General features: G+C 55.6%; 51 protein-coding genes (2 of these 51 cut by a window edge). 28 read left to right on the forward strand and 23 right to left on the reverse strand.

All coding sequences use genetic code 11. The annotated features are described in order from the left end of the window. The 4 genes from CDH48_RS01075 to CDH48_RS01090 all read left to right on the forward strand — a co-directional run. On the forward strand, window positions 1–1,347 hold the 3' portion of the coding sequence (locus CDH48_RS01075; RefSeq protein WP_100686856.1) for an AMP-binding protein. The gene continues 336 nt to the left of window position 1, outside the view; 1,347 of the gene's 1,683 nt are visible here — the last part of the coding sequence; its start codon lies beyond the left edge, outside the window; its stop codon occupies window positions 1,345–1,347. 49 nt (window positions 1,348–1,396) lie between these two features. Beyond that, a complete protein-coding gene (locus CDH48_RS01080; protein WP_100686857.1) occupies window positions 1,397–2,158 on the forward strand; it encodes a metallophosphoesterase in 762 nt (253 codons plus the stop codon). A gap of 135 nt (window positions 2,159–2,293) precedes the next feature. Further along, window positions 2,294–2,863, forward strand: coding sequence for a tellurite resistance methyltransferase TehB (gene tehB, locus CDH48_RS01085; protein ID WP_100686858.1), 570 nt, complete (start codon window positions 2,294–2,296; stop codon window positions 2,861–2,863). A 44-nt stretch (window positions 2,864–2,907) separates the two neighbouring features. Beyond that, entirely contained in the window at window positions 2,908–3,249 is a 342-nt protein-coding gene (locus CDH48_RS01090) for an antibiotic biosynthesis monooxygenase family protein (protein ID WP_100686859.1), read from the forward strand. Between the two features lie 112 nt (window positions 3,250–3,361). Here CDH48_RS01090 and CDH48_RS01095 read toward each other — a convergent pair whose 3' ends face one another. Then, complete coding sequence (locus CDH48_RS01095; RefSeq protein ID WP_100686860.1) at window positions 3,362–5,251, reverse strand: potassium transporter Kup; 1,890 nt, start codon at window positions 5,249–5,251, stop codon at window positions 3,362–3,364. Between the two features lie 204 nt (window positions 5,252–5,455). Here CDH48_RS01095 and CDH48_RS01100 point away from each other — a divergent pair, with 204 nt between their 5' ends. The 5 genes from CDH48_RS01100 (at window position 5,456) to CDH48_RS01120 (ending at window position 10,095) form a co-directional block, all read left to right on the forward strand. Then, window positions 5,456–6,760 carry a ferredoxin reductase family protein gene (locus CDH48_RS01100; RefSeq protein WP_100686861.1) on the forward strand — a complete coding sequence of 435 codons (1,305 nt, stop codon included), beginning with the start codon at window positions 5,456–5,458 and terminating at the stop codon, window positions 6,758–6,760. Between the two features lie 236 nt (window positions 6,761–6,996). After that, window positions 6,997–7,635, forward strand: coding sequence for an SDR family oxidoreductase (locus tag CDH48_RS01105; protein ID WP_100686862.1), 639 nt, complete (start codon window positions 6,997–6,999; stop codon window positions 7,633–7,635). 20 nt (window positions 7,636–7,655) lie between these two features. Continuing rightward, on the forward strand, window positions 7,656–8,210 hold the full coding sequence (locus CDH48_RS01110; protein WP_100686863.1) for a YgjV family protein: 555 nt from the start codon (window positions 7,656–7,658) through the stop codon (window positions 8,208–8,210). Window positions 8,211–8,322: 112 nt separating this feature from the next. Further along, window positions 8,323–8,778: a GatB/YqeY domain-containing protein gene (locus CDH48_RS01115; protein ID WP_100686864.1), complete on the forward strand. Its 456-nt coding sequence runs from the start codon at window positions 8,323–8,325 to the stop codon at window positions 8,776–8,778. A gap of 96 nt (window positions 8,779–8,874) precedes the next feature. Then, window positions 8,875–10,095, forward strand: a complete 1,221-nt coding sequence (locus CDH48_RS01120; protein ID WP_100686865.1) for an MFS transporter — start codon at window positions 8,875–8,877, stop codon at window positions 10,093–10,095. Window positions 10,096–10,133: 38 nt separating this feature from the next. Here the strand turns inward: CDH48_RS01120 and CDH48_RS01125 are convergent, their stop codons facing one another. Both CDH48_RS01125 and CDH48_RS01130 read right to left on the reverse strand, forming a co-directional pair. Next, window positions 10,134–11,027, reverse strand: coding sequence for a patatin-like phospholipase family protein (locus CDH48_RS01125; protein ID WP_100686866.1), 894 nt, complete (start codon window positions 11,025–11,027; stop codon window positions 10,134–10,136). Window positions 11,028–11,095: 68 nt separating this feature from the next. Further along, window positions 11,096–12,076 carry a ribonuclease Z gene (locus tag CDH48_RS01130; RefSeq protein ID WP_100686867.1) on the reverse strand — a complete coding sequence of 327 codons (981 nt, stop codon included), beginning with the start codon at window positions 12,074–12,076 and terminating at the stop codon, window positions 11,096–11,098. Window positions 12,077–12,360: 284 nt separating this feature from the next. Here CDH48_RS01130 and CDH48_RS01135 point away from each other — a divergent pair, with 284 nt between their 5' ends. From CDH48_RS01135 to zapE, 4 genes are all read left to right on the forward strand, one after another. Next, window positions 12,361–12,768 carry a TraR/DksA family transcriptional regulator gene (locus CDH48_RS01135; protein WP_100686868.1) on the forward strand — a complete coding sequence of 136 codons (408 nt, stop codon included), beginning with the start codon at window positions 12,361–12,363 and terminating at the stop codon, window positions 12,766–12,768. Between the two features lie 42 nt (window positions 12,769–12,810). Beyond that, entirely contained in the window at window positions 12,811–13,989 is a 1,179-nt protein-coding gene (locus CDH48_RS01140) for an RtcB family protein (protein ID WP_188437603.1), read from the forward strand. Window positions 13,990–14,314: 325 nt separating this feature from the next. After that, complete coding sequence (locus CDH48_RS01150) at window positions 14,315–15,433, forward strand: baeRF11 domain-containing protein (protein ID WP_100686870.1); 1,119 nt, start codon at window positions 14,315–14,317, stop codon at window positions 15,431–15,433. A 31-nt stretch (window positions 15,434–15,464) separates the two neighbouring features. Next, on the forward strand, window positions 15,465–16,640 hold the full coding sequence (gene zapE, locus CDH48_RS01155) for a cell division protein ZapE (RefSeq protein ID WP_100686871.1): 1,176 nt from the start codon (window positions 15,465–15,467) through the stop codon (window positions 16,638–16,640). On the opposite strand, the gene CDH48_RS01160 is transcribed toward zapE, so the two are convergent. The 3 genes from CDH48_RS01160 to CDH48_RS01170 all read right to left on the reverse strand — a co-directional run bounded on the left by CDH48_RS01160 (window position 16,637) and on the right by CDH48_RS01170 (window position 20,656). Continuing rightward, the gene (locus CDH48_RS01160) at window positions 16,637–18,430 is read right to left on the reverse strand and encodes a PHA/PHB synthase family protein (RefSeq protein ID WP_100686872.1); all 1,794 of its coding nucleotides are present in this window, start codon (window positions 18,428–18,430) and stop codon (window positions 16,637–16,639) included. The genes zapE and CDH48_RS01160 overlap by 4 nt on opposite strands. Before the next feature lie 111 nt (window positions 18,431–18,541). Further along, window positions 18,542–19,285 (reverse strand): 3-oxoacyl-[acyl-carrier-protein] reductase, encoded by a 744-nt coding sequence (gene fabG / locus CDH48_RS01165; protein WP_100686873.1) that lies wholly within the window; start codon window positions 19,283–19,285, stop codon window positions 18,542–18,544. Between the two features lie 153 nt (window positions 19,286–19,438). After that, window positions 19,439–20,656, reverse strand: coding sequence for a polyhydroxyalkanoate depolymerase (locus CDH48_RS01170; RefSeq protein ID WP_100686874.1), 1,218 nt, complete (start codon window positions 20,654–20,656; stop codon window positions 19,439–19,441). A 187-nt stretch (window positions 20,657–20,843) separates the two neighbouring features. Between CDH48_RS01170 and CDH48_RS01175 the strand changes: the two genes are divergently transcribed. Then, on the forward strand, window positions 20,844–22,730 hold the full coding sequence (locus CDH48_RS01175) for a monovalent cation:proton antiporter-2 (CPA2) family protein (RefSeq protein ID WP_100686875.1): 1,887 nt from the start codon (window positions 20,844–20,846) through the stop codon (window positions 22,728–22,730). Window positions 22,731–22,956: 226 nt separating this feature from the next. Here the strand turns inward: CDH48_RS01175 and CDH48_RS01180 are convergent, their stop codons facing one another. Further along, window positions 22,957–24,099 (reverse strand): cytochrome P450, encoded by a 1,143-nt coding sequence (locus CDH48_RS01180; RefSeq protein WP_100686876.1) that lies wholly within the window; start codon window positions 24,097–24,099, stop codon window positions 22,957–22,959. 553 nt (window positions 24,100–24,652) lie between these two features. On the opposite strand from CDH48_RS01180, the gene CDH48_RS01185 reads away from it, so the two are divergent. Together CDH48_RS01185 and mrtJ are read left to right on the forward strand one after the other, a co-directional pair. Then, complete coding sequence (locus tag CDH48_RS01185) at window positions 24,653–26,974, forward strand: choice-of-anchor F family protein (RefSeq protein ID WP_198515455.1); 2,322 nt, start codon at window positions 24,653–24,655, stop codon at window positions 26,972–26,974. Window positions 26,975–27,126: 152 nt separating this feature from the next. Then, complete coding sequence (gene mrtJ, locus CDH48_RS01190) at window positions 27,127–27,603, forward strand: JDVT-CTERM system glutamic-type intramembrane protease MrtJ (RefSeq protein WP_100686877.1); 477 nt, start codon at window positions 27,127–27,129, stop codon at window positions 27,601–27,603. A 59-nt stretch (window positions 27,604–27,662) separates the two neighbouring features. Here mrtJ and CDH48_RS01195 read toward each other — a convergent pair whose 3' ends face one another. Beyond that, entirely contained in the window at window positions 27,663–29,861 is a 2,199-nt protein-coding gene (locus CDH48_RS01195; protein ID WP_100686878.1) for a choice-of-anchor O protein, read from the reverse strand. A 313-nt stretch (window positions 29,862–30,174) separates the two neighbouring features. Here CDH48_RS01195 and CDH48_RS19300 point away from each other — a divergent pair, with 313 nt between their 5' ends. Then, a complete protein-coding gene (locus CDH48_RS19300) occupies window positions 30,175–31,299 on the forward strand; it encodes a class I SAM-dependent methyltransferase (protein WP_227520870.1) in 1,125 nt (374 codons plus the stop codon). Between the two features lie 81 nt (window positions 31,300–31,380). Here the strand turns inward: CDH48_RS19300 and CDH48_RS01205 are convergent, their stop codons facing one another. After that, the gene (locus tag CDH48_RS01205) at window positions 31,381–31,824 is read right to left on the reverse strand and encodes a YtoQ family protein (RefSeq protein WP_100686879.1); all 444 of its coding nucleotides are present in this window, start codon (window positions 31,822–31,824) and stop codon (window positions 31,381–31,383) included. A gap of 307 nt (window positions 31,825–32,131) precedes the next feature. Here CDH48_RS01205 and CDH48_RS01210 point away from each other — a divergent pair, with 307 nt between their 5' ends. From CDH48_RS01210 to CDH48_RS01225, 4 genes are all read left to right on the forward strand, one after another. Beyond that, complete coding sequence (locus CDH48_RS01210) at window positions 32,132–33,115, forward strand: DnaJ C-terminal domain-containing protein (RefSeq protein ID WP_100686880.1); 984 nt, start codon at window positions 32,132–32,134, stop codon at window positions 33,113–33,115. Window positions 33,116–33,130: 15 nt separating this feature from the next. Next, entirely contained in the window at window positions 33,131–33,478 is a 348-nt protein-coding gene (locus CDH48_RS01215; RefSeq protein WP_100686881.1) for a chaperone modulator CbpM, read from the forward strand. A gap of 210 nt (window positions 33,479–33,688) precedes the next feature. Further along, window positions 33,689–34,090: a hypothetical protein gene (locus CDH48_RS01220; RefSeq protein WP_100686882.1), complete on the forward strand. Its 402-nt coding sequence runs from the start codon at window positions 33,689–33,691 to the stop codon at window positions 34,088–34,090. 194 nt (window positions 34,091–34,284) lie between these two features. After that, a complete protein-coding gene (locus CDH48_RS01225; protein ID WP_100686883.1) occupies window positions 34,285–36,225 on the forward strand; it encodes a methyl-accepting chemotaxis protein in 1,941 nt (646 codons plus the stop codon). A 33-nt stretch (window positions 36,226–36,258) separates the two neighbouring features. On the opposite strand, the gene CDH48_RS01230 is transcribed toward CDH48_RS01225, so the two are convergent. Continuing rightward, window positions 36,259–37,224 carry an NAD(P)H-dependent flavin oxidoreductase gene (locus tag CDH48_RS01230; protein ID WP_100686884.1) on the reverse strand — a complete coding sequence of 322 codons (966 nt, stop codon included), beginning with the start codon at window positions 37,222–37,224 and terminating at the stop codon, window positions 36,259–36,261. 91 nt (window positions 37,225–37,315) lie between these two features. Between CDH48_RS01230 and CDH48_RS01235 the strand changes: the two genes are divergently transcribed. From CDH48_RS01235 to CDH48_RS01245, 3 genes are all read left to right on the forward strand, one after another. Continuing rightward, window positions 37,316–38,050 carry a DsbA family protein gene (locus CDH48_RS01235; RefSeq protein ID WP_100686885.1) on the forward strand — a complete coding sequence of 245 codons (735 nt, stop codon included), beginning with the start codon at window positions 37,316–37,318 and terminating at the stop codon, window positions 38,048–38,050. Between the two features lie 110 nt (window positions 38,051–38,160). Then, a complete protein-coding gene (gene trhO / locus CDH48_RS01240) occupies window positions 38,161–39,174 on the forward strand; it encodes an oxygen-dependent tRNA uridine(34) hydroxylase TrhO (protein WP_100686886.1) in 1,014 nt (337 codons plus the stop codon). A 34-nt stretch (window positions 39,175–39,208) separates the two neighbouring features. Then, window positions 39,209–39,958, forward strand: coding sequence for a DUF481 domain-containing protein (locus CDH48_RS01245; protein ID WP_100686887.1), 750 nt, complete (start codon window positions 39,209–39,211; stop codon window positions 39,956–39,958). A 20-nt stretch (window positions 39,959–39,978) separates the two neighbouring features. Here CDH48_RS01245 and CDH48_RS01250 read toward each other — a convergent pair whose 3' ends face one another. The 5 genes from CDH48_RS01250 to CDH48_RS01270 form a co-directional block, all read right to left on the reverse strand. Beyond that, the gene (locus tag CDH48_RS01250; RefSeq protein WP_100686888.1) at window positions 39,979–40,926 is read right to left on the reverse strand and encodes a YbgA family protein; all 948 of its coding nucleotides are present in this window, start codon (window positions 40,924–40,926) and stop codon (window positions 39,979–39,981) included. Beyond that, window positions 40,923–43,160 carry a glycosyltransferase gene (locus tag CDH48_RS01255; protein WP_100686889.1) on the reverse strand — a complete coding sequence of 746 codons (2,238 nt, stop codon included), beginning with the start codon at window positions 43,158–43,160 and terminating at the stop codon, window positions 40,923–40,925. The genes CDH48_RS01250 and CDH48_RS01255 overlap by 4 nt, the downstream gene beginning before the upstream one ends. Then, window positions 43,157–44,215 (reverse strand): lysylphosphatidylglycerol synthase transmembrane domain-containing protein, encoded by a 1,059-nt coding sequence (locus tag CDH48_RS01260; protein WP_100686890.1) that lies wholly within the window; start codon window positions 44,213–44,215, stop codon window positions 43,157–43,159. Before CDH48_RS01260 ends, CDH48_RS01255 begins: the two co-directional genes overlap by 4 nt. Before the next feature lie 46 nt (window positions 44,216–44,261). Beyond that, window positions 44,262–45,284 carry a DUF6160 family protein gene (locus CDH48_RS01265; protein ID WP_227520871.1) on the reverse strand — a complete coding sequence of 341 codons (1,023 nt, stop codon included), beginning with the start codon at window positions 45,282–45,284 and terminating at the stop codon, window positions 44,262–44,264. A 203-nt stretch (window positions 45,285–45,487) separates the two neighbouring features. Beyond that, window positions 45,488–46,150, reverse strand: a complete 663-nt coding sequence (locus tag CDH48_RS01270; RefSeq protein WP_100686891.1) for a GntR family transcriptional regulator — start codon at window positions 46,148–46,150, stop codon at window positions 45,488–45,490. A 202-nt stretch (window positions 46,151–46,352) separates the two neighbouring features. On the opposite strand from CDH48_RS01270, the gene gloA reads away from it, so the two are divergent. Then, window positions 46,353–46,901 carry a lactoylglutathione lyase gene (gene gloA, locus CDH48_RS01275; RefSeq protein ID WP_100686892.1) on the forward strand — a complete coding sequence of 183 codons (549 nt, stop codon included), beginning with the start codon at window positions 46,353–46,355 and terminating at the stop codon, window positions 46,899–46,901. Between the two features lie 24 nt (window positions 46,902–46,925). Here the strand turns inward: gloA and CDH48_RS01280 are convergent, their stop codons facing one another. The 6 genes from CDH48_RS01280 to CDH48_RS01305 form a co-directional block, all read right to left on the reverse strand. Then, window positions 46,926–47,876 carry a DMT family transporter gene (locus tag CDH48_RS01280; protein WP_100686893.1) on the reverse strand — a complete coding sequence of 317 codons (951 nt, stop codon included), beginning with the start codon at window positions 47,874–47,876 and terminating at the stop codon, window positions 46,926–46,928. Beyond that, window positions 47,873–48,526: a LutC/YkgG family protein gene (locus CDH48_RS01285; protein WP_100686894.1), complete on the reverse strand. Its 654-nt coding sequence runs from the start codon at window positions 48,524–48,526 to the stop codon at window positions 47,873–47,875. Before CDH48_RS01285 ends, CDH48_RS01280 begins: the two co-directional genes overlap by 4 nt. Continuing rightward, window positions 48,523–49,962, reverse strand: coding sequence for a LutB/LldF family L-lactate oxidation iron-sulfur protein (locus CDH48_RS01290; protein ID WP_100686895.1), 1,440 nt, complete (start codon window positions 49,960–49,962; stop codon window positions 48,523–48,525). Before CDH48_RS01290 ends, CDH48_RS01285 begins: the two co-directional genes overlap by 4 nt. Beyond that, the gene (locus CDH48_RS01295) at window positions 49,959–50,738 is read right to left on the reverse strand and encodes a (Fe-S)-binding protein (protein ID WP_100686896.1); all 780 of its coding nucleotides are present in this window, start codon (window positions 50,736–50,738) and stop codon (window positions 49,959–49,961) included. Before CDH48_RS01295 ends, CDH48_RS01290 begins: the two co-directional genes overlap by 4 nt. 186 nt (window positions 50,739–50,924) lie before the next feature. Then, window positions 50,925–51,194: a ComEA family DNA-binding protein gene (locus CDH48_RS01300; protein ID WP_100686897.1), complete on the reverse strand. Its 270-nt coding sequence runs from the start codon at window positions 51,192–51,194 to the stop codon at window positions 50,925–50,927. 490 nt (window positions 51,195–51,684) lie between these two features. Next, a complete protein-coding gene (locus CDH48_RS01305) occupies window positions 51,685–51,828 on the reverse strand; it encodes a DUF3096 domain-containing protein (protein WP_100686898.1) in 144 nt (47 codons plus the stop codon). Between the two features lie 187 nt (window positions 51,829–52,015). Between CDH48_RS01305 and CDH48_RS01310 the strand changes: the two genes are divergently transcribed. Next, window positions 52,016–53,749, forward strand: a complete 1,734-nt coding sequence (locus CDH48_RS01310; RefSeq protein ID WP_100686899.1) for an extracellular catalytic domain type 1 short-chain-length polyhydroxyalkanoate depolymerase — start codon at window positions 52,016–52,018, stop codon at window positions 53,747–53,749. Window positions 53,750–53,909: 160 nt separating this feature from the next. Continuing rightward, a complete protein-coding gene (locus tag CDH48_RS01315; RefSeq protein ID WP_100686900.1) occupies window positions 53,910–54,704 on the forward strand; it encodes an SDR family oxidoreductase in 795 nt (264 codons plus the stop codon). A 30-nt stretch (window positions 54,705–54,734) separates the two neighbouring features. Here the strand turns inward: CDH48_RS01315 and CDH48_RS01320 are convergent, their stop codons facing one another. Further along, window positions 54,735–55,580: a DUF72 domain-containing protein gene (locus tag CDH48_RS01320; protein WP_100686901.1), complete on the reverse strand. Its 846-nt coding sequence runs from the start codon at window positions 55,578–55,580 to the stop codon at window positions 54,735–54,737. A 126-nt stretch (window positions 55,581–55,706) separates the two neighbouring features. On the opposite strand from CDH48_RS01320, the gene CDH48_RS01325 reads away from it, so the two are divergent. Then, window positions 55,707–56,396 carry an MgtC/SapB family protein gene (locus CDH48_RS01325; RefSeq protein ID WP_157807784.1) on the forward strand — a complete coding sequence of 230 codons (690 nt, stop codon included), beginning with the start codon at window positions 55,707–55,709 and terminating at the stop codon, window positions 56,394–56,396. A gap of 6 nt (window positions 56,397–56,402) precedes the next feature. On the opposite strand, the gene CDH48_RS01330 is transcribed toward CDH48_RS01325, so the two are convergent. After that, window positions 56,403–57,214 carry the 3' portion of a hypothetical protein gene (locus CDH48_RS01330; protein WP_100687188.1) on the reverse strand. The gene runs 316 nt beyond the window's last position, so the window shows 812 of its 1,128 coding nt (coding positions 317–1,128); its start codon lies off the right edge, out of view; it ends in the stop codon at window positions 56,403–56,405.

The raw sequence follows: 57,214 nt of genomic DNA on the forward strand, positions 1-57,214 counted from the left end.
AAACTGGGTGCCATCGTTATTCCGGCCAGCACGCTGCTATCCAGGAAGGATCTTGGCGACCGGCTGGGGCGCGGCGGCGTCAGTCATGTCCTCACCACCAATGAACATGTTCCCAGATTTGAAGGCGTGGCAGAGGGACTGACCCGCATCGTCGCAGGTGAACCTTGCGAGCAGTGGATTGATTACCAAAACGCCTATGCCTACGAGAAGAGTTTCAAGCCGGAAGGCGTAACCCACGCCACTGACCCGATGCTGCTGTATTTCACGTCGGGTACCACCTCTCTGCCCAAGCTTGTGTTACATACGCATCAAAGTTATCCGGTGGGTTCACTGTCGACTATGTACTGGCTGGGCCTGCAGCCTGATGATATCCATTTCAATATCAGCTCCCCCGGCTGGGCCAAGCATGCCTGGTCCAACCTGTTCGCGCCCTGGGATGCCGGCTGCACGGTGTTCATCTACCGCCAACCGCGCTTCGACGCGCCCGCAACGCTAAAAGTGATCGCCGACAAAGGCGTAACCTCCCTGTGCGCGCCGCCCACTGTATGGCGCATGCTGATCCAGGAAGATCTGGCGGCTTATGATGTGAAACTCAAAAGCCTGGTCGGCGCGGGCGAACCGCTTAACCCGGAAGTGATTGCACGCGTAGAAAAACTCTGGGGTCTCACGATCCGCGACGGTTACGGCCAGACTGAAACCACGGCCCAGATCGGCAATCCGCCGGCACAGAAAATGAAATCCGGTTCGATGGGCCGGCCCTTGCCTGGCTACAAGATCACATTGCTCGACCCGCACGATAAGGAAGTCACCGAAGGCGAGATAGCGATCGATGTGCGTAGCCAACGCCCGCTTGGACTTATGCAGGAATACCGCGACGATCCCGAGCGCATGGCTAAGGCGCTGCACGACGGTTTTTATCGCACTGGTGACGTGGCCAGCCGGGACGACGACGGCTATTACTGGTACGTCGGCCGCGCAGACGACGTGTTCAAGAGCTCGGATTATCGCGTTAGCCCGTTTGAGCTGGAATCGATCCTCATCGAGCACGAATCCGTGGCCGAGGCCGCAGTAGTGCCCGCGCCCGATGATGTGCGGTTAAGCGTGCCCAAAGCCTATATCGTGCTGCGCCGCGATTTCGAGCCTGGCCCGGAGGCGGCAAAGGCCCTGTTCGCTTTCATCCGCGAGCGCATGGCGCCCTACATGCGGATTCGACAGATAGAATTTGCCGAGTTGCCCAAAACCATTTCCGGCAAGATTCGTCGTGTTGAATTACGCACCCATGCTGCCAGCGGTGAACAGGGCGAGTATGCCTACACCGAAACGGATTTTCCCGAGTTAAAGGGCTGACCAAAAAGAATCTGAAAGGTGTTAGCGCCGATTTTACAAGGAGATAAGATTGCGCTTGCGAATACTGTCGGATTTGCACGTTGAGTGTTTTCAGGAAGGTCGTGAGCTTCCCGATGTGGCGGCGGATGTGGTTATCCTTGCAGGAGACATCCATCGTACAACGGAGGGCCTGGCCTGGGCAGCCGAGCGGTTTGCCGGACAGGAGATCATCTACGTTCCGGGTAATCATGAGTTCTACGGAACAAGCATGCCCGAAACCCGTAATGCGTTGCGTGCCGACGCCACGCGCCTGGGAATACACCTGCTTGATAACGACACGGTGAACCTTGGCGGTGTGTGTTTCCATGGCACTACGTTATGGACAGATTTTGGTCTGTATAACGGCCAGCCTGGCTACGATCCGTTGCAGACTGAGCGGCGCGCACTGGCGTTCATGCCCGATTTTCGCATTATCGAGCAACCAGCGGGCGAGGTGTTCAGGCCGGAAGAGAGCCAGAGGCTGCATGCCGAAGCCATGGCCTGGCTAGAAGCGGCACTAAGTGAACCCTGCCCGGGGCCGCGGGTGGTGATCAGCCATCATGCGCCGTTACCTGAATGTATCCCACTGAAATACCAGGGGGATTCGTTGTCGCCGGCTTTCGCTTCGGACTTGCGGGCGCTGATGGGGAAGATGGATCTGTGGGTCCACGGTCACGTTCATGAACCCGTTGACTTACAGGTTGACGGCACGCGCGTGTTCGCTAACCCCGGTGCCTATCCGAACGAATATGAGCCACCACTGTTTGCTGCAGACAGAATTCTTGAGGTGTGAGCGCACAACGGTTTTCGGGGTGCCAGGGCTCATGGTGGGGCTGTCTCGAGGCCATGAAGGCTTTGATTTAAGCCATTTAATTCTGCCCGAAAACCAGTATCATGGATGCCTCAATTAAAGAGTCGAGTGAATACCATGACAACAGATCTGAATAGCCGGTACGGTTTGAATCCTGCACACAGTGAGCTGGTAGAGGCGTGCAAGGTTATTGAACCCTGCAAAGCCCTCGACATGGGCTGCTCCAATGGCCGCAACGCTTTATACCTGAGCCAGCTCGGCTTTGGCGTAACCGCCGTTGACAACAACCCCGGCGCTATCAACATGCTGAGGCAAATTGTTGGCGAAGAGGGAATAACCAATATCGATGCGCTGGTTTACGACATCAATAACGCCGAGCTTGGTGCGGACTATGGGTTGATTGCCTGCACCGTAACCCTGATGTTTCTGGACCCGGATCGTGTGGATGCGGTTATTGCCAATATGCAAAAGCACACTCTGCCCGGTGGCTATAACCTGATTGTTTGCGCCATGAATACTCCGGAATACCCATGCCCCGTTCCCTTTCCGTTTACCCTTGAATCGGGGCAGTTGCGAGCGGCTTACGAGGGATGGGAGCTGGTTAAGTACAACGAGGATTTAGGCACTATGCACAACGGTGCGCAGTTGCAGTTTGCCACCCTGTTGGCCCGTAAAACTGGCCAGTAACGAACCTATCGGCTGTTTTATCTTTGACAATAGCGGAGGTATGAATGAAATACATCTTTGAAGTGCATATCAAAGAGGGTTATACCGCCGAGGATTATGCGGATGCCTGGGTGCGTGCCAGTGAGTTGATTCAACGGGCACCGGGAGCGCGTGGAACCGAATTGCACCGCAAGATCGGTGATCCGGATACGCTTATTGCCATTGCCTACTGGGACAGCAAGGCCAGCCGGGATGCGATGGAGGCGCAACACAATCCCGATGTGGCGGAGATTATCCGCAGTGCTGCGCCTTTTTGCGAAATCCGGCCCCTCGGAGAGTTTGAAGACCCGGAATGGGTGGTTAATCCGACCCGTGGGGTTGGCAAAGGTGCTTCCCCGCGCCGGTAAGGTCACACCTGAAACCTCTGGGCGGGAGTTCAGCCGGCGGCTCCCGTTGCCAGTCTCCATAGCGCGATTGAGGGCCAAATGGAGAACCTCGGACTAATAACGGAATATTCATTTAAATACCAAGCTGCAGGCCGATCTCAATGACCCGGGCAGAGGGAATCCGGTAAAGCGATGTCGCGTGCAAAGTATTGCGAACCATGAATGCAAAGAGTTTATCGCGCCAAGCCATCATGCCGTCCTTCTTCCGATCTGCAATTACCGATATCCGGCCCACGAAGTAAGTGGCGTCGTCCAGGTCAATCGGTAATTCGTGGTGCTCAATGCAGTAGGACAAATCCGACGGAATATTGAACCCCTGCATGAAGCCATAGTTGAGTTGTACGGCATACAATCCCTGGCCGAATGCTTTTACGTGTATACGTTTGTCATTGGATACCCGCGGATCACGCGTCATTTTCACGGTAACAATCACGACCGCTTCAGGCAGCAGAATGTTGTGCTTTTTCAGCTGAATCAGCGCATTGGGCACTTCTTCCGCCCGGGCGGTGAAAAATATGCCAGTACCAGGCGCGCGTTGGGGTGGGTCATGCTCCAGGTTACCCAGCAGGGTTTCAATGGTAATTGTATTGGCTTCGTAGGACTTGAGCAGCAGTTCGGTGCCGCGGCGCCAGGTAACAATCACGGTGAAGATGATCGCTCCCATGGCCACTGGGAACCAGCCACCCCGCGGAATGGTTTCCGCATTAGCGGTAAGAAATGACAGGTCAACCGTCAGAAACACCAGCAGAAAGATACCCGCTTTGGCCAGGCTCCAGCCGCCTCGTTCCCGCGCCACATTGAACGCCAGAATGGTGGTTACCAGCATGGTGGCGTTCACACTGATACCGTAGGCAGCAGCCAGGTTGTCGGATGAACCGAACGTCAGTACCAAGGCAACCGCTGCAATCATCAGAAACCAGTTAATGCCTGGCATATAAATCTGGCCGTGCGAGTACTCGGATGTTTGCTGAACCCGCAAGCGCGGCATAAATCCGAGCTGCACCGCTTGCCGGGTAAGTGAGAATGCCCCGGTGATCACTGCCTGCGAGGCAATGATCGTCGCTGCGGTAGCTAAGCCCACCAGCGGCAACAACGCCCAGTCCGGCGCCAGATGAAAAAATGGCTGCAGGGGGCCGTCGGGCCTGTCCAACAGCAAAGCACCCTGGCCAAAATAGTTCAGTAACAGGGCCGGTAGCACGAAGCAAAACCAGACCATCCTTATTGGGGTGATTCCAAAATGCCCCAGGTCTGCGTAAAGGGCCTCTCCACCGGTTACCACCAGAAACACGCCGATGAGCACCAAAAATCCCGTCAAGTTATTGCTCGCAAGAAACTGCGCTGCGTGCCAGGGCGCCACAGCCCTGAGCACTTCCGGATGCCCGATAATGCTGTTCACTCCCAGCGCCGCCAAAGCCAGAAACCAGACAACCATAATGGGGCCGAACATCACTCCTACCCTGGCAGTACCGTACTTCTGCACAGCAAACAGCAGGATCAGGATGGTAATGGTTATTGGCAACACATAGTTGTGCAACGACGCTGCTGCAACCTCGAGCCCCTCCACGGCGCTCAGTACTGAGATAGCCGGCGTCAGCATGGTGCCCCCATAGAGCAGGCCTGCGCCGAACAGGCCGATAAGAATCAGCGTGCGGCGCGACCGGCTGTTCTGGTCCTGATCTGGCCTCAGCAAGGCCAGCAAGGCGAAGATGCCGCCCTCGCCATGGTTGTTGGCGCGGAGAATAAAAACCATGTACTTGAGGGAGATGACGATGATGAGAGCCCAGAAGATCAACGACAAAATCCCAAGAATATTTGCCTCGTTGATAGGCACAGGGCTAACCCCGCGAAAACACGCACGCAAGGCGTAGATCGGGCTGGTGCCTATGTCACCGTATACAATGCCTAGCACCGCCAGGCCAATCGCGGAGCGACCAGGCTTCACCGTCTCACCGGGTTTAGCCATGCCTTTCCCTTCTTTTTGAATTCAGGCTCTCTCTGTAGTTTAGTCGCTGAATGGCTTATGCCAATAGAAACGCTGCTATTGCCAGATGAAGCCTTGCACTTGTAAGAAATCGGGAAGGCTGGCTTGTGTTCGCTACGACGACGTTGCCAGGGGATCTGTGTAAGACTAGATTTGAAGTCCGGTGGACGTGAACGAGGCAGACCGATGAAACCACTCTTTTTGATCATGGCTTACCTTGTTGCTGTCACGTTGCCGTTGATCTTGTCCGCGTGGGTAGGGGGACCTCCTCGTCCGTTCCATCAGGAACTGGCATCCGGCCTTGGTATCCTGGCGTTCTCTATGGTTCTGATGGAATTCATCCTGTCGGGTCGTTTCAAGGCCATTTCAAACGGCGTCGGGCTGGATGTGACCATGCGGTTCCACCAGATGATGGCCCGCACGGCACTGGTCTTTGCGTTGCTGCACCCGTTTCTTTACCAGGGAACACCGTCGGGTGGGCAGCGCCCGTGGGATCCAACGCGCGAACTGACGATCACGACCGATTTCTCCGCTCTGTCCACAGGCATTGTCGCCTACCTGCTTCTTGCGAGTCTTGCTCTGCTGGCTATCGGGCGCACCCAACTGGACTACAAATACGAGACATGGCGCCTTTTACACGGGATCGGCGCTCTCTTGATCGCGGTTCTGCTATGGCACCATACCGTGTATGCAGGGCGTTACGGATCGCAACCTGTGATGACCTGGGTGTGGCTGGCAATGACTGGAGTGGCTGTGGGGTCGCTACTCACTGTTTACCTGCTGATTCCCCTACTGCAGAAGGCACGGCCGTGGCGCGTGGCTTCCGTAACCCAGTTGACGCCAAAGCAATGGGAAGTGACTGTAAAACCTGACGGTCATAGTGGTCTCGACTACAAGGCGGGGCAGTTCGTCTGGCTGAATGTAGGTAACAGTCCGTTCTCGATGAAGGAAAATCCGTTCTCCATTTGCTCAGCGCCGGCGGCTGGGCCAGAGATATCCTTTATGATCAGAGAGCTTGGCGACTTCACACGAACCATCGGCCAGATAAAAACCGGAACAGTCGCCTATCTTGATGGCGCTTATGGCAACCTTTCCATTGATGGCCGTACGGAACCCGGGGTCGCTCTTATCGCGGGTGGCGTTGGCCTTGCTCCGCTGCTGGGCATACTCAGGCAAATGCGCCTTACCGGCGATTCGCGCGAGGTGAAGTTGATCTATGGAAACCGGGTGATTGATCAGGTTGCCTATCGTGATGAGCTGGGTGCGGACGACGTAATCTACGTGCTGTCAGAACCGCCAGAAACCTGGCAGGGGGAGACAGGCGTGATAGATGCAGCACTGATGGATCGTGTCTTTTCAGAGAGGGAGTTCAGCGAATGGGTCTTCGTGATGTGCGGCCCCAGGATCATGATGGATGTTGTCGAAGATCACCTGATCAATAGGGGCACGCCCTCTCATCGGATCCTTTCGGAGCGATTTAACTATGACTAATTCAATCAAGCGTTTGAGCCCGCGGCGACGGGTTTCTCTGGTCATCTGGGCTCTGAATATCACATTGTGCGTTAGTCTTCTCGTTTTTGTGTTGCGTTAGTTGGTGGCTTGAGGCTGTTCAAACTGCGGCCTTACCGGCAGGAAGCGTTTGAAAACCCTATCCCCACTGCCTTGAATTGTGCGTACAGTGTACTCAGCTATACAGTTGTTCACACCAAACAGTTAGGAGATCCGTCATGCACGTGTTCATTGCAGGAGCCAACGGGCAAATCGGGCAACACCTGTTGCGGGAAATGGCCGACAGCGACCATGAGGTACGAGCCTTGATCCGGCACCCGGACCAGGGCCCGGAATTGCAGCAGTTGGGCGCTACGGAAACCGTGCTCGGTGATCTGGAGCAAGACTGTAGTGAGGCCATGAGAGGATGCGATGCGGTTATCTTTACCGCCGGATCCGGCCCTCATACCGGGCCCGATAAAACCATCGATGTGGACCAGAACGGGGCTATCCGGCTGATAGACACGGCCAGAGCCATGGGTATCAAACGTTTTATCATGGTGAGTTCAATGCGTGCCGAGGAACCCGAAAAGGGGCCGGAAAAACTCCGCCATTACCTATGGGCAAAACGTAAAGCCGACGATCACCTGAAAAACAGCGGTTTGGATTACACCATTGTTCGCCCGGGGCAGTTGACCGATGCTGAAGGGACAGGCAAGGTTTCGGTGAGTGCCAGGCTTGAGGATTTTGGCAAGATTCCACGCCAGGATGTTGCCCGTGTACTGCTGGCAGTGCTGGATTCGGATACAGTCACTAACCGCGTCTTTGATGTGGTATCCGGTGACACGCCGGTGGCTGAAGCGCTGGCAAACCTGTAACGGCTGCCACTTCTGCCTGCATGTTCCAGGGGATGAGTTACACCGCCTTGGCGGGACAGATAGTCAGCTTGATTGCGCTGGGCTTTTGTATTGTCGGCTTCGCCAGCAAGCGCGATGACCGGTTATTGGTGCTGTTGATTTCAGCGAACGTGGCCTTTGCACTGCAGTTTGCCCTGTTTGGCAGTTGGACGGCGGCGATACTGAGTTTGCTGGTGATCGGTCGCATCTTGCTGGCTCGGCGTTATGTGGGCAACTGGCAAGTCATGCTGGCCGTACTGGCAGTGAATCTGGTGGCTGCAGTGCTGACCTGGCGCAGCCCGGTGGATTTTTTCGCCATTGCGGCGGCTGTTTTCGGCACCCTTGGCATGTTCATGCTAAGGGGCATTCCCATGCGGCTGATGCTGGCTGCCGCCGCCTTTGCCTGGATGCTGAACAATATTGTTATCGGTTCGGTTGGCGGCACACTGGCGGAAGCCATGGTATTGGTGGTCAATTTCATTACCATCTGCCGGCTAGCAAGAATGAAGCGGCGTTATCCCGGGGCGCTCGGCAAAATAAAAGAGCCGGGAGCATAACAGCTGTTTATTTGGCGCCAGGGCCCGCGGCCCGTTAAACCTGACACCTCTCACACACCTCTGCACAATATGAAATCAGCTCTTTCTCAATCGTCGGAACAGGAGACCGGAAATGGCGGAAGCATCACTCAAGGAACAACTGGGCAACGCAGTAAAAAACGCGATGCGAAACAAGGATAAAACCCGGCTTGGCACCCTTCGTATGGCTCAGGCTGCAGTCAAGCAGATCGAAATTGATGAGCGCCGTGATCTGAATGACGAGGATGTTCTGAAGGTACTGGACAAAATGCTCAAGCAGCGCCGCGATTCTGCCCGTCAATACGACGATGCAGGCCGCAAGGAGCTGGCCGACAAGGAGCGGGAGGAAATGGCCATTATTGAGGAGTTTATGCCCGCAGCCCTTGCCGAGGAGGAACTGGACGATCTGATCCGCTCGGCAATCAGCGCAACCAACGCCCAGGGAATGCAGGATATGGGGCGTGTGATGAATGAGCTGCGGCCTCAGGTGCTTGGCCGGGTGGAAATGGGCCACCTGAGCAAAAAGGTGCGAGCCGCGCTGGCGGGCTGAAATCCAGAGCGGGCCGCTGGCCGCAGCTCGTCAATCTTTCCGGGTGCCTTACGAACCGGGCAGCCGGGATGGGGGTTTGATGCCGGAGAAAGTCGTGTGAAGTCCATATCGAGTACAGGATTTGCCTTGTTCGGCGCATCGCTGATTGCAATCAGTTACGGCCTCGCACGCTTTGCATTCGGTCTGTTCGTGCCGCCCATACGCGCCGAACTGGGTCTGACACCGGATATGATCGGCATCATTGGCGCGCTACCCCTTATCAGTTTCCTGTTGGCGGCGCTGGTTGCTCCCCTCGCGGCCAATCGTCTTGGCGCCCGCAACACGGCGGTGCTCTCTGGTGGATTTGGTGCGGTGGGGCTGGTGCTGATAAGCCAGGCTTATGGCGCCCTGTCGCTTGGTATTGGCGTGTTTGCTTGCGGCATTTGCACCGGCCTGTCGATGCCGGCACTTACGGCCGCTATGCAGGTGCTGGTAGACCGTTCTGTACACGGGCGGGTCAGTTCGGTGATGAACGCCGGTACCAGTATTGGTATTGCCATTGCGGTGCCTGCCGTTCTTTTCATGGCCGATGTCTGGCGTTTTGCGTATATGGGGTTTGCCATTCTGGCGGTGATCGGAGTGTTCGCTGCCTTGTATGTTATTCCTTCAGTGTCCCGTGTCACTCCGGCCAATGCGGCACACTCGCCTCCGATCAGCACTCTGCAGTGGTGGCGCCTGTTCAGGCTGTCGCTCTTTGCTTTTGTGATGGGCTTTGTCTCGTCCGCTTACTGGATCTTCGCTCCCGATCTCGTGGTCACCCTTGGCGACCTGCCGCCTGCAGAAGCCGGGTGGCTCTGGCTGGCGGTTGGTATCGCCGGGCTTGGGGGTGCTGTGGTGGCAGACCTTGCCGACCGTAACAATCCGCCAATCACTCAGGCGCTGATGCTGATGATGCTCGCGGCGAGTCTGGCATTGCTGGCTGCCAGCCCCGGTCAATTGGTGCTTGCAGCATTTTCCGGGCTGGTCTTTGGCCTCGCCTATATGAGTCTGACGGGCCTTTATTTGATGACCGGCATCCGGCTGCTGCCTGGCCGATTGTCCATGGGGCCGGTACTTCCATTCATGGCCGTTTCGCTCGGTCAGGCGGCGGGGTCACCCATTGTAGGCATGTTGGTTAACAGTGTTGGTTACAGCAATGCGTTTGCCACCTTCGCTGCAATTGGCATTCTGGCAGCTCTGCTGTCGCCTTTTTACCCGCGCTACCTCGATCCTGATTCCGATGAGGAGAACAGGGGCCTTCAGGCGGCGTATGATCATCAGCTCCGGGACGAAGGGTGAGTTTTTGAGACTTTCGGGCGCCATCGTTTTTTTAGTCGTTAGCTTCGATTACGACTGGAGACAGCCTGGTTTTTGAAGTCCTTGATAATCTCGGGTACCTTGAGAGGCAGTAAACTCCGGACGGCTTTTAAAAGATACCTAACAATGTTTACCCGCTTGTACCAGAGCACACGGTGAATTTTCTTTTTCATGGGGTGGTAGCCTTCCATGTACAGCTCCTCAATGCACTTGGCGTTGTTGGTAAGGCTGTAACGGCTTAGATCCAGTGGCACCACAATATCTGCTTTTTTCAACTGCTTGCGGGTATTGAAATCGATGGCGATATTGATAGCGTTGCTGATTACATCAAACGTATCGTCCGGTTTCGGGTACCGGCGGACATGGCTCAGATCAATCGCCACGATAATACCGGCACCCATTTTCTCCAGTGGCGAGATCGGAACATTTTCAACCAGCCCGCCGTCTACCAAAATGCGGCCATCCACCTCTACCGGCACAAACAGCCCGGGAACAGCCATAGATGCGCAAACGGCCTCCGCCAGATTGCCTTTCCGGAACACCAGCTGTTTGCCTGTTTCGATATCCGTTGCGCAAATGGCCAGGGGGGTTTTGGCATCTTCGATCAGGCAGTCTCCCAGATCCCTGTGGATCATTTCCCGAATGGCTTGCGTGCTGAACAGGCCGCCGCGTTCCAGAGTAAAATTGAGTATCTTGGACAGATTCAGTGTTGAACCAATGGAGAGAATGGACTCTGCCGGGCGGCCAAAGGCGTAATAGCTCGCAACCAGCGCGCCCACACTGGTGCCTGAAATGCAATGAATCCGGATTTGCTCCTCTTCGAAAGCCCTCAAAACACCTATGTGGGCAATGCCTTTGGCAGCACCGCCTCCCAGAGCCAGGCCGATGCGGGTGTTAAAGGGGTTGAGCTTCATGCAGAAGGGCCTGTTGCGGTTTAAGAAGGGGAGATCCCGGCGGATTTTAGCAGACTTGGCCGCTGATTTTATAACGGGTGTGTCTGGCCCAGGCAGGCCAACGACAAATCTTTCTCCAGCCGGTAAGTGTCTAAGTCACGCGCCAGAAACAGTTGGCCCCGGTAGTGCTGCATAGCCTCGGCGGCCAGTTGGTTAATGTTGGGCGTGCCACCCGGCGCGGAGTGGTAGCGGGAGCTGAAATGGGTAAGTACCAGATTGGGCAGCCGGGCCTGCTGGGCAAACCGGGCCACCTGTTCGGCGGAACTGTGTTGTGGCCAGGGGCCAACCCGCTCGGCTACGCTCTGGGTGTAGGTGGCCTCGTGAACAAGTACATGGCTGCCGTTGCAGGCCTCGCTCAGCAAGGTTGGGTCGTCATTGTCGCCGGCGACGATCAGGCGGCGCGCAGTGCGGGGGATGTGAGTGTAATCATCACTCCTTAGTATGCGGCCGCCCTCCAGAGTTACGTCATTGCCTTTTTGCAACTCGCCCCAGCTGGGCCCGGACTCAATACCATTCGCCTTCAGCTTGTGCTGCAGCAGTTGCCGCTCCAGATTTCGCTCAGTAAACACGTAGGCACGGCAGGGTACCCGGTGAGATAGTGCTACGTTGGTTACTCCGAAGTGCTGATCCTGCCAGTAGAATCCCGGTGCCTCCGAATTAATGAAGTTCAGATCATAGCTCAGGCTGGAGTCGCTGCTCTCAAGTGCCGCGTTGATGAAATGCTGTGTCTGAACGGGGGCAATAATGTCCAGAGGTTCGTCGCGGCCGAGCATGGAGGCGCTGGTGAGCAGGCCTGGCAGGCCGAACGTATGGTCACCGTGGATATGGGTGATGAATATGGCCCGCAACTGCATAACAGAGTAACGGGTTCGCAACAGCTGGTGCTGGGTGGCCTCGCCGCAGTCCACCAGGTACCAGGGTTTATGGCCAGAGCGGGAAAGGGCCAGGGCGGTTACGTTGCGTGAACGTGTCGGAGTACCAGCGGATGTGCCCAGAAACGTGAATTCCATCGTGCCTCCTTTCGAATCAAATGCGCTGAAATCCAAAACGCCCGATGCATTATGCGTTGCAACGGGCGTTTCGAGAGTAACAGTTGTAAACCTGGTTGAGCACGTCTCCCCGTTGGCACTGGCAAAATAACAGTGTCACAGCCGTGCCAGAATGGATTCTGTCTCACCCGCCTCTTGTCTTGGTACTTGCCAAGCGCTATGGTCAAATGGCAACCAAGAGGGTCGGGCTGTGCGCTGGCGCAGGCCGATGCCTATCTCTGTCCCCCGCTGATTGTGGTGTCATTATGAGCACTCCTGAAAACTCCCTGACAAAAGAGCAAATCGCACATTTCGCGCAACGAATCGACGAACGCAAAAAACTTTTACTTGATGAAATACGGCAGGTGCTTGCACGTTCCGGTGGCGAGCACTATGTCGATCTCATCGGCGGGGTGGGCGATTCCGGCGATGAGGCGGCAGCTTCACTGATTCGTGATATCAATGAAGCTGAGGTTATCCGCGATATAGGGGAGGTACGTGACATCGCTGCGGCGGAGGATCGAATCGCGGCCGGAAGTTACGGCCTGTGCACCGATTGTGCGGAGCCCATCCGGTACAAACGGCTGGATGCCTATCCGACCGCTAAACGTTGTTTTGCATGCCAGGTGGTGCGTGAAAGAACGCTGGCGCCTTCGCCTTACACAGGCCGATAATCAACAAGAGGATAGGCCTCTTTACTGAAATATGGAGGTGGCATGCATACTAACGGAATAGCTATCATTGAAACGGAGAAGCTACCGATAAAACTGTGGCTGAAAGAGGATCAAATGGATGAAGGCGCGCTGGAACAGGCGCGAAATCTTGCCAACCTTCCCTTTGCCTTCAAGCACATCGCTATCATGCCCGACACCCATGAGGGATACGGCATGCCCATCGGCGCCATACTGGCCACTAAAGGCGCTATTGTACCCAACGCCGTCGGTGTGGACATTGGCTGCGGAATGTGTTCCTTGCGAACCAATCTGACAGATATCGCAACAGAGGATCTGAAAGCCATCATGGGAACCATCCGCAACACCGTTCCTGTGGGTTTCAATCACCACGAAACGCAGCAAGACGAAGCGTGGATGCCCGAGAGAAAGGGCGAGTTGCCCATCGTCAACCAAGAGTACGAAAGTGCACTGTATCAGGTTGGCACACTGGGTGGCGGCAACCACTTTATTGAAATACAGAAAGGCTCGGATGGCTATATCTGGATCATGATCCACTCCGGCTCGCGCAACATCGGTTTCACGGTCGCCAATCATTACAACGACGTGGCAAAGCAATTGAACAAAGAAGCCAGCGACGATGTGATCGTGGCCCAGGAATTGGCCTATATTCCGGAATCGTCCGAGTATTTCGAGCTGTATAAGAATGAAATGAATTACTGCCTCGAATTTGCTCTGGCTAACAGAAAGCTGATGATGGAGAGGGTAAAGACAGCGTTCAGGGATGTTTTGCCTGACGTTGAATTTGCGGACTTCATCAATAAGCCCCATAACTTTGCCGCCGAGGAGGAGCATTTTGGCGAGACGGTCATCGTGCACCGAAAAGGCGCAACTCGAGCCCGCAAAGGAGAGTGGGGCATGATTCCAGGCTCCCAGGGCACGGGATCTTTTCTGGTAAAGGGCAAAGGTGAGGCACAGTCCTTCGAATCCTGTGCGCACGGCGCCGGCAGAATCATGAGTCGGACAAAAGCCCGTAAGACATTAGATTTGAAAGAAGAGATAAAATCCCTCGAAGATCGTGGCATATTGCACGGCATCCGCCACCGTGAAGATTTGGATGAGGCGCCGGGGTCTTATAAAGATATAGATGAAGTGATGAGAAACCAGGTTGACCTTGTTGAAGTGCAAATCGAATTACAGCCCCTGGCCGTCATCAAAGGGTAGCCCTGCCCCCTCTCCCCCCAAAGAAAGGGCAGGGGGCATGATCATCAGGTCTTTTTGCAATGATGTCTGAGCCGTCATGGTTAATACCGACGCGCTCTTCGGCGATATATGCTATATTAATACAGTTTTCAGTCATTAGTAAGTCGTTGAAAAAGATAGGAAATCACGATGTGACGAGCATGTCGGGCCGGGCTCAGGCTATCAAGGTAACGCCTGGTGCTTTATCTGGAATCCGATGGGCCAAGCTACTCCACAGGCTCTGAATCTGTTGTTGATGGCGGGCTAACCTGCCCGGTCAGCATTATAAACTTGCAGGAGGCTATTTATGTACTATGTAGACATGCCAAGCGCCAGGGAAATTGGCGATCTCAACCTGGTTCGCTCTGATGCGGCCGTTTCTATTTACCTGCCGACCACACCGCTTAGCCGTGAAGTTGAAGCCAGCCGGATCAATCTCGGAAATCTGGTTAAAAAGGCCGTGAGCCAGCTTGAAGCCTCGGGCTTCGATAAGCGCCGTATTGTGTTATTGCAGGAACAGTTTGATGACCTGCTGGCGGATGACGAGTTCTGGAGCCACCAGGCCAACAGCCTGGCAATACTGGCTACGCCTGAATCCTTGCGCACTTACCGCATGGCGAACAAGCTGGGCGAGATTGTTGAGGTGTCAGACCGGTTTCACCTCAAGCCACTGCTGCGCGCCATTACTTTCCCCCATGTTGCGCACATTCTGGCCCTCTCAGAGAACGCGGTGAGGCTCATCGAAGTGTCCGCAGACATGCCCGCCAGGGAAGTCAGCGTACCGGATATGCCGTCAGACCTCACGGACGTGGTCGGTAAGGCAACCATTAAGGACTATACAGGTACCGGTCACCGGCAGGGTGTGCAGGGGCATAACTCCTATCTGGCACGCTATGTGCGCAAGATAAACGCGGTACTGCGCCCGGTACTCATGCGCTCGGACCGCCCGCTCATATTGGCGACGGCCAAGCCTCTGGAGGCGCTGTTCCGCTCGCTGAGTTCAATTCCGGCGTTGCCCGACACGATTGCCGGTAACCCGGAACATTTGACCGATGCCGAACTGGCAAGCGCTGCAAGGCCCGTTCTCGATGCCCATTACGCAGAGCAGATCAAAGACTTTCACCGGTTGTTCGAAGACCGGACCGGCCAGAACCGGACGACAACGGATATTTCTGATGCAGCGCGACTGGCTACCTTCGGCGGCATCGATCAACTGCTGATTGATATCGACAGTGTTGTTGATGGTTTTGTAGACGACGAAAGCGGAGAAGTCAGGTTCGGTTCCGAGCCAGACGCCGCCAATTACGGCATTGTTGATGAAATTGCAGGCCGGGCGCTTCGCACCGGTGCCAGAGTGATGGCGGTTCGCAAGGAGGACATACCCGGGCATCATGACCTGGCTGCAATCTCGCGCTACCCGATCTGATGTCTCTGACTCCACGGGCCGTTGCGGATTTATGAAGCCAGGCAGTTCTGCAACGGCGGCGCCTGATCCGGGCAAGGCTTACCAGCAGGCACTGGCTTCCGGCTTTCAGGATGACCCTGCCCAACAGCGGGCGGTCGTTTGCCTGCAGCGATGCTATGAGCAGTTGCAGGCGGGTGAGCCGGACATCCAGGGAGTGTATCTTTGGGGAGCAGTCGGGCGTGGAAAAACCTGGTTGATGGATTTTTTCTACCGGGCTTTAACCGTGCCTGCGCGGAGGCAGCACTTCCATCATTTCATGCGCTGGGTTCACCAGCGCCTGTTTCAGTTAACCGGGCAGGAAAATCCGCTGGCCCTGCTTGCCCAGGAGCTGGCGGATGAAGCTCGGGTACTGTGCTTCGACGAACTGTTTGTCAGTGATATCGGCGATGCGGTGCTGTTAGGTGGACTGTTTCAGCAGCTTTTCGCCAAGGGTCTGGTGCTGGTTGCGACATCCAATCAGCCACCCGATGACTTGTACAAAGATGGCTTTAATCGTGAACGTCTGCTGCCGGCCATTGCTGCGCTGAACCGGCACATGCAGGTGCTGGAGGTTGATGGTGGCCAGGACCACCGGCTTCACCCGGGGGAGCGCCGGCAGCGTTACTGGGTTAACCAACCGCAGGCTCTGGAAACCGCATTTAACGAATTGCTAAGGGATAGTGAGCGGGTACATGGCGAACCATTTGTGCTTGGCCACTGTGAAATCCCTGTAGTCAGACGCAGCCAGCGCCTGTTGTGGTGCCGTTATAATGCCCTGTGCGAACAGAAACTTGCGGCGCCTGATTTCATCGAGTTGTGTGACCGCTTTTCCCATATTTTTTTAAGCAACGTACCCCGGCTTACGGGCGGTGTGCAGCAGGCTGCTATTGCCCGCGGTACTGAGGATGGTGCGACTCAGGTAGCGGCGGGCGACCGCAAGTTACCGGCATTAACCGGTATGGATGATGGCGTGCGCCGGTTTATTGCCCTGGTGGATGAGTGTTACGACCGCGGCGTTCCTCTGTACCTGGATGCTGAGGTGCCCATGAATGAGCTCTACCCCAGGGGTGCGCTTGCCTTTCCATTCCGCCGCACAATAAGCCGTCTGCAGGAGATGCAGTTACAACGTTTTGGCGGTGGAACCTGGTCGCGGCGCCAGGTTCGCCGCGAAGTGCCCGGTGCCGGCTAACCCCGCACATAGGCTCCCGGCGCCGGCTCAATCACCGGCAGTTTTCCTTCTTCGGCACTTCGTGCCGGCACCTCACCACCGCCAAACTGCTCGGCCCAGGCAACCCAGTCGGGCCACCAGGAACCTTCGAACTCCTGAGCGCCCTGCAGCCAGGCACCCGGGTCCGGAGCATTCTCTTCATTGACCCGATAGCCGTACTTTTTCCGGTCCGGCGGATTGATGATTCCGGCGATATGACCGGAACCACCCAGCACGAAGCGAACCGGGCCACCCAGGTAGCGTGAACCCCGGTAACAGGATGTCCATGGGGCAATGTGGTCCTCGATGGCAGAAGCAAAGTAACTGGGCGTTGTGACCCTGCCCAGATCAATCGGGGTGCCCGCCAGTTCAATACCGCCTGGTTCTCCCAGCCGGTTGTGCAGGTACATGTTACGCAGGTAGAAGCTGTGCATGGTTGCCGGCATTCGCGTGGCGTCAGCGTTCCAGTACAGCAAGTCGAACGGGGCAGTGTCCTTGCCCAGCAGATAATTGTTGACGAAGAACGACCAGATCAGACCATTGGCCCGCAGCATGTTGAAGGCGATTGCCATCGAGGAACCTTCAAGATAGCCCTGCTTGTCCATGGCTTTCTCGAGCTTGCTGATGGCATCCTCATCAATGAACACCTCCAGGTCGCCCACATCCGCGAAATCCAGCATGCTGTTCAGGAAAGTCGCACTCTTCACGCGGTCGTCTCCACGGGCCGCCAGCCAGGCCAGGGTGCAGCCGAGCAGGGTGCCGCCGATGCAGTAACCAACGGTGTTGAGCTCACGCTCACCGGTGGTTTTCTCAATGGCATCCATAGCGGCGATGGGGCCTTCGAGCATGTAATTTTCAAAACTCTTGTGCGCCAGTTCCGGCCCCGGATTAACCCAGGAAATCACAAATACCGTGTGGCCGTGTTCTACCCAATAGCGGATGAATGACTTTTTCTCGCCAAGATCGAGGATGTAGTACTTGTTGATCCAGGGCGGAACCACCAGCAGTGGCCGACGGTGTACGGTTTTGGTAGTTGGCCGGTACTGAATGAGTTGCATCAGCTCGTTCTGGTAAATCACATCCCCGGGAGTGTTGGCCAGGTTCTCACCAACGGCAAACGCGTCCGGGTCGGACATGCGAAAAGGCAGTGGACCACTGCCCTCATCCAGATCCCGTAACAGGTTGGCCAGGCCACGTATCAGGTTTGCGCCCCGCGTTTGGATCGTTGTGCGCAGCACCTCGGGATTGCTCAGGATAAAGTTGCTTGGAGCCAGGGCGTCCGTCATCTGGCTGGTAAAAAAGCGAAGCTTGCGTCTTGAGTGCGGGTCCAGGCCGCGCACATCGTCGATGGTGTCCATAATCCAGCGGTTGGACAGCAGATAAGCCTGCTTGATGACATTGAAGGCCAGTGCCTCGCTCCATGCAGGGTCGCGAAAACGCCCGTCACCCGGCTCTGGTTCGGCCACATCCAGTGGTTTCTTGCCCAGGCTGGTTGACAGCAATCCTGACCAGAAGCGGGTGCTGTCCCTGAGCAGGCGCATCTGCGCGAGAATTACCGTGTCTGGCTGCGTTGCAAGCTTGCCGGTGAATGACACAAAGGGTTTGGCCATGCTCTTGATGCTGACGGGATTGGGTTCGCCGCCACTCAACACTCGCATGATTGAGCGTTTCAGCAGGTTGCTGCCATGTACGCCTGCGCGCACCAGCGACCGGGGTACAACATCGGGCTCGAATTCCGGGGAAGAGGTCTGTTTAACCGGTTTCTCAGACATTGGCACAGTCTCCACTCCGCGGCCAGAGTGGCCGCGGATCGGTTAGAAACAGCGACGAACGCAGGTGTTCGATGCGTTGACCGCGACGAAGTATGGCTATATGAAGTAAGACTACATATAGACGCCGCCATTAACGTTAATCTGCTGTCCGGTGATGTAGTCTCCTTCTGCTGCCAGAAATGCCACGGCCCGGGCGATTTCCTCGGGTTGCCCGAAGCGACCCATGGGTACCCGGGCAACGATCTTTTCGCGAATGTTTTCGGGCACCTGGGCAAGCATTTCGGTTTCGGTAAAGCCGGGTGCAATCGCGTTGACGGTAATATTGTGCTTGGCAACTTCCAGTGCCATGGTTTTGGTGAATGCGATAATGCCGCCCTTGCTGGCCGCGTAGTTAGCCTGCCCGAAGTTTCCTGCCTGGCCGACAAACGAGGTGATATTGATAATGCGACCGTACTTCTGATCCATCATGATGTTCAGCACTTCAGAGCAGGTTGCGTATACACTGCCCAGGTTGGTATCCAGAACGTCGTTCCAGTCATCGTCGGTGAGTTTCCTCATGGACTTGTCCCGGGTGATACCGGCGTTGTTCACCAGGATATCAATGCGCCCCCATTTGTTGTGAACATCCTTGATCATGCCCCGCGCCTCGGGCATTTTGGAAAGATCCGCCTTGATGGACAAGGCCCCTACGCCGATCTTCGCCAGTTCCTTGATAACTTCATCTGCATCGGCCTGACGTGAGCGGTAATTGATGGCGACATCTGCACCGCGCTGGGCAAGCTGCAGTGCGATATGGCGACCAATGCCACGGGATCCGCCAGTAACGATGGCTACCTTGCCTTTAAGATCTTGCATGTCACTCTCCTTGATATGATGGTACTTCGTCTTTCCTGCTTTATTGTTATCTGCTCAAAGCACTGCATCTGTGCAGGATCCGCTGCGAGGAAGCCTTTATTTCAAGCTAGCAGAGGGCCCCGAACATCTCAAGGAACCGGCGAAATCAGCCAGTCATGCAGAACGGATAAAGTCCCGAAGTCGCGGTGCAATGGTTTTGCGCCATTGGCTGCCGTTGAACACCCCGTAATGGCCAGCCCCTGGTTGCAAGTGATGCACCCGGCGTGCGTCCGGCACGTTCATGCACAGATCGTGGGCGGCCCGGGTTTGTCCGGGGCTGGAAATGTCGTCCTTTTCACCTTCGACGGTCATCAGGGCGGTTTTTTCGATGGCGGCCGGATTCACCTGTCGCCCACGGTGCTGAAAACAGCCCCGGGCCAGATGAAACTCCTGGAAAACACGCTGGATGGTGTCCAGGTAATACGATGCCGGCAGGTCCATCACTGCCAGGTACTCGTCATAGAAGTTCCTGTGGCGGGCTACATTTTCAGCCCTGTCGTCCCGAATGGACCGATACAGGCCGCGATAGGCATCAACGTGGCGATCGAAGTTCATATTCACAAACCCGGCCAGTTGCAGGAACCCCGGATAAACCTGGCGCATGGCTCCGGGATAGGGGGCGGGCACGGGGTGGACCAGGTTACGCCTGAACCAGGCCAGTTTATTTTTGGTCGCCAGTTTGCAGGGTGCGGTCGGGTCGACGCGGCCATCTATGGGGCCACTCATCAATGCCAGGGAACGGGGTGTCGCCGGGTGGCGATCCTCGGCCATGATGGATGTGGCTGCAAGCACGGGTACCACTGGCTGACAGACTGCCAGTACGTGGGTGTCCGGCCCCAGATGGGCAAGAAAATCAATAACATAGTCGATGTAGTCGTCGAGACCGAAATCGCCTTCTGAAAGCGGAACCTTGCAGGCATCGCGCCAGTCAGTGATGTACACATCGTGTTCCGGCAGCATTGCCTCCACGGTGCCACGCAGCAATGAGGCGAAGTGGCCCGACAGCGGCGCGACGATCAACAGTTTCGGGTCATCGGGCCGCGTCACATCCCGCTGGAAGTGTTTGATCTGCGCAAAAGGTTTGCGTTGAACAATAACCTCATGAACGTCGACCTGTTTACCTTCGCAGATGGTGGTGCGCAGATTGAACGCCGGTTTCGGGTAACGGCGGGTGAGATCCCCGAACACACCGTAGGCCGAAGCGACGCTGCGTGCCCCTGGAAGTCGGGATACAGGGCTCCAGGGATGCTGTAGCAGCGTGCTCTGGGCTTTGGTCAACAGGCGCACGGGCTCCAGCGCGGCACGGCCTATCTCGTGGGCAAAATACATCATGGTATTGTCCTGCTTGAGTTCCGTTGTCCCCGTATGCTTTGGGGAACCATGAAGGTTACATTAGCATGTTTTGGGGAAGTCGAAACGAAAGGCTGGAAACGTCGGTACCGGCGACAAGCACGCTTGCTTTGATGGCTATCCATATTGTACTTATGCTCACCTCTGGATCCTTTGAGCTCGCATCCCTATGACCACCTATTTTATTCAGGCCTTCATTTATCTTCTGGCCGCCGTGATCGCAGTGCCATTGGCAAAGCGTTTTGGCCTGGGTTCCGTGCTGGGTTATCTGGTTGCCGGCGTGGTGATCGGACCCGTCTTGGGCCTTGTGGGGCAGGAAACCAGCACCATTCAGCATTTTGCGGAGTTTGGTGTTGTCATGATGCTGTTCCTGATTGGCATGGAAATCGACCCGAAGGCACTTTGGGCCATGAGAGTTCGCCTTTTGGGGCTAGGTGGTCTGCAGGTGGTTCTGACGGCGGCAGCCGGAATGGCCGTAGCCTGGTGGCTTGGGCTTCAGTGGCAGACAGCGCTGGCGGTTGGCCTGATTTTCGCGGTGTCGTCGACAGCCATAGTGTTGCAGACCCTGGATGAAAAGGGCTTGTCGAAGACGGAAGGCGGGCGCAATGCGTTTTCCGTATTGCTGTTCCAGGACATCGCGGTAATCCCCATGCTTGCCTTGATTCCGCTTTTGGCGTTGCCGGGCCTGAAGGGAGGCTCCGGCTCCTCCTCAGAAGTCGATGCCGGCCTGAGCCTGGTAGCCGGCCTTCCGGGCTGGGCTCATGCTCTGGTTGTTGTGGGTGCCGTCGCTTTGGTCATTATTGGCGGCTATTACCTAAGCCGTCCGTTGTTCCGTTATGTGGTGAAATCCGGACTGCGGGAGGTGTTCACCGCTACGGCACTGATGCTGGTTATCGGTATCGCTGCCCTCATGAGCGTTATAAATCTTTCGCCTGCCCTTGGTGCTTTTCTGGCCGGTGTGGTGCTGGCCAACAGTGAGTTCCGTCATGAGCTGGAAGCCAACATAGAGCCGTTCAAGGGGCTGCTGCTGGGCCTGTTCTTTATCACTGTGGGGGCTGGAATCAACTTTGAGGTGCTGGTGGCAGAGTGGGGCACCGTCGTTTCTCTGGGTATAGCCGTAATTGCGATCAAGGCGCTGATCCTGCTTGCTCTTGCGCAGATGTTTGGTATCCGTAGCAGCAACGGCTGGCTGTTTACCCTGGGGCTGGCACAAGCGGGTGAATTTGGCTTCGTGTTGCTCACCTACAGTGAACAAAACAGTGTGATACCGCCAGACATCTCGCAGATGCTCTCGCTGGTTGTTGCGCTCTCCATGTTCCTCACGCCCCTGTTGTTTATCGTTTATGATCGCATTGTGCTGCCACGGTACCGGCGTTCCAGTAACGATGAACGGGCAGCTGACACCATCGATGAACAGGCACCGGTGATTGTCGCGGGTGCGGGTCGTTTTGGGCAGATTGTCTGCCGTTTGTTGCGGGCCAATAATGTTCCCATTGTGGTACTGGACCACGAACTCGAGCAGATTGAAAACGTCCGCCAGATCAACATCAAGAGCTTTTTTGGCGATGCCAGCCGCTCCGACCTGCTGGAAAAGGCAGGTATTGGCCAGGCCCGCCTGTTAGTTGTGGCGATTGATGATCGGGATCGCACCGTGAAGATGGTCAAGCATGTGAAAGAGTTTTTCCCGGGAGTCTGGGTGCTGGCACGTGCCTTTGATCGTGGTCACAGCTATCAGCTACGACAAGCGGGCGCAGACGATGTGGTGAGCGAGACGTATTATTCCGCTTTGGAGCTTGGTGGCCATGCCCTCACGGCGATGGGTGTGCATCCAATGCGGGCAAAACAGATGACCTGGGCCTTTGTTGAAAACGAGCGCGCCCATGAAAAAGAGTTATTTGAGGCATGGAAGGAAATCGAGGAAGGTATTAACTTCAGCCCGCGCTATGGCGAGCTGTTCATGAAGCTTGAAGAGGCGCTAAGCAACACCATGCACCGGGAATGGGAAGTGCCGAAGCCCGAGGATGTCCCGGTCTGGACTCCGCCGGAACATAACTGAACGGGGCCCGAATGAAATTTCCAATTGTTACCGCAACTCTGGTTTCAGCTGCACTGCTGTTCGTGCTTTGAGACCAGACCCGCGAACCGCCGCAAGCGCTCGATGCAAGCCGGTTTACCAACCTTTCTGTCAATCCCGTTGAACTCAGTTCAACCGTAGACTGGATGGTTACGCAGGTGCCCTCTCTGTGTGAGCAAACCACCGGCCAGGGCGAGGGCGCAGGGGCCTATGTTAGTACTACGGGCACCCGATGATACCCGCCCACGGGGGCCACTTCGCGCTCAGGCGGCTGGTCAGATACCAGCTCAATTGTTCGTACAGACGCGAGCAGCGTCTGTAATGCGATACGCAGCTCCCAGGTGGCCAGCAGGCGGCCCGGGCAGACATGCTTGCCGGCACCGTATACAAGATTGTTGCCTGCGTTGCCCTGCGGATCGAACCGGTTGTTATCAAAAACCGCCTCATCGCGGTTAGCGGATGTCCAGTTCAACTTAACCCTCGCGCCACTCGGGATATCCCGCCCGCCAATGTGAACGGGGCAGGTGGTTACGCGGCGATTGGAAACGAACGGATCATCCAGGCGAAGTACCTCATCAATAATTGCTTCCGCCTCACTGTCCGGCGCCGTTCGTATTTTTTCCGCCAGGTCTGGTTGCCCGGCTATGTGAGCCAGGAGCACGCCGACACACAGTGCGATGGAGCCCAGGTCGCCGCCCGTCCAGTTGCGCAGGATTGAAACCAGTTCCGCTTCTGTCAGTTGGCGCCCATTCACTGTCTCGCGGCATAGCTTTGTGGTCAGGTCGTCAGGTGCGTCGTCCCCGGCTTCGCGTCGCGGCTGGATTACCGAGCGGATGATCTCATCAAACTGCTCGGCCACATCCGCCGTCCAGGCGCTGTCGCCGGAGCGGGTGGCCGCGTGATTTTCCTTCATCCAGGCCAGCAGCCGTGGCTCCAGTTCTGCCGGCCACCCCAGCCAGGCGCACTGGGCGCGTACTGCGAATACCGCGCCAATGTCGTTCACCGCGTCCAGCACAACACCTCGGGGTAACGCCGCCACCAGTTGCGAGGCGACGCGTTTGAAGGCGGGTATGAAAGGTTCCAACGCATCATGGCTGAGGTGTCGCTCAATCACCTCCCGGAAACGGGTGTGTTCTTCTCCATCGAGACCGTTCGGCACTTGCAGGAAACGAGAGACCTGGCTGGAGAAGCGCTGGTGATCCAGAGCTGCGGCAAGAACATCCTCGTGCCGCAGAAGCACCCATTCACCCATCGAATTCCTTACCACCGGATGCCTGGGGCGCAACTCATCGGTATAAGCGCGCAAGTCCCGGCCGGCGGCGGATAAATCGTCTGGCATATGGTCAGTCATATTGACTCCTTTATCGTCAAAGATATTGGCGGCTTAGTGTAATCCTTGATTTATGTGTCAGTACGACAACGTGTCGCATTCATTAAGAGCATTTGTATGAGCACCTTATCGCAGATTGTTACTTGCCGGTAATAAGTGACTGTAACATTCATTCCGTCATTCCGTGCTTGTCACACGTGCGACTCTGGGTTCAGTCAGAACCTGGGGGGAGAAAAAGTGGGGGGAGTAAAAATGGCCTGATTAGACAATTTTAATCACGAAACTTGATCTAAGTTAAGTCGCAGTTTGCCTATATTAAATGTACCATCCTCGGTTCTGCGGCAAACCCCTTTCTGAGGGTGTTACGCTAAGTGCAAGATTTAAAAAAGGAAGTAGTTGTATGTTATGGAAGTCAGGTTCTCGTGTGGCTTTTCAGCCCACTGCAGGGCACGGTCCCTACGCTCGTAAAAAACCACAAATTTTTCTCACCAGTTTTCTGATGGCAGGCGCGCTCTCTGGAGCTGCACTTGCTCAAGAACCCAATCCAACTCCCAATACTTACACTGATTTGCCAGTGCCACAGCTGACACGCTGGAAAACCGAGACCAATACGGTGACGGTTCAACCCGGTGTTGACGGCTACTCTGGTGCCTCTGCGCGGACCCAGTTTTACCCCAGTGAACTGGCTCGCCAGAGTGCGGAAGCTGCGTTAGCAACGTTAAATAATGCTGATCCAGCCGACGATGTCGAGGATATTGAAGGCGAGTTGTGGGCGAACAGCCCGGCGGCAGTCTACTGGGAACTGGATGACGGCAGCGGTCGCCCGCCCGGTATCCAGGTTGTAACGGACGATCTTGATACCCCAACCAATAACTGCATTATGTCCTCGGGTATGCGCGTGGATGAAAAACTGGGCACGCTCGTTCCCAAAACCTGCAGCGATCCAAATAGTAGTTCCAAGCGTTATTTCCTGGAAATCCGGGATGCCGATACACCGGTGGATATGGTGTTTGAGGTAGGTAAAAAGGACATTCGCTACAAGGGTGTGAAAAACCCCGAAGAGGATGGTGGTGAAGAGCTGGCCGCCTTTAAGGAAGAGTATGGCATTGGCCGTATCTACCGTGTAATCCAGAAGGTTGTGAACAACTCGGATGAGCGCTGGGTCGGCATTAAAATGGAGCTCGGCCACGGTATCGGGAATAATTTCACCCCTTTCAATTTCGCAGAAGACGGTGTTGCGTTTGAACTGCGTGAAGCCGTGCCGCGGGAGTTTTTTGAAGGGGAAACCGGCGCCCCGGATATAGCAGTCTGGAATCCTGACCGTTTCTCAACATTCTCGCCCAAGGGCTTTGATGATGGTTCTCGGGAGCGTTTTGACCCTGGCTTCTTCTCCGATCAGGCTGCAGGTCTTTTCCCACCGCAGAGTGCGGGCAATGGTTCAGACAAAGCGGTGCTGCTCTACAGTGGTTCTGAATACAACTCTGAAACCGATGCCTATGGCGCGATTACCCCGAACGTTTTCAGCATGGCGGATACGCAGGCTGCAGGAACCACGTTCGTTACTCAGGGCGTATTCGGTTATATGCTGTCTGATTCAATAGCGCCTATTGTTATCGCCCGTTATGACGGGGGTGACCCCGATGGTGAATCGGATGCGTTCGAAGCCTGGTGGGATGGTGAAAACTGGCGGTACGGGCAGGCCGGTGGTGAAGCAGAGGGCGTCGCTCCTTTTGGAGTGGTGGGTAACGATCAGCTAGAGGAATGGGCTGAAAGGCTGCTGGGCACCACGACAGAAGAAGCTGATAAAAAGGGGTATGCCTCTGTTCTGGCAGATGACCTGGCTACCCAGAATATGGATACCTTTATCTACATTGGTGATGGCATTCTGGACGAAAATGGTGCTCCCAAATACGAAAACATCACGTTGCGGGTAACCGCCATATCGACAGCTTCGGAAGGACTTTCCTCCACGAGCCGTGGTAACGAGACGCCGGCCTGGATTGATTCTGATGGTAAGAATACGGCTCCGGACCTCCTCTCATACCGAGTCCCAAGACCAGCTCCGGAAGCACTGAACGACTCAGCGACGACCGTCGGGGTTGTTCCGGTGGACATCAACCTGTTGGAGAACGACCTGCTGAATGGCAAACTTCTGAGCCAGCGGATTGGCGCCGGTGATGTTACTGCGGCGTATGAGGTTGTCACGGGCCCGGCAAACGGAACTGTCACAATCACCGATGGGATAGCAACCTACGAGGCGAATGACGGCGTTACAGGGCCGGATACGTTCACTTATTTGGTGAAGGTTACCGATGCAAAAGCTGATGACGATGAGTACGGCACAGATACTGAATCAAACACTGCGACGGTCACTGTGCAAGTTGTTCCATACCCGGGAACTGAAACACCGATCGCTAAAAATGACTCAGCAGTAACGTTCAGCGATACCCCGGTAACCATCGATGTGTTAGGCAACGATGATTTGCCAGCGGGCACCGCCTCAGTGACTGTTCCGGCGACTGAAGAAGCTGGTGGCCCTGTGTCTGGCACCGCAACGGTTTCAGACAATAAGGTGGTTTATACTCCGGCGTCGAACCTGACGTTCAAAGATGAAGAGTCAATAATTGATCGCTTTATCTATACGGTTGATGTGAACGGGAAGAAAGCCAGCGCTCTGATCACTGTGAGAATAGACCCTCCAGTTGTGGAAGAGCCCACTGATCCAGGCACTGACCCAGACACTGACACTGACACAAACAGCGAAAAAGGCGGCGGCACGCTCTTCGGCTGTAGCTACAGCCCGGGTGCACCGTTCGATCCGACATTGCCGCTTGTGGTACTGGCGGCACTCGGTGGACTGGTTATCCGCAACCGTCGTAAGCAAACCCTGCACTAAGCCTGTTAGTGCATAACCTGGAGCCCCGGCGAAATTTGCCGGGGCTTTTTATATTATGCAAAGCCCCCTCCTGCTCGAAGCATCTGACTTTCCCGTTGCAGATCCACTAGTATGCTGAGTTTGACTATCTGCAGGACAAGGCCTTCCCACCCATGCATGAAAGCACTTCTCTTAAGCAGCAGTTAGGATTAACGCTCCCTGAGTGGCTGTTCGCGGATTGGCAGTTTATATTGGCGGTAATCACCGGCTGTTGTCTGAGTGTGGCTGTTGGCGCTTTAGCTGGCGGGAATGCCTGGCTGGATGCTGGCTGGATGCCACTGGTTTCCCTTATTCTCTGGGCTCCGGTGATCGAGGAGTTGGCCTTTCGCGGCATCGTGCAGGGCTTTCTTGGCGAAACAGCATTTGGTAAACGCCACCTCGCAGGCCTCTCTTTCGCTAATCTGCTCGCGGCGCTTCTGTTTACGGCCTGGCACCTGGTTTACCGAACCGATCTGCTGGCCTGGCTGGTCTTTGTCCCGGCCCTGGTGTTCGGCTACTTCCGGGAGCGTCACGGCTCGCTGCTGCCTTGTGTGATTCTTCATGCAGCTTACAACGCTGCTTTATTCCCGGGTTGGTATCTGTTTTCCTGACCCCAACAAAAAACCCGGCCTGATACCAGAACCGGGGTTTATGTTATTACCGATCGGTTTTATGACCGGGCTTTCAGGTTCCGTACTGTCAGGCCACCGATAGCCAGCGCCGTCAGCAGAAGCAGTGTCGGGTCAAATGGAGCACCCGGGCTGTAGCTGCAGCCGACAAGCGTGCCGTCGCCTTCGTTGGTTTCTACAACGTCGTCGGGCAGCTCGACTACGGTTGATTCACGGTACATCGCATGGGTTTCGTCACCCTCGATCTGGTTCCAGACTGTAAACAGTCGATTGCCTGCCGGAGTCATGCGGATCTGCGATTCGAATGTTTCAACGCCATCAGCTTCACCCGCGAAGGTAACAATCGGCGTTAGGTAAGCCCCTTTGTCCTCGACACGAGTGGCATAGAGATCGAGTTCACTGGTGGCATTATCACTCCACGCAGAGACGTTGGTCTGCTTGCCCCAGGCAAGGTAGAACTTGGTTTTGTCCTGACATTCCTCAGGATTCGTCGCGCAGGCGGGCGTGCTTCCCGGTGTGCCAACCAGGCGGGGCTCACGCACGTTGATGGTGGTATCGGTTTCGTTGCTCTTGTTTTCTGGCGCCGACCATTCACCGGTTGCTCCATTATAGTGGCGCAAGTAAAAGTTGTAGTTTTTGGTGTTGGTGTAAAGCAATTCCGCCAGAACGGGCGTGTAGGTGTAACCGATGTAGAGGTCATCGCCCCGCAGCAGCCCACGGTGTGCGTTGGCACTTTCTTCCACAACCTGGTTGGTGTCATCAGAAAGTGTCGAGTTGGCAATGTCCGCATCGGTTGTAGCCTGGGCAATTTCTGCCTGACTGCTCATGTTCAATGCGGGCGCGTTGTTCAGGGCCCTGGCAGAGGCATAGTCTGAAACCGCACAGTTGGCGTCAACAGCCGGTACCATTTCAGCGGGTGAGAAGCCGTTACCACCATTTACGATGCCTTTGCGCAACATGATGTCTGAGGGGCCACCCTGGGTGAACTCACCTTCTTTCCAGAAAATGCCCAGGCGCATACCACTGACCGGTCCTGCTTCTTTCTGTGGAACGAAGCGAACGCGGCGTGCATTCAGCAAAGGGTTGCTGATGATACAGCCGGCCTGAGCTTCAGGGTTATTCCAGTCGAAGGTGTGATAGCGGACATACTTTCCCTCATCCAGACCATCGGAGCCTTTGGTTTCTTCGTAGGCGAGAATAACCTGTGGCGTTGAATCCAGTTCGCCGAATTGAAGCGCCAGGTTGGCCCGGGAGGCGCCAGCTTTTCCGCCTTCCACAATTTCAGAACCGTCAACACTTGTAGAACCTGTGGAAGCGGTGATGTCCTCACCGGAACTGTCTTTAATGACATCGAAATTACCGGCGGCCTCTTGTCCGTCTATGTAGTTGTCGGTGACGCGAACAGGCGTTGTCCAGATGCCTGCATCTTGGGTGCCCCAACCTTTAAGAGCGTAGCTGTACCAGATATCGGTTCCGTGGCTGGTGTTCGCACCGGAAGCACCGTCACCCGGGCCTTCAGCTTCGCCCCGTTGCAGGCCGCGAGGATCTTCCTGCCAGGTGAGTGCCCACTCACCGGTTCCGAGACCGCGGCTCACATCCTGCTTGGCATCGCGCTCACCAGAAGAGAGTTGCACGGCGTCCGACCAGGTGGTGCCGTTATCTGAACTGGTCACTGCATAGGTGCAACTGAAGGGAATTTCGCGGTTTTCAAGGGAACGATAGCTGACCATGCGCTGGTCGCCACCCTCGCAGTATTTATCTACCCAGGAAACCACGACGCGGGAGCCTGAGTTGAAAATGTTGGGTTTGTCTGAATCGCCCGGGAAAGCTTCAGGCTCTCGGGTAGTTTCTAAAATATCACCATTTTCGTCGATGGTGATGGTATAGCCATTCCAGTCGGTATTAATGGAAGTCTTAGCAGCAGTGTTGGAGAGGTTAACTTCTTCTGACCAGCTGCTTTCCTGATCGCAGTCGGCATCGCAATACCGTGCGAAAATATCCCGTGCCGGTCGCTCACCCTGTTCTTTGACGTCGTAAACCGTGTTTTCGTTGGGGTCGAGATAATCACCATACACGGAAACCAGTCGACCATTGGTCATCCGTACTATCTTGGTTTTATTGGCACCGCCATTGCTGTTGAGCTTGACGGTATCACCAAAGCTGAGCCCGGTAGCGGCAGTGGCCGCGCCCGGCAAGGCAAGAGTGGTTGCTATCGCTGCGAGGAGAGCCTGTTTTTTCATGGTGCGTCCTTGATTGGTTAATAGCTTTCGTTGACAGCGATTTCTTTTTTTATAATTTTTTACACTATCAATATTACGAATGTATGACAGAATCGTCATGCATTGCAAATTAACTGTAATGAAAAGCGGCAGTTATTGTTTGACATCAAAATAAATCGTTACGCTGTTGCAGCATTACATTGTTTAACCTTTCGGAGATTTCGTATGAGGGGTTATCACCTCGGAAACCTCGCCATAGCTGCGCCGGTTGTCCTGAGTTTTCTGCTCAGCGCATGCAACGAGCAGGCAGGGCGACAGTCCTGCCGTGATGCGTATGCCTGATCTTCTGGTATCCCCTAACCAGCCATCACCGGATGGCGAGGATATCAGCCCGTTTTTTGACTGGAAAAGCAGCGTGATGGCCAACGCCTTCACCGATCCCTACTTTCGCGCAACCATGAAGCATGAGACAGAAGCGTTTCCGCATCTGGCCGGCTTTATTGAGGACACCTGTCTGACGTGCCATACCCCCATGGCCCGGGCCCATGCCCACCAGACTGGCGTGAGCCTGGAAAAGGACGCTTCATGCGGTCATGATAAAGGCTGTTACCGGGCTGACCAGGCCATGGCAGACCCTCATGCCCGGGAAGGCATCAGTTGTACGGCCTGCCACCAGATCACCGATTCACAGTGGAGTCCACGCTCTACTATCAGAACATTCGTCCGACATTTGTTGAGGCAGAGCACGGTGAGCATCCCTGGATTGCAGAGTTCCGGGGGATTGCCAGCCGGAACCCGCCAAAAGCAGAAGTACTGGCGTCTGCAAGTTTTCAGGTTGACTGAGGTATCCATGAGCAAAGACTATTTCGCGCACAAAGCGCACACCTACGAACAAAACCCCGATCGTGTCGATAATGTGTCCAATATCGCTAACGCAATCCTTGGCAAGGTGAAGCTGGAGCCATCCATGCATCTGCTGGATTTTGGTTCCGGAACGGGGTTGCTGCTGGAACGGATTGCGCACCATGTCGGGAAAATCACGGCGGTGGATATCTCACCCTCCATGAACCGGCAGCTTTTGGAAAAGCAGGGCAGCCTGGCCTGTGAGCTGGAAGTTCAGGAACTGGATCTGGAAAAGCAGACCGTGGAACACAGGTTTGATGGCATTATTTCTTCCATGACCATGCACCACGTGCGGGATGTAGATGCCATGTTCTGCCGCTTCCATGAGATGGTGAAACCGGGTGGTTTTATTGCCATAGCCGATCTGGACAAGGAAGACGGCTCCTTCCATACGGAAGATACCGGGGTGTTCCATTTCGGATTCGACCGGGAAGATATTGTTTCGGCAGCCACTCAGGCGGGCTTTGAAAACGTGGAAGTGGTATCTGCCAGCACGATCAAGCGGGAAACTGGTGATTACCCGGTGTTTTTACTGGTGGCCTGGAGACACGTTTAACCATGCCTGTTGCTGGGACTCATAATGGGTATCTGGCGAAACAGCAGTGCCTGCCGCTCTTCGCCAGATAGTATCGGAAGCTTACTGTGCAGTTGTAACGTACTTGAGAATCTCAACCACCTGTTCCGGAGTCTGCGCCCACGCCATGGCAGATGCGTCTACTTCCTTTAGCGGGTGGATGATGTCTTCGTTGTGCAGGGTAACGTAGGGCGTACCCATAGCGGCACAGAAACCGGCGTCAAAGGCCGCATTCCACTGCTTGTATTTGTCGCCGAACCGGATCACCGCAAGGTCACACTGTTCAAGCAGCGTTTTGGTGCGAATACCGTTCACCTTGGACGACTGGTGGTCGCGCCAGAAAGCGACTTCCGGCTTGCCCAGCATATCGCCCGCTGCATCGCTGGCCTCGTGATTGGTAACAGGCGCGGTGAATTCTACTGGCAAGCCGGCGTCTTCTGCTCCAGCCTGAATCTGCTCACGCCAGTCAGTGTGAATTTCGCCAGAGAGGTACACAGTCCAGATCATGAAGTTCTCCTAAGTAAATTTGGCAGGGGAAGGTTTGAACCTGCGGGACCCTATCATAGCCCGGCGCCATACAGAATCTCAGCCCGGTTAATCCCCTATATCGCCTGTGGCTTTCTCCAGCCGCGCTCGCGAGTCGGCGATAAACTGAAAAAGCAGATCTCTGTAGTGGTTTTGAGCTGAGTTTGTTCTGAGAGGCTCGGCTGAGAGTACTATAGCTTTGAAAGTACTATGCAGAGCTTGCATTTACGCCGTTAGTGCCAATCATGTATAACCAGAAAACAATCTTTGACCAGATGCGAGGAGTTCAATGGACTTCAAAGACTATTACGCCGTGCTCGGTGTGAGCGAGTCTGCCTCCCCCGAGGAGATCAAAAAATCCTACAGGAAGCTGGCCCGGAAATATCACCCGGATGTCAGTACAGAGGATGATGCCAGTGAGAAATTCAAAGACCTTGGTGAGGCCTACGAAGTATTGAAAGATCCGGAAAAGCGTGCGGAATACGATCAGTTGCGCAAATACGGTGCGCGGCCCGATGGTTCTTTCCAGCCGCCTCCCGGCTGGCAGAGTGCATCCGGCTTTGGCGGTGGCGGCTATACGGAGGCAGATGCGCGCCAATTCAGTGACTTCTTTGAAGAAATCTTCGGTGGCAGGCGCGGTGCCGGAGGGTTTTCCGGCAGTGAGTTTGGTGCAGGGGCTGGCGGTTTCCGGCAAAGCGTTCGTATGCGCGGTGAGGATGTTCACGCGCGGTTGCCGCTGTTTTTGGAAGAAGTGTTCAATGGATGCGAAAAGCAGGTTTCCTTTACCGTCCACGAGGCCGACGAGCACGGGCGTATAGTTGCGCGCCAGAAAACCCTGAAAGTAAAAATCCCCGCCGGTATGCGCGAAGGGCAGCATCTGCGTTTGAAGGGGCAGGGCTCTCCCGGGATTGGTGGTGGCGAGCCAGGTGACCTGTTGATAGAGGTAGAGCTGGCGCCGCACCCGCTGTTCAGCGTGGAAGGCCGGGATATTGTGGTGACGATTCCTGTAACACCCTGGGAGGCCGCACTGGGTGCGACAATCACTGTGCCTACGGTAGGCTCCAAAGTGAATGTGAAAGTCCCCAAGGGTTCATCTTCTGGACGCAAGCTCCGCCTCAAGGGTAAAGGGCTGCCAGGCAAGCACCCGGGCGACCAGATGGTTATAATCCAGATCGTGATGCCCGAACAGCATTCTGCGGAGGCGCTAAAACTCTATGAACAGCTTGCCGAAGCCGAGAAAGGTTTTGATCCACGCAGCAAACTCCATCTGTGAAGGGGAGAGTAACGAATGAGTGAGAACGACAGTATCCTGACCCTTGAAGTCACGGACGCAGACGGCAGCACCTTTACCCTTCACGAAGTGTGCGAGCGGGGTGAATGCCATGCAGAGTTTGTGATCAAACTGGTGAGTTACGGCATTATTGCGCCTGTCGAGCCTGCTGAGGAAGCGCGCCAATGGCTGTTCGATGTGGCTGCTCTTGCCCGTTTGCACAAGGCCAGGCGATTACAGAGAGATTTGAAAATGAACTTGCCTGGTCTGGCCATGTCTCTGGACCTGCTGGACGAAGTCCAGGCGATGCGCAAGGAACTGGCGCGCACCAGGCAACAATTGCAGCAACTGATGGAAGGGTACTAATACTAACGCTCCGGCAAAGCGGGGCGTGGCTTCATAAGGCCCTGTTTTACATTCTGCGACCTCTTGCGAGCTGGTGAAGCTGGTAAACTGGTAAAAAAGTACAGTGGTGGTATGTCGCCGCGCTCTGCACTGGATGAGCTGCAATGGGTTGGAGTAGTATCCGCTGACGAGGATACCGGCAGCATGACCCACGCCAAATGAGAGAAAACAATGACCTCCAGTAGCCAGCCCGAGTTCATCTATCGCTGGGAGCCCACCGAGCTTGCAAGCACCATATTGTCTGCTCCCGGTCGAGAAGTGGTGAGCCACTGGATCAGTGCCGTTGCTTTTCTTGATGAGAATGAACATCCGGTTCTGCTGGGCACAGACAATCAGAGCGAACCTACCTTCAGCCAACTCGTGCAAGCTGTTAATCCGGAGTTTGCGCCCTCTGTTATCCTGAACGAGTTGCTGCGTAAAGGCGTTGTCGAGCAGATAGACGACGGCCATGTTTTGCTCAGGCGAAGCACCTATGTACAGGATGTTCCGGGTTTTGAGAGTTTCCCCAGGGTGCGACGGCGGAAGCATAGCCCTGGCCGGAGCCCGGGCAGGCGACATAACGATGACACCTGACGCATCGATCACAATGCTCTGTGTGGTCATCGCTGTTGGTAAAGCCCCCTCCTGATTTTAAACATCCGCAACAAAACCCTACATAAAGAAGCCCCCCTTTGTCGTTTGCTCTGGTACAACTTGCTATAAGAAGTATCTCAATAACCAAATAACAAATAATCCGGATGCCGGAATAACATGTTGGGGAAGTTCTTATGGCCTCTCATTTTCTGAAAAACCTGATCGCCAGCCGGCTGTTCCGTCCCGTATTCATTGTTCTGATTATTGCCGGCCTGGCGCAGGTGGTGATCAGCCAGTGGCTGATCTCGGAGCAGGTAGAGCGTTTGATCACCACGGCAGGCTCAGCCCTTGAAGCAAGCAGTGACCAGCTCAGCGAATCCTTTGAAAATACCCGGGAGGACGTGCGCCTGCGTTTGCAGGCCATGCGTGAAGAAAGCGTTGGCGAGTTGGCGGAGGAGCTTACGCGGCAGCAAGGTGATCAGCAGAAGCGGATGGCAAAAAATGTGCGAAGTGCCGTCATGGCAGAAGCACAGGGGCTGGCCAACGTTCTGGCGGCCGTTGCCGCGCCGCTGATATGGGACAGGGATATTCCCCGGCTGACTGATCTTGTGGAGCTGGCAGACGCCCGGGAATCGGTGCTCTTTGCCATCTATTTCGATCAGTACGGTGAGCGCATGACCCGCTATGTCGACCGTACCGATGAGCGTGTGGTCACATTGATGAAGCAGGGCGAAGGCCGCGGGGCGGCAAGCCGGGTACTGGAAGCGGCCAGTCGCGATCCGAATACTGTCATTATCACCGCCGATATAAAACCCAAAGGCTCTGCCATCGGGCAGTTGAAGCTGGGCTTGTCAATGGAAGGCATCAATCGTGATCTTGCGGAGCTCGAAAAGGAGTTCAACGCTACCCTCACAGCCAGCATAGAGACCGCCAGACAGACACTTGAGGCTGAAACAGGGCAGGTCAACCAGCGGCTTCAGCAGCAGCTTGCAAATATGGGAAAAGACACACAATCGCGCATTGAGCAGACAGTCAGCGCGCTGCGGCTGGAGGCATCAGGCCTTGCATCGAGCCTCACGGTTGTGGCGATAAGCTCCATGATAGTTCTTCTGCTTCTGATCGCTGCTGTGCTGGGAGTCGGTGTGTTGCCCCGGGTTCTGCGGCTGAACTCGGCGATTGAAAGTATTGCCGATGGTGAAGCCGATCTGACTCGCCGGGTAAACCTGAAGGGTAACGATGAGCTTACGGAGATGGCCCGGGGTGTTAACCGGTTTATTGCCCGCATTCAGGAGCTGGTATCTGATGTCAAAAGCTCTGCGGAATCTGCCGTTGGAGAGGCGAAGGAGCAGGGAGAAGTCAGCCGGAATGCGGTTGCCGCGGTGAGTAAACAGCAGCAGGAAGTGGCGGACGTATCTGAAACCATGGGGGCCATGTCCCGCAGTATTACTGGTGTGGCCGAGAACATTCAGGAGGTTGCCGGTGCCGTTCGTGATGTCAGTAATGAAAGCGATGCGACGGCGGCCATTTCCCGGGACGTTCTCAAGCGCCTTGACGACGTGGTGTTAAACGTACAAAAGGCGGTGGACGCGGTCAGCGCACTGGACAACCAAAGCACACAAATCACCACGGTGTTGTCCGTTATCGGGGGTGTTGCAGAGCAGACCAATCTGTTGGCTCTCAACGCGGCGATTGAAGCCGCCAGGGCCGGTGAATCAGGTCGTGGGTTTGCGGTAGTGGCAGATGAAGTAAGAACTCTGGCGAGCCGAACCCAGGCCTCCACCACAGAAATCGAAGCCATTATTGAACGGTTACAGCAGGGCAGCAAACAGGCGGTATCGGTGATTGGTGCGGTGTCGCAACAGATTACGGAATCCTCTGCCGGTTTCCGCCGTGCGGATGAGCACTTTGAGCAGATCAATCAGCTGCTCAGCCGTTTGCAGGAGCAGGCTCTGAGCATTTCATCGGTAGCGGAGCAGGAGGGGCAACAGGCTGAACGGGTTCGCAGCAGTGTTGAGGATATCGCCCGTTCCTCTGAGGCAACGGTTGAGGCCATCCGGCGCTCTGACAGTGCCAGCCTGAAAATTGCCGGGTTGCTTGCGGCGCTTCAGGCGAAGGCGGCCCAGTTCCGTGTGTAACGGAACCGGGTAGCCACTGCGGGCGCTGTTTACTCAATTACAGAGCCGTGCCCGGGCCTCCTGGTACTCCTGTTTCAGCCTGGAAACCAGGGCCTCCACGCTGACAACATCGTTTATCTGGCTCACACCCTGGCCGGCCGACCATACGGTTTTCCAGGCTTTGGCTTCGTCGTCCACCGGTTTGAGTTTTTCCCCGTAGTTGATCTCGCCGGGCTGGTTCAGCTTGTCCATGGGGAAGCCGGCAGCCTCCAGGCTTTGCCGCATGAAGCTGGCCGGTATGCCGGAAACCGCCGGGGTGTGAATGATGTCGGCGGACACAGATTCAATGATCATGTTGCGATAGGCGTCTTCTGCCCGGGATTCGGTAGTGTTGATAAAGCGTGTGCCCATGTAGGAGAGGTCCGCGCCCAGTGCCTGCGCGGCGAGCAGGTCTTCGCCATGGGACAGGCCTCCGGCCAGTAAAACCGTGCCATCAAACACTTCGCGGATTTCATGCACCAGCACAAAGGGGTTGATGGTGCCCGCATGCCCACCAGCGCCGGCGGAAACTGCAATAATGCCGTCCACGCCGGCTTCTGCGGCTTTACGGGCGTGCTTCTGGTTGGTTACATCGTGGAATACAACGCCGCCGTAACTGTGCACAGCTTCCACAACCTGGCTTGCCGCGCCCAGGGACGTAATGATGATGGGCACCTGATGTTTTACGCAGAGTTCCAGATCGGCCTGCCAGCGCGGGTTTGAGCGATGCACGATCAGGTTGACGGCATAGGGCGCAATGCTGGCTTGCGGGTTCTCCTCTTTGAGCGCCCCGAGGTCCCGGTTCATCTGGATCAGCCACTGCTCAAAACCCTCGCTCGTGCGCTGGTTCAGGGCCGGAAAACTGCCCACGATGCCTTCCCGGCAGCACGCAAGCGCCAGTTCCGGGCCTGAAATGAGAAACATGGGGGCCGCGATGAGCGGTAGGCTGAGTGAATCTTTTAACAAGTCGGGAAGTGGCATGGGGTTTCCTTATTTTGTGCTGGAACTTTTGTAGGATATAACGGATCTTAGCCTGCCTGGACGTCTCTTAAAAACAAAAAAGGAGTCAAACATGGGTGAAGCAAAACGCCGCAAGCAAACCGGAGCACCACCGCCCCGTAAAACCGGCTCACAAAAACCACTGATTATCGGCGTGAGTGTGCTGGTTCTGGCCGCCATTGTTCTGGGTGCTTTTTTTCTTACCGCAACCCCCGCACCAACCTCGGCCGAGCTTCCGGTAGCAGCACCTAACGCCGAAGCTTTTCCCGGGCAGCTGGATCAGTACGGGGTTTCTGTGGGCTCACAGGATGCGCCGGTGGTTGTGCGTGAGTTTGCCGATTTCCAGTGCCCTGCCTGCGGTCTTTTTGCCGAGGCCAGCAAGCGTTTGAAGCAGGAGTATGTGGACGCAGGGCAGGTGCGCTTTGTGTATTTCGACCTGCCGTTGAAGCAGCACCAGAATGCGTTTCCCGCCGCCCAGGCTGCTCGCTGTGCCGGCGATCAGGGCGCCTACTGGGAAATGCATGAGCGTTTATACGATTCGCAAACGGAATGGAGCGATTCCAACGATCCCGTCGCCACTTTCACACGTTACGGCAAGGATCTGGATCTGGACGAACGTCGTTTCCGCCGCTGCATGACCACCGAACTGCACCGGGAAGCTGTTGAAGACAGCCGCCGCGTTGCCATGCAACTGCAGGTAACCAGCACACCAACGGTGCTGGTGGACAACATTCGCCTCACCCGCCCCGGCTGGGGCCAGCTTTCTGCAGTTGTGGAGCGGGAGCTTGCACGCACCGGCAAGCCCTGACTTGAACCCTGGCCAGAGTGGGTTAAAATTCGCGCCCTCTCTGGCCTGAACCTGCCAGAACCATAAACCCATGCTCCGGATTTACGATCCGGCCCGCAGGAGACATAACCATGAGCAACAACATTGTTGTTTGCGCACTCTATAAGTTCGCAGTACTGAATGATTTCAAAGCCCTTCGCCAGCCCCTTCTGGAAACAATGCTCGATAATGGCGTCCACGGCACGCTGTTGCTGGCCTGTGAAGGCATTAACGGCACCATCGCCGGAAGCCGCCGCGGTATAGACGCGGTTCAGGCCTGGCTTGCGCGTGACGAGCGCTTCAACGGTATTGATTACAAGGAATCCTTCGTTGATATCCAGCCGTTCAAACGTACCAAGGTGAAGCTCAAGAAAGAAATTGTCACCTTGGGTGTTGATGGCATTGATCCCAGGCGCATTGTGGGTACATATGTAGAGCCTGAACAGTGGAATGATCTTATTTCAGACCCCGAGGTTCTGCTGGTGGATACCCGCAATCAGTACGAGGTGGAAATCGGTACCTTTGAAAATGCGGTCAATCCGTCCACGGACACGTTCCGGGAGTTTCCGGATTACGTAAAGCACAACCTCGACCCGGCAAAACATAAAAAAATTGCCATGTTCTGCACTGGTGGTATTCGCTGCGAAAAATCCACGGCGTACCTGAAAGAGCAAGGGTTTGAGGAGGTTTACCATCTCAAGGGAGGCATTCTGAAATACCTGGAAGAGGTGCCGGAAGAGCAGAGTCTCTGGAAAGGTGAATGTTTTGTATTTGACGACAGGGTTACAGTTAATCATCGTTTGGAGCGGGGAGCCTACGATCAGTGCCATGCCTGTCGTCGCCCCATTACCGAGGCTGAGAAACAGCGCCCGGAATATCAGCAGGGTATAAGCTGCCACCGCTGTATAGACTCGTTAAGTGAGGAACAGAAAGCGCGTTTTGCGGAGCGCGAGCGTCAGATCCGTTTGGCTGAGGCCCGGGGCGAAAGCCACGTTGGGGGTGAAGCCGCCCGTATTATCGCCGAACGCAAAGCACGCAAAAAATCAGAGCGTGAACGCCATGCCCGCAGGAGCATGGAAGGTGAGAGTCGCAGCCCGGTAACCTGAACATTGTGCCTGAACCTGTAACCAAGGAGCTTTCATGAGTTTCAAGAAAACCGTTGCGATTATTTCCATTGCAGTTGCGCCACTGGCGCACGGCCAGGACGCCAAAAACTGGGAGGGCGAGGCGGAACTGGGTGTGCTCATAACATCCGGAAACACCGAGGAAACCAATGTCAATGGCAGCCTTGGCGTGGTTCATGAAGTGGTGGACTGGCGCAACATTCTGGATTTGAGCTCAACCTACTCCGAAGGCGAGGACGACACCACAGGCCAGGATCAGACGACGGCGGAGAAGTACAAAGCAGCGCTTGAAACCAACTACAAATTTGATGAAAGCCAATACTGGTTTTTACGCGGCACCTACGAGAAGGATCGTTTTTCCGGCTATGACTTTGAATCCACTGCCACCACCGGTTACGGTAACCGGGTGTGGCAGCGTGACAAGCGCTCATTCCTTGATTTGTCGGCGGGTGCCGGTTACCGCTACAACAAGCTGGAGGAGCTGAATGACAAAGGCGAGGATGTTGAGAAAGAGGCCATCGCACGGCTGGCCGCCCAGTTCAATTACGCGCTTTCTGAAAATGCCCTGTTTCGCCAGAAACTGAGTACAGAAATCGGCCTCGATGAAAACAACGTGATCAGCCAGTCAGAGACTGCGATCAAGACCAATCTTGTAGGCAATCTCTCCATGAAAGCCGCCTATCGGGTAAAACACGTCTCGGACGCGCCGGCTGGCGCAGACTCCACGGATACCGAAACCGCCATCACTCTGCTCTACGGTTTCTGAGCCGGCCCCGGCCCGGGTGGTCAGACCTTGTTCCTGAGCCCCAGTTCGTCAGGATAGGGGCTCAGGTAGTGTTGCAGGTTCAGGTAATCCACCGGTTCTCTGCGCTGGGCCATTCTCAATAAAGTCATGGGTACAATCAGCGGTACCTCGCCGCGGCCATAGGCTTCGATCTGTTCCACCAGAACCTTGCGATCCTCGCTTCCCATGGCATCCCGCAGGTAGCCCATCAGGTGCTGCAGCACATTCATGTGTGAGCCACGGCTTACTTTCTTTGTCATGGCCTCCATGAAACCCTGAATGTAGCGGTTGGCAATGGTTTCCAGAGCGTCTGATTTCAGGTCGCTCAGCATGGGGCCGAGCTGCCGGTAGATTTTCTCCGAGTGTGCCAGCAACTGGAATTTATGCCGCGTGTGAAACTCGATCAGTGCTTTTGCGCACAGGTTCTTGCCGGCAACATTCTGCATCCAGTCATCATAGGCAAACACCCGCTCAATGAAGTTCTCCCTGAGCGTGTCGTCGTTCAGCCGGCCCTCTTCTTCAACCGGCATCAGCGGGTAGGCGCGCATCAGCGCCTCGGCAAACATGCCCTGGCCGTCGCGGCGTATAACCTGCCCTTCAGGATTGTGGACCTTGATGCGCTCCATGCCGCAACTGGGGGATTTGGCCATTAAAATGTAGCCACGCAACTCGCTCAGGTTCGGAAGTATGCGGTCGATGAATTCCTGCATGGCCCGGGTATGGTCGGCAGAGCCTTTGGTTTCGGTAAGGCGCATGCCATCGGGGTGTTCCCGCAAATGAATAGCCGGGCGCGGCACACCCAGGCCAGCTTCCAGTTCCGGGCAGATGGCGCGAAACTCAAAGTGCCGGGACAACACCTGGGTGCAATAACGGGAATGTTTGTGACCACCGTCATGACGAACTTCCTTGCCCAGCAGGCAGGTGCTGATCCCCACGGGAATACCGCTCATGTCTTTCTCCGGTTTTTTAGCTTTTTATGTCTGAGTGCCAGGGTAGTAGCGTAAATCTCGTGAACATCACTGGCAAACTGCTCCACTGAAAAATCTTTGGCGAAGGCCAGGGCCTGGCTTGCGAGCCTGCTTCGCAGTTCGTCATCTTCCAGCAGTTGTTGCACCTGCGTGCACCACTGATCCTGCCTTTCCGGCGTTTTGAAACCGTTAAAGCCCTGGCGAATAACATCATCAATGCCACTTGAACGCACTGCGACCACCGGCAGGCCCGCTGCCATGGCTTCCAGAATTACCATGCCCTGGGTTTCAGATTTGGAGGCGAAGAGAAAGACGTCGCCCAGCCGATACCACACAGCCATATCGTCCGGCGGTATGGCTCCCACAAGCGTGGCATGGTCCTCCAGCCCGAGTTCCCGGATCCGGTTTTGCAGGCGGTCTCTCTGGTGGCCGTCGCCGATCATCAGGAAGCGGAAGGGTTTGCTGGATTGCTGTCGTAACCTGTTGATCGCTTCCAGCATGAAATCGATATTTTTCTCGTTCGAGAGCCGCGATACGCTGATGAAAATTGTCTCATTGCCCAGTTTCAAAGACGTTCGCAGCTTTGAAATTTCTTCCTCCGTCACCGCTTGAAATCGTTGGTACTCGATGCCTGTGGGCTGCACAAAGGTGGGCGTTTTCACGCCGATCATACGAAGGTACTCCTCCGTTGAGTAGGTAGGCACGATAACGCCGTCGCACTTGTTGGCAAAGCGTCTGATCAACGCATGGGAGATAAGATTGCGAAAGATCAGCCCCGGCAGGGGCACGAAATGGGCGTAGTGTTCCAGCCTGGTGTGGTAGGTGTAGATGGCGGGCACTTTGAGCCGGCGCGCCATGAACAGCCCCAGGGAGCCCAGCCAGATCGGATGGTGCAGGTGAATAATATCCGGATGAAAGGCCCGCACCCGTTTGCGGATCCGGCGAAGAAAGATGTTGGCCAAACGGAACTCGCGCTTCTCGCCCATGGAGAGCAGGGAAGGCACCCGGACCACATGATCTTCAATCTGGGGCTGGTCCTTGTAACGCGGGGCCACTATCAGGAGTTTGTGCCCCAGGTGTTCCAGGCCACGCCTGAGCCTGGCAATGGAGATGGGAACACCCCCTATGAATGGCAGGTAGTTGTTGGTGAACATGGCCACGCGAAGTGGTTTCTCCAGCCATGGCGTCGGGTCCAGATCGTAATCCGGGTAATAATCTTTACCGACAAAAATAATGGTATACAGTTTGATGGCTATGGCTGCAAACACTGCCACGATCAGAATAAAGTTGATGTAACCCGTGTAAAAAAGGGAGTAAACGAAAAACCAGAGGCTTTCGAGGCGTTTGAAAATCGGGTGCTGACCTACTTCCAGGCGCTGGAGCGTGTGACTGACCTCGCCCTCCGGGCTTACGCTAACCTTTACGTAGTGGTAAAAGCTGGTGTCGTTGTTGAGTATCAGCCCGCCCGCACCGCCTGTGGTTATGAATACGGTATTACCCAGCTGCTTTTCTGCATACAGTGAGAGGTTGGCAGAGAACACCCTGTCAATGTCGTGTTTTTCTATGGCCCGGAGCAGAGCATTCCGGAACTCCGGCGGCGCAAGATAATGTTCCGGCCGGTTGAACAGGGTCTCTTCTCCGGTTTTCAGGGGTGGGTGCCCGATGAACAGGATCCGGGCTTTCGATGTGTCCTGGCTGAGTAAATCATCCAGCCAGCGAATCTGCCACTGCCAGGGCGTTTTGCCTGTGCTGTCCAGAAAGATCAGTCGGCTGCTGCCGGCCTGAATGCTGTAAAAATGTGGCCCGAAGTGATCGTAGAAACGAAAGCTGCCGAAATCCTCGTACTCGTGATCACCGAACGTAAGCAGGTAGGGTATGTCCAGATTGCTCAGAGTACCGTAAATGGCGCGGTATTTGTCTTCGCCGCCACCGCTTACGGCGTTGCCCGCTGAAACCAGAAATTTCATACCCGAGGCGTTCAGCTCGGGAATAATGCGATCTTCAAAAATGCCGACAGAGTTGTTTATGTTGCCAACCACAGCAAAGCTGAAGTGATCGGTCGCCGATATGTTGCGGTGAATCCTCTCAACCTGCTCCGTATGTACCCCGGCAAAGTCTTTCATGAAAAAGTTCAGATAGGCTTTATAACCGATCAGCAGTATCACGATCAGCAGGCTGAGATAGAACAGCAGCTTTAAAGGGTTTCGGAGAATCATCCGGGGTTCCTTCGGCTTTTGATCAGTTCTCTTTGCAGCACAATCAGGCCGATCACCATGCCCAGATAAATGGTGAGCAGGCGCCAACTCACAATGACCAGAATCAGATGGTTACCTGACAGGATATCCCTGAAGAAGCTACCGAAGACACCCTCTGAAATGCCGGACGCACCGGGAGTGGGTGAGAAGTACATGATGAATGTTGTCACCACCAGCAACCCCAGCGATACCAGGTAATCAACATCATAACCCAGGCTGTGGATCAGCAGGGCGGGGAAGCTGAACAGGCTAAGCAGAAACAAGGCTGTGAACAGAACCGACATGGCCACAAACAGTGGCCTTCCGCGCAGGTAATCGCTGAAACTGTGGGAGAAGCGCAGCATCTCGCGGCGGGCCTTGAATTGCCAGCGCCGGTGGCGGGCCGCGCTTATGAGGTGCCAGCGCCTGAGCGTTCTCAGCAGGCCGCTGAGCGGCCCGATAAGCCAGCGAGTGCGAAACAGCACAATAATGAAAAAACCCAGGTACAGGAGTATGAAAACGGCCAGCGCGAATCCAATGTCGCCAGTGATTGTCTGGCCGTCGAAGGCGTCCAGAGTCAGCAGAAAGACCGGGGCAAGAGAGAAGATAAAAAACACGGCCAGAACCGTTCGGATGGTGGTAGCGGCTGTGGCCCTGCCCACGGGAACACCATGATGGTGCAGGTACCAGATCTGTGCGAAGCCACCACCTGTGGCCATGGGTGTGACGTTGGAGAAAAACAGATTGATGAAAACCAGGCGGAAGAGAACGGAGAAAGATAGCCGGTGCCCCAGCGCCCTGAGGGTGAAGTGCAAGCGTAAACCGTCGGAAAAAAAATACACCAGTAGCAGGCCGGTAACCGCCAGAAGCGTCCGGGGTGCAACCAGCCGGGTATCAAAGCTGATACTGCGGCCGGCGAACTGGTCGTAGACGGCGTAAAGACCTGCCGCTGTGAGCGCAACAAACAGGAAGCTGAATAACACAAGGCGTCGTGCAGAGGCTCGTTGCTGATAACTGGTGTCGGTGTTGTCTGTCATGGGCTGCCCGTCAGATTGAGACGAGCATGTTACAGGACTCTAGACTCTAGTGGCCATAAACCAACATGGTGGTATTTGTTATGGCAAAGTCCGTGAACTGAACGCTGCCAATGCTGGCCTGGCCCACTTTGAATACGGGCATGTCGATGTCTGCCCGGAACTCTACGTCGTGAACCGAAAGGCCTTCCTTGCCCGACACCGACCCGGTGCCACGGGAGAGTTTTGCTGTGGCGCTTGCCATACCGAAGTGACCAAGAGTGTCGTTGCCTCGCCGGTTATGAATCTGCAGGCCCTCAATACCCACAGCCGCAAAGTTGAACAACAGAATGACATCTGCGGCATCCCAGTTCAGACTGCCGTTGGTAATTTCAAAATGGGTATCCAGTTGCAACTCTGCCCCGGACACCAGGTTGCCGTTGCCCAGCGTTTTGCTTGACCCACCCGCGTTACGGATAACCAGATCGGTTGGCCCTACATAGCCTTGCAGCAGCACATCAGAGAACAATGTAGCGGTACCACCAGAACCTGTGGCTGTAATGCTCCCAACCTCCAGTTCAAAATCTACTGCCCGCAGATAATCCGTCAGGCGGGTTGGGTCACCGTAATCGGTCGCACCCAGGTGGATAACCAGATCGCCGCTATTGAACTGCTTACCAAACTCGCCCCCTATGGAATATTTTGCCAGAGCATCCGCAACATCGGCATCGCTGGTGCTGAGAAGCCCTGCATCGGCGCGCCGCGCAATCTCCGAAAAACCATGCTCCAGCACTTCGCCAGTGCCGGCAATGTCCACGGTCAGCTTCAGGTTATCCAGAACCGTATCGTTATGCCCGGAAAGCCGCAGGTTGTTTACATTCAGCGAGCCTTCATCGGTCCAGCTCAGGCGATCAACACTGATTTTGGTTTCCAGCTCAATAGTCACACCGGCCTGACCCGTTACTCCCGAAAGGGTACTGTCATCCAGCGCCTGAAATTCCGCCAAGGCAGTGCCGGGCAGGGAAAGTGCGAGCACCCACAGAGAAAGCGTTGTTGATCGTGTCCCGCGGTAACAGGCGTGCGGCTGAATCATGGTGGCCCCGGTTTCATGGTCTGTTTTTGTTGTTGGCAGGAGACTTTTAAAGGCTCCCGGGCCGCAGGGGACAGCGAAACCAATGCAGCGGAAACGGAATTTTGTTACATGTTGTTACGATAAGCGGGAGGCAGCACTATGTCTGTGAGCTTTATCACAGTTGGAAGGCGCTTTAATTTTTGACGCAAGGCAGCTGGTACAGATTAAGTAGAAGACAATGCGCGCTGAATCATCACTTTCTGGTGCTCCGCAAAGTCCCGAATCAGAGCCTGTGCCTTCTCCACATCCCGATCCAGAACCGCCTGCGGAAGGCGTGTGAAAAACTGGCTTGTCTGCGCCAGGCCGTGGCGATAACGCTCGGCACTCAGGTAATAAGCGCGGCTAACTGCGGGCTTGAAGTTTGAAAGCGCTTCCGTGAGATAATCGTTGCCCACCAACTCACAGCAGGCTTCCATCACCTCAAAACTGGCCTCCACCACAGCCGTGATATCCGCCGACGGCTTTTTCATCTGCTCTACAGCATTCCCTACAACGGCCAGCATGTGTTCGCGATCGCTTTCCTGCCAGCGCTCGCACAGCCTTGCCGCAAGCATCAGCAGCAGGTGCATGTAAACGTCATACAGTTCCGAGGCATGATGGGCATCGAGCTTAGAGGCCGATGCGCCTTTGCGGGGGGTTATTTCTACCAGGTGCCAGCGTTCCAGGGTATACAGCGCCTCCTTTACCGAAGCCCGGCTGACTTCGAGCTCCGCGGCCAGTGTGGCTTCCTGAATGCGTTTACCGGGTTGTATCTGCCCGGTCATAATCCGTTCGGCCAGATAATTGGCGATCTGCTCCGCCAGTGTGTTAGGCACCTTGAAATCCATACAGGTTCTCTGAAGAAGTCTGAAAATCCGGCGAGCCCCGCGTGGCCCTGCTTCGGTAAGAGTGTTTGCGCGTGAGTCTATCACAGCCCCGTGTTTCGCTCATGGGCCACCGTTGCCGGTTGCAGGAACGGCCCCTTGAAATCTTCCGCAAACGCACACAGGTATAGAACCTGAAATTTCAAAAACAGAAAAGGGAAATCCCATGCCCAAGCACTTTGAACAAGCACCCGGCCTGCATGACGCGCCGGTTCCGGAAACCGAGGGCTATGTATTTAACCAGACCATGTTGCGCATTAAAGACCCCGAGCGCTCCCTCGACTTTTACACCCGGGTAATGGGGATGCGGCTGGTACGCAAGCTGGACTTCCCTGAAATGAAGTTTACGCTGTATTTTCTTGGCTACCTTGATGACCGGCAAGCCAGCTTTGTACCGGCGGACGACGCCCATCGAACCACCTACACGTTCGGTCGCGAAGCCATGCTGGAGCTGACCCATAACTGGGGCACAGAAAGCGACAGTGAATTCTCCTATCACAACGGCAACGATGAGCCCCAGGGTTTTGGCCATATCGGTATTGCCGTGCCGGATGTTTATTCCGCAGCCGAGCGTTTTGAGAATCTTGGTGTGGAGTTTGTCAAAAAGCCGGACGACGGCAAGATGAAGGGGCTGGCCTTTATAAAAGACCCGGACGGCTACTGGATCGAAATACTGCAGCCGAACATGCTGGAGAAACAGCGCAAGAACAGCTGAACGGGCTGTTCCTGAACAGGCATATCAAGGGGCGCCGCCTTTCCGGGCGGCACCACTTGGCTGTGCACCGTAACGGGACGCGACAATCACAGCGGCGGTGAGTATGAATGCGCCCGCAATACCAACCGGCCCCAGAACTTCCTCCAGAAAAACCCATGCAAGCAATGCCACAAACAGTGGCTCCAGCGTAACGATAATGCTGGAAAGCGTGGCGGGTGTGGTTTTCATGCCTGCAAAGAAGCTCACATAGCCAATGCAGGTGGGCACTATGCCAATAACCACCACCATTAACCAATGCCGAAGTTCGAAGTCTTCAATACCTTCAAAACCGTCGGTAATTAGCACCACGGGTAGCAGGAGAATAGCGGCCGTAAAGAAACACATGAAGGCCGTGGTGAATACTGGTGTGCCGGTGGAGCTGTAGCGGCTGGTGAGGGTAAATCCGGTATAGACCAGCGCTGCCAGAAGTGCCATGAGTATGCCGGCAAGGCGAAGGGTTCCGCTGGTGTCCATATCGCTGAGTACCAGCATGCCGGTGCCGATGACGGCGGTAATCAGTGCCAGAATGGTCAGTAGCCCCGGCTTTTCGCCCAGCAGTGGTGCCGCCAGTATGGCAACCAGTACCGGCGGCAGGCACAGGGCAATGAGCGTGGCAATGCCTGCGCCGGTTAAATCAACCGCCAGCAGATAGCTGCCCTGGTAAATTGCCTGAAAGAGCCCGAGAGCGGCAAGGGGGGCGAGGGCTTTCAAGCCCAGTTGCCGCAGCGAACTGCCGGGCGCGCTGCCCCCTGTGGCCCGGAGCTGCCGTTGTTCCCGCCGCATCAGTATCCAGAAAAAAGGCAAGGCAACGGCCAGCCTGAGAAAGGCAAGTGTGGTGGCTTGCATCTCCGTTTCGGTAAACAGGAACTTGGCAATAATCCCCGTGGTCGCCCAGAGCAGGGCTGCCAGGGCGATTAACAGGGCGCCTCGTATCATTCTATAACCAGTACGATCAGTTCTTTGGGGCCGTGAACACCGTAAGCCAGTGTTTGTTCAATGTCGGCGGTTTTGGATGGCCCGGAGATTAACAGAGCGTTGGTTGGCATGCCAGACGCCCAGTTCTGGGCGTTCATCGCATCGTGCAATGTTGCGTGGAGTTCTGAGGCTTCCAACATCGCAATGTGGATGGGTGGTACCAGGCTCATGAGCCGGGGTTCGTCCCGGGTTGGCCATAGGATCAGCGAGCCTGTTTCGGCAATGCCGCCCCGGGTGGAGGTAATGCTGGCATCGACTTCGTTGAACAGATGAGCCTGCCAGCTTTCGATGGGCTCGTCATAGATCAGCAGTTCCGGCAGATCGCCTCGCCCCGAGTCGCGCAGGGCGTGGCCAATCTCGTGTTCCGCAGGAACCAGCAGGTTGCGCGCGCCGCGGGACGCGAGGATTTCGGCAAGCCTCGCAACCCATGATTGCGGCGTGCATCTGTGTACTTCCCCGTGGACCGACTCAATGGTCTTTTCAAACCGCTCAATGCGTTCGGCTATTGAGGATGGTGCTCTCTTCATAACGCTGAAGTCGCAATCAGGTACGCCCAGCTCGCCGCCGCTGCGGTTGCGCAGGCGCTGTAAGATGGCTTCCCTGGAAGTCATTGTTCACGCTCCTTCATGCGTTCGTGCAGTGTTTTGGCGGCCAGCCTGGGTGCCGTACGGTATTGTGTCCAGCCACCAAGACGCCCGGGTTGCAGCATGCGCAGGCGCGCCGCCACTGCGGTGCCAAACCGGTAAACACCCGGGCGGGCATGCATCCAGCTCCAGCCTTTCCAGACCAGCGCTTCCAGAGTGCCGCGCTTTGCTCCGTGGCCGCGCACTTTGGCGGGGTTGAGCTTGTCCCCGTCTACAGATTCCTGGCGCAGCCGAACCAGCAGATCCGGTATGGGGATTTTTACAGGGCAGACTTCACCACAGGCACCGCAAAGGCTTGAGGCGGTGGGCAGGTGCCGGCCTTCATCCAGCCCGATCAGGTGAGGCATCAGGATTTTGCCGATAGGCCCGGGATAGGTGGTGCCATAGGCATGTCCACCCACACGGGTATAAACCGGGCAGTGATTCATGCAGGCGCCGCAGCGAATGCAGCGCAGGGTATCCAGCAGTTCGTCATCCTGATAGATGGTTGAGCGGCCGTTATCCACCAGTACCAGATGCACTTCCTCTGGCCCGTCGAGCTCTTCCGGTTTGCGCGGCCCGGAGATCATGTTGAAATAGGTGGTGATGTGCTGCCCGGTGGCAGACCGGGTTAACAGGGCCAGCAGGGGAGCTACATCATTCAGGCTGCCCACCACTTTTTCTATGCCGGTTACGGCAATATGACAGGGCGGAACCGTAGTGGTCATTCGACCGTTGCCTTCGTTCTCTACCAGGCAAAGCGTGCCGGTTTCGGCCACTGCAAAGTTCACTCCCGAGACGCCTACATCCGCATTCATGAACTTTTCACGTAGCTGCTGGCGGGCGCTGGCGGTGAGATATTCCACATCGTTGGAAAGATCAGTGCCGGTTTTTTCGTGCATCAATTCGGAAATCTCACCGGTATTCTTGTGAATCGCCGGCATGATGATGTGGGATGGCGTCTCTCCGGCAAGTTGCACGATGTATTCGCCCAGATCCGATTCCAGGGCTTTGATGCCACGCTCTTCGAGGTAATGGTTCAGCTCCATTTCCTCCGAGACCATGGACTTGCCTTTGATAACCGTTTTGGCATTCCTGGCGACACAGATATCCCGCACAATCCGGCAAGCTTCGTCACCATCAATTGCCCAATGCACCTTGACGCCGTTTTCAGTGAGCTTTTGCTCAAGCTGCTCCAGCAAATCCGGCAGGTTTGCCAGCGCCCGCAGGCGGATATTGGCACCCAGATCCCTTAGTGCCTCCAGATCCCATTCGGCAAAGGCATCCTTGCGCTTGGTGATCAGGCCATCCATGGCTTTGCGGAAATTCTGGCGTATCCTGGGGTCCGCAATAGCGGCCCGTGCCCTGGGATGGAACTCTTTTACATCAATATGGTGTGGGTCACCGGTGTTGGGCCGGCTCATGATTCGCCTCCCTTGCCTGCGTTGGTGCGCTCCCAGAGAAAACTCAGGATGTGCTGGCCTGTAAGAGGTTTGCGGTTTTTCTCGGCGTAACCGGCAATGTTCATCAGGCAGCCACAGTCGGTTGTAACAAACGCTTTGGTGCCGGTATCGGTAAGGGTATCCACTTTTTCGCTGACCATGGCCCCGGAAATCTCCGGGTGGCGCACTGCAAAGGTACCGCCAAATCCGCAGCACTCTTCGGCGCGCACCTGCTCTACCAGGTTTACATTTTTCAGTTGGCTGATCAGTTTCGGGCCGACCTCCGCCACTCCCATCTCGCGGCGAGCTGAACAGGAGGTGTGCATGGCGATTGTGGTGGGATCGCCCAGGTCCTCAAGCCTGATGTGACAGGCATTGAGAAGAAAATCCGTTAACTCCCAGGTTCGGGCAGCGATCTCTTTCGCTTTTGCTTCCTCACCCGTATATTTGAACAGGCCGGGGTAATGCTTGTGCATCATTCCGCCGCAGGATCCGGAGGGTACTACGATGGGCCAGTCCTCCGGGAAAAGGTCGAGCTGAGCCCGGGCCACAGCCCGTGCTTCATCATGATAGCCGGATGTGTAGGCCGGCTGTCCGCAGCATGTCTGGTTTTCGGGGAAGACAACTTTAATCCCCTCACGCTCAAGCAGTTGAATACCTGCCATTCCGGCGTCCGGATAGAACATGTCTATCAGGCAGGTTGCGTAAAAATAAACGTGCGAAGGTTTCGGCGGGTAAACCTTGATTGGGTCGGCCATAACATGCCACTCAAGCTGATTGGAGTTGTTATCCAATAATCATAGGGCCGCAAGAGAGTGGTTGCCAGCCGACTTTTGTGGGGGGGAGGCAGGACGAGCGATAGAGAGGAAAGTCAGGCTGGCAGAGCGTCGATTACAATGTGTCGCTCCGCCAGTACTTTGTCAGAGCGGGGCGGACCCCACTGGCTATTTTACCGTAAGACGATCTGCATTCTTTTCGACCGTGCGTGAACCGATACCTTTTACGTTGGAGAGCTCGGCGGGTGTTTCAAAAGGGCCGTTGGCTTCGCGATAGGCGATAATGGCCTCAGCCTTACTGGCACCAATACCATCGAGGCTTGCCAGAGTGGCTGCGTCTGCACTGTTGATGTTGATGGCCGGCTCTTCCGCATGGGCAAATCCGGTGGCCAGGGTGAACAGCAGAACGAGGGTGGCGAATAAAGACGTGTGTTTCATGTAAGTGACTCCTGAGACTGACGTGAATCGTTATGATTGTTGGCCAGGGTGACATCCAGCAGGAGTGGTTTTCCGGTTTGAGCAGGTAATAAACAGCGATGAGCCTGGCTATCAGGCTGCAGCGTCTGATGCACGGACAAGGACCACATTCCATGTGATCCCCGAATCCGTGGCTGACCCCCGCCTGTTCCCTCAGGCTGCACTCATCCTGAGTGCTTCATCCCTGATCGTCCCTGAAAGCCCATATCCCTCGGGCAGCACCAGTTCCTTCTGATCCGTCAAACTCCGTTTGACTCGCCCAAATCCTCTGGGCGGCTCCGGTTCCGTGGAGCAATCATTCCATTACCAGCACTCCTTGCTGGCTTGTCATCCCTGACACAGACCATTCTAACGGGGGTGATTTGTAGTGATATCGGAGATTCGCTAGCGCGCTTGTGAGACATCTCCTACAGCCAGCGTGAGCCCGTGCCTTATCGCAGGATCTGTCACGTCAGAGTGAGTGCCCCAGCAGCCCGAGAACGCCAAGTGCGATGAGATAGCCCGCGACAATGTAGTTAAGCAGGCGCGGAAATACCAGAATGCCAATCCCGGCGCCCAGGCTGATAAGGGGGGCGAGTTCGAGGTGGAGTGTCATAGCGGTCCTCTTCTGTGGTTATTTCTGAAAGCCGGGTGTCGTATTTTCCGGACACCTTGTCTGGCTGACCGGTCACTTTTTATATTACCCGTAAAAGATAGTGCTTTTAAATTAAAGTGTTATCCATGTGGCATGATTTTTTCTTCCTGTTTGGTTACCAAACAATAAATCCAAGAAGGAGCACATCATGTCGAACGTCACGTTCAACTGGATTCGTCGTGTCGCTTTGCCGGCACTGACCATGTCCGTCGCTTTTATGTTGCCCGCGTTACCAGCCAGTGCCGGCCAGACCGATTCCTATACCTTGCCACAACAAAGCTATAACCAGTCCCGGGCCCGAGACTACAAGGTCTACGTTCCGGATAACATCCAGTCGCCTGCGCCCATGGTGATGGCGCTGCACGGCTGCAAGCAGACCAATAACGATGTTTTGAATGACTGGGGCATGAAGGCGGCCGCCGACCAGTATGGTTTTATTCTTGTTGCACCCTATATCACGAGTTATGACGGGTTGCGCAATCAGAACTGCTGGGGCTTCTGGTTTGAACATCATCGTCACCAGGGCGCCGGTGAAGTAGAGGACCTGCATCAGATCGCGCTGGCGGTTGAGCGTGACTACGCTATTGATCCACAGCGCCGCTACATCACAGGGTTGTCCTCCGGTGGTGCTATGACGGTTGTTGCGGCCGTGGCGCACAACGAATACTGGGCGGCAGCAGCTTCGGCGGCCGGCATCCCTTATGGAGAGGATTCATCTTCGGTATCCCTGTCAGGCCAGTGCCCGGGGAGTGCGACATTTCACAGTGTGTCCCGGGTAGTCTCCGATATGGAAGCCGAGCTGGATGACGCCTATCCAATCCCGCTGATGATTTTACAGAATAAAAACGACTGCACTGTTATAAAAACTTCTGCTGATAACATCCGTGATGCTCACCTCAAGACGTTTAATGCCCCGGCTTTTGATACGCCCGCCGAAGCGAAAGCCGAATCAGTTGCCTGTTCACCTTACTATCAAAACAACTATGACTGTATTCGTACCCGTTATACCCAGGACGGCACCAGTGGAGCCCGGTCGCTTGTTGAGACCGTTTACCTTGATGGGCCGTTAGCTACGCCGAACTCCCAGGATACGGATCACGGCCATTACTGGGTTGGAGGCGAGTCTGGAAGCAACGGAAAATGGGCTGTGCGTGTGGGGCCCAGTTACCCGGATATTATCTGGAGCTTTTTCACGACCCATAGTCGTGACGGCTCTGCTCCCGAAGGCTTTCCAGTCATCACTCTGATTGGCGACAACCCCATGTTGGTTGCGTTGAATACCCCATTTGCCGATCCGGGGGCAACAGCCGAAGATGCGGAAGACGGATCAGTAACGGTAACGGCGGACTGCAGCTCAGTAAACACGTCTGCTGTAGGTACCTATTCCTGTTTGTATACTGCAAAAGACAGCGACACCAATGTGGCCACGGCAGAGCGCCAGGTTGACGTAACAGATCCGAATGCGCCGACTGAGACCTGCGAACAAACGACGGCATCACCCAGTGCCCATATATCTGCAGGCCGCGCTTACGCTGGTGGCAACTCTAATCTCCGTGCCTATGCGAATGGTGACGATGCCGATATTGGTGGCTCGTTCGATAGCTGGAGCAGTGTGCTGCTTTATGAGGGTGATCCTGGCCAGTGGTTTACCAGTAACCCCGCTGCATGCAGTGGTAATGGCGACGGCAACGATGGTGGTGATCCCTTCGCCTGTCAGGACTGGAATGCCAGCAACCTGAACCATAACATGGCTTCGCGAGCCTATTACAGCGGTGGTTACTACACCACCGGAGGCGACGACTACCTTGGGGCCTTTCCAGGCAGTTACGCTTGGGTCCGCGAGATCGCGGATGGTGTTTTTGAGAAGGGGCAGTGCCAGTAAGAGCGCATGGGAGCGGGCTTGATTCCGGCTCCCCGGTACTTTTCAGATCAAACGAAGTGGCGCATCAATATTCGTATTGGCGCCGCTTTTCGTTAGACTCGGGAGCGGTAGAGGTTTGGATCCACAAACCCTTTGGCTAACCTCTTTTGGAGAAACGGCAATGTCTGACCGAACCATCTGGATAACCGGCGCCTCCTCGGGCATAGGCGAGGCGTTGGCTGCCCGATTTGCTCAGGAGGGCGCCCGCCTTGTACTTTCTGCCCGCCGGGAAAGTGAACTGGAGCGAGTGGCTGAGCGTTGCCGGAATAAAGGCCTTCGTGCGGATCAGGTTCTGGTTCTGCCACTGGATGTCACAGATTGGAGCGCCTTGCCCGGAGCGGTACAGATGGTGCTCAACCGGTTTGGCCATATTGATCTTTTGATCAACAATGCCGGTGTCTCCCAGCGCTCACTGTGTGTGGATACAGATATGGAAGTCTACCGCCAGCTGATGGAAGTGGATGTAATGGGGCAGGTCGCCCTTACCAAAGCGGTACTGCCCCATATGCTTGAGCGTGGTGCTGGCCACATCGCGGTGACGGCCAGTGTGGCTGGGAAGGTAGGTGCACCTTTGCGTACAGGGTACTGTGCCGCGAAACATGCGGTTATGGGCTTCTTTGATGCTTTGCGTGCAGAAGTAGAGGGGCAGGGCGTTCATGTTTCAACCATTGTGCCCGGTTTCATTCGCACGGATATTGCTCGTAATGCGCTTTCGGGCAATGGCCAGGCCTTCGGTCAGGAAGACGAGGATATCGCCGGAGGTATGGATGTGAACGAGTGCGCCGAGGTGGTGGTCAGGGGCCTGAATGCAAAAAAGCGCGAGATTCCTGTGGGTAAAGGCAAGGAAATGGCGGCATTGTGGATCAAGCGGGTGGCGCCGGAGGCGTTGTTCCGGCTGGCGAAGGCCCGGACTTAGCTGGCCAGCCCGCGGATCCGCAGTATTGCCTTAGAACAGCCCCAGTTGGGGCTGTTGTTCGTTGAAACGCAGGGGCTCCAGTCCATCCACGCGCGTGCTCAGGAGGTCTGTCCAGATCTCGGTCAGGGATAGAGCGTCGCCAATATCCGGCATATGCAGAAAAAAATACGGCTGACGCCCCTCTTCGATCCAGTTGGCAACTCTCTCAACCCAGGGCGCGAGATAGCGCCGGTTGGATTCCAGATCCGGGTGGCCGATGTAGCGGATTACCGGAGCTGCGTCACCCGGGAGCAAGTGTACAGGCACTCGGGGTTTTTTGCGTTGGGCTTCAATGGTGATTTCGTTATCCGGAGTAGCCGCAAACAAAGCCCGGGTGTCCATGCAGACGCGTGCGATGCTGCGTTCACGCAGGCCGCGGTTCAGCGCTTTTTCGGCCTCGCCTTTGCTGAAAAAAAACCTGTTTCGGACTTCGACAGCGCATGTCAGCGGCGCTGGCAAGGCATCAACAAATAGCCAGAGGTTGTTGAGGTGTTCTGGCCCGAATGTAGCGGGAAGCTGCAGGAGAAAAGGACCAGCTACATCCCCCAGGGGAGCGACCACGTCCAGGAAGTCCCGCATACCGGCGTCGACGCCAGAGAGCAGTCGTTCGTGAGTAATGGTACGCGGAAATTTGAGCAAAAAGCGGAAGTCGTCGGGCACCTGAGATCGCCAGTGCTGACACTGCTCTCGGCTGGGTGTGGCGTAAAAGGTTGTGTTGCCCTCAACGCAGTTAAATACCTGGCTATAACGGTCCAATGGGCTCTTGCCGGGTGGTAGCCCGCTATTCCACGCGGGGTGTTGCCATTGAGGACAGCCGAGAAAATAGGGTTGTGCCATGGTTCAGCGCTTCCGTCGAGGTTCGAGTCATCCTGATTGCTGTTCAATTGTCGCCCTGATTGCGGATAATGCACTATACCTGAGCATGGACGCTCAATGTTTGGAGTATTTGGAAAGGAGATATTGATGGAGTTTATTCCTGAATCGATTGCCCCTGATGGCATCTTCGTGCTGCGCCTGTTGGTGGCAATGGTGCTTGGGGGTCTGGTTGGAATGGAGCGCCAGTCAAGAGGCAGAGCGGCAGGCCTGCGAACCAATATTCTTGTTTGCCTCGGCTCAGCCGCCGTCGTTGTTGCTTTCCAGAAGCTTTCCTTCGAATTAAGCGTTGGCGCGGAATCCGTGGTTCGAATGGACCCCGCTCGCGCTGCAGCGGGCGTTATTACGGGTATCGGCTTTCTTGGGGCAGGCACGATTGTAAAGAGCCAGGATTTTGTGCGTGGGTTGACGACCGCTGCTTCCATCTGGACCGTTGCAGCGATCGGAGTAACCGTTGGCCTTGGCGAGTATCTGATTGCAAGCGTTGTAACCCTGCTTGTACTTGTTGCCCTTTACGTGCTGCATCAGCTTCCGGTGCAGGGTGATCGTTATGCTTCACTGAGGCTGAAATGGACCGGCGATTTCAAGCTGCTTCAAGAGGTGAGCAGCCAGCTTGAGCTCGAAGGAGCAAGAATAAAGAGCCGGAGTATGGTGCGCCAGCCAAAAACCGAACGTTGTCAGGCAACGCTGGTTCTGCGCCTGGGTAAACACGATAGTGACGATGGGATTTTCGGGCGCTTGCAGGCCGATGCAAGATTTGACGAGATCGGATGGAGTTGAGCCGTGTTACAGCTCTCGATACCCGGAACCGCGACGGCTGCGACTGCTCAGGGTCGCCACCAGATGGCTCAGGGCCTGGAATAGCCACATCAATAATGGTGCCAGCAACCATAACAGCCAGCTGCCGATGTAAAGCGCGGGAATCAACAGAAGCAGCCAGCCAGCAAACTGGACTGCGATCACCGGATAGCCAAGGACTTCCGCCACGCCTGCAAGCAGGTCATTGATAATACCGGGGTGGGTGATAACGAGGTAGCCGGCACCGATTGCAAGGGGCCACTTGGCGTAGCGGGCACTGCTCAGAACCATTTTCCCACTGCGGGTAACCCGTGCGGCCAGAGCGGCAGAGCGTGTGCCCCTGCTTGCACCCTTGGTGGTAGCGGCAGTGGCACGCCCAACCCGAAGCACTTTTACGGCACTGACAAAGATCAGGGCATCCACTGAGGCCCAGCCAACATCGCCGGCGGTGATCTCGTTGCCGGAACGGTAGTTTTTCTCCAGATCACGGATACCGCTGGCGAAAAACTGGCTCAACCCCTCCAGCACACGCTCTGTGCTGATCCATTGGGTTGCGCCCTGGTTATCAACAACAAACTGGCCGAGAAAATCATGACCTTCGCTTTGGATAAAATTGACGGCATACCAGCCGCGCTCTTCCGGTGAGAGGTTTTCGCCGTTGTCTGATGACTGGCTGTCAGTTTCTGGGGCCTCCGGATCGCCGGTAAAGAAGCGTTTGGCTGCCTGGTACTGGCGGGATGCCTTGTCCATCCACTCAATGGTGTTGATAGGTTGGCTTACAAAGTGCTGAATAGGTGGCA

Origin of the sequence: Marinobacter aromaticivorans (assembly GCF_002806975.1) — a bacterium.
Lineage (GTDB): Bacteria > Pseudomonadota > Gammaproteobacteria > Pseudomonadales > Oleiphilaceae > Marinobacter > Marinobacter aromaticivorans.

Excerpts from the sequence above, each read along its gene's own strand:
- CDH48_RS01205 (WP_100686879.1), bottom strand. The coding sequence starts at position 31,824 with ATGATCTGGACTGTGTACCTCTCTGGCGAAATTCACACTGACTGGCGT.
- CDH48_RS01195 (WP_100686878.1), bottom strand. The coding sequence starts at position 29,861 with ATGAAAAAACAGGCTCTCCTCGCAGCGATAGCAACCACTCTTGCCTTG.
- CDH48_RS01210 (WP_100686880.1), top strand. The coding sequence starts at position 32,132 with ATGGACTTCAAAGACTATTACGCCGTGCTCGGTGTGAGCGAGTCTGCC.
- CDH48_RS01260 (WP_100686890.1), bottom strand. The coding sequence starts at position 44,215 with ATGACAGACAACACCGACACCAGTTATCAGCAACGAGCCTCTGCACGA.
- tehB (WP_100686858.1), top strand. The coding sequence starts at position 2,294 with ATGACAACAGATCTGAATAGCCGGTACGGTTTGAATCCTGCACACAGT.
- CDH48_RS01135 (WP_100686868.1), top strand. The coding sequence starts at position 12,361 with ATGAGCACTCCTGAAAACTCCCTGACAAAAGAGCAAATCGCACATTTC.
- CDH48_RS01170 (WP_100686874.1), bottom strand. The coding sequence starts at position 20,656 with ATGATGTATTTTGCCCACGAGATAGGCCGTGCCGCGCTGGAGCCCGTG.
- CDH48_RS01125 (WP_100686866.1), bottom strand. The coding sequence starts at position 11,027 with ATGAAGCTCAACCCCTTTAACACCCGCATCGGCCTGGCTCTGGGAGGC.
- CDH48_RS01305 (WP_100686898.1), bottom strand. The coding sequence starts at position 51,828 with ATGACACTCCACCTCGAACTCGCCCCCCTTATCAGCCTGGGCGCCGGG.
- CDH48_RS01105 (WP_100686862.1), top strand. The coding sequence starts at position 6,997 with ATGCACGTGTTCATTGCAGGAGCCAACGGGCAAATCGGGCAACACCTG.
- CDH48_RS01180 (WP_100686876.1), bottom strand. The coding sequence starts at position 24,099 with ATGACTGACCATATGCCAGACGATTTATCCGCCGCCGGCCGGGACTTG.
- CDH48_RS01095 (WP_100686860.1), bottom strand. The coding sequence starts at position 5,251 with ATGGCTAAACCCGGTGAGACGGTGAAGCCTGGTCGCTCCGCGATTGGC.
- fabG (WP_100686873.1), bottom strand. The coding sequence starts at position 19,285 with ATGCAAGATCTTAAAGGCAAGGTAGCCATCGTTACTGGCGGATCCCGT.
- CDH48_RS01160 (WP_100686872.1), bottom strand. The coding sequence starts at position 18,430 with ATGTCTGAGAAACCGGTTAAACAGACCTCTTCCCCGGAATTCGAGCCC.
- CDH48_RS01110 (WP_100686863.1), top strand. The coding sequence starts at position 7,656 with ATGTTCCAGGGGATGAGTTACACCGCCTTGGCGGGACAGATAGTCAGC.
- CDH48_RS01295 (WP_100686896.1), bottom strand. The coding sequence starts at position 50,738 with ATGGCCGACCCAATCAAGGTTTACCCGCCGAAACCTTCGCACGTTTAT.
- CDH48_RS01320 (WP_100686901.1), bottom strand. The coding sequence starts at position 55,580 with ATGGCACAACCCTATTTTCTCGGCTGTCCTCAATGGCAACACCCCGCG.
- CDH48_RS01300 (WP_100686897.1), bottom strand. The coding sequence starts at position 51,194 with ATGAAACACACGTCTTTATTCGCCACCCTCGTTCTGCTGTTCACCCTG.
- zapE (WP_100686871.1), top strand. The coding sequence starts at position 15,465 with ATGAAGCCAGGCAGTTCTGCAACGGCGGCGCCTGATCCGGGCAAGGCT.
- CDH48_RS01175 (WP_100686875.1), top strand. The coding sequence starts at position 20,844 with ATGACCACCTATTTTATTCAGGCCTTCATTTATCTTCTGGCCGCCGTG.
- CDH48_RS01285 (WP_100686894.1), bottom strand. The coding sequence starts at position 48,526 with ATGACTTCCAGGGAAGCCATCTTACAGCGCCTGCGCAACCGCAGCGGC.
- CDH48_RS01270 (WP_100686891.1), bottom strand. The coding sequence starts at position 46,150 with ATGGATTTCAAGGTGCCTAACACACTGGCGGAGCAGATCGCCAATTAT.
- CDH48_RS01225 (WP_100686883.1), top strand. The coding sequence starts at position 34,285 with ATGGCCTCTCATTTTCTGAAAAACCTGATCGCCAGCCGGCTGTTCCGT.
- CDH48_RS01130 (WP_100686867.1), bottom strand. The coding sequence starts at position 12,076 with ATGGAATTCACGTTTCTGGGCACATCCGCTGGTACTCCGACACGTTCA.
- CDH48_RS01280 (WP_100686893.1), bottom strand. The coding sequence starts at position 47,876 with ATGATACGAGGCGCCCTGTTAATCGCCCTGGCAGCCCTGCTCTGGGCG.
- CDH48_RS01255 (WP_100686889.1), bottom strand. The coding sequence starts at position 43,160 with ATGATTCTCCGAAACCCTTTAAAGCTGCTGTTCTATCTCAGCCTGCTG.
- CDH48_RS01290 (WP_100686895.1), bottom strand. The coding sequence starts at position 49,962 with ATGAGCCGGCCCAACACCGGTGACCCACACCATATTGATGTAAAAGAG.
- CDH48_RS01315 (WP_100686900.1), top strand. The coding sequence starts at position 53,910 with ATGTCTGACCGAACCATCTGGATAACCGGCGCCTCCTCGGGCATAGGC.
- trhO (WP_100686886.1), top strand. The coding sequence starts at position 38,161 with ATGAGCAACAACATTGTTGTTTGCGCACTCTATAAGTTCGCAGTACTG.
- CDH48_RS01310 (WP_100686899.1), top strand. The coding sequence starts at position 52,016 with ATGTCGAACGTCACGTTCAACTGGATTCGTCGTGTCGCTTTGCCGGCA.
- CDH48_RS01325 (WP_157807784.1), top strand. The coding sequence starts at position 55,707 with ATGGAGTTTATTCCTGAATCGATTGCCCCTGATGGCATCTTCGTGCTG.
- CDH48_RS01100 (WP_100686861.1), top strand. The coding sequence starts at position 5,456 with ATGAAACCACTCTTTTTGATCATGGCTTACCTTGTTGCTGTCACGTTG.
- CDH48_RS01140 (WP_188437603.1), top strand. The coding sequence starts at position 12,811 with ATGCATACTAACGGAATAGCTATCATTGAAACGGAGAAGCTACCGATA.
- CDH48_RS01235 (WP_100686885.1), top strand. The coding sequence starts at position 37,316 with ATGGGTGAAGCAAAACGCCGCAAGCAAACCGGAGCACCACCGCCCCGT.
- CDH48_RS01215 (WP_100686881.1), top strand. The coding sequence starts at position 33,131 with ATGAGTGAGAACGACAGTATCCTGACCCTTGAAGTCACGGACGCAGAC.
- CDH48_RS01230 (WP_100686884.1), bottom strand. The coding sequence starts at position 37,224 with ATGCCACTTCCCGACTTGTTAAAAGATTCACTCAGCCTACCGCTCATC.
- CDH48_RS01220 (WP_100686882.1), top strand. The coding sequence starts at position 33,689 with ATGACCTCCAGTAGCCAGCCCGAGTTCATCTATCGCTGGGAGCCCACC.
- gloA (WP_100686892.1), top strand. The coding sequence starts at position 46,353 with ATGCCCAAGCACTTTGAACAAGCACCCGGCCTGCATGACGCGCCGGTT.
- mrtJ (WP_100686877.1), top strand. The coding sequence starts at position 27,127 with ATGCATGAAAGCACTTCTCTTAAGCAGCAGTTAGGATTAACGCTCCCT.
- CDH48_RS01265 (WP_227520871.1), bottom strand. The coding sequence starts at position 45,284 with ATGATTCAGCCGCACGCCTGTTACCGCGGGACACGATCAACAACGCTT.
- CDH48_RS01245 (WP_100686887.1), top strand. The coding sequence starts at position 39,209 with ATGAGTTTCAAGAAAACCGTTGCGATTATTTCCATTGCAGTTGCGCCA.
- CDH48_RS01150 (WP_100686870.1), top strand. The coding sequence starts at position 14,315 with ATGTACTATGTAGACATGCCAAGCGCCAGGGAAATTGGCGATCTCAAC.
- CDH48_RS01115 (WP_100686864.1), top strand. The coding sequence starts at position 8,323 with ATGGCGGAAGCATCACTCAAGGAACAACTGGGCAACGCAGTAAAAAAC.
- CDH48_RS01250 (WP_100686888.1), bottom strand. The coding sequence starts at position 40,926 with ATGAGCGGTATTCCCGTGGGGATCAGCACCTGCCTGCTGGGCAAGGAA.
- CDH48_RS01090 (WP_100686859.1), top strand. The coding sequence starts at position 2,908 with ATGAAATACATCTTTGAAGTGCATATCAAAGAGGGTTATACCGCCGAG.
- CDH48_RS19300 (WP_227520870.1), top strand. The coding sequence starts at position 30,175 with ATGCCTGATCTTCTGGTATCCCCTAACCAGCCATCACCGGATGGCGAG.